The organism is Tenacibaculum sp. AWR4_210, from assembly GCF_056160945.1.
On sequence record NZ_JBSWYF010000010.1, the window covers coordinates 57672 to 115342 of the forward strand.

The window sequence follows — 57671 nt, forward strand, 5'->3', positions numbered from 1 at the left end:
GTGTAACTGACTTTCCACTAGATTAAAACTCACATTCGCTCCTTTGGTATAGATGGTACTATATCCTGATTTATCTACTCCTAAATTTTGAGCTATTCCCACTGTGACAGCGCTTAAAAATAGGAGACATCCAATACTATTTTTCATAATTTCCGTTTTTAGATTACTGCTATTGATCGTCTGTATGAATAAGCTTTAGATTTTCTTGAACAAAAGGTACGTCTGTAACCTGTAATACATTCTCCGTCACCTGAATTCCAACACTGTAACTAGTACTATCATTTTGAAGTTGATAGCTTTCACCTTCTGCTGTTTTCAAATTGCTAATGCGTAACTCGTAGTTCACGATGCCATTAACCACCACGCTCACAGGTAAGAAAAAGCCCCCTAACCTAGGACTTAAAATCACATCTTCGGCATGTCCGGATAGTTCATTTGCGCTAAAATCTCCTATTGAAAAGCTAACCAGATCAAAGGCTCCTACCGGAACTATTTCGTAGTCCAAACTCGCTTTTCTGACTAGCGAAGCCACCCCAGCAGAGTGCTCATTATAATAAAACTCAGGCGAGGCTTCCAGTACCTTTTTTATCGACTGAATACCTGCCCGCAATCCAGCAGCTTGGAGCATTGGTCTGATACGCTCTAAAATAAACTCGGGAGAATACAGTTCTCTTTCTCTGGTATCGGTTGCAGTTACGTAGTTAAGTACGTGCTGATGTACCAATTTTTGATAGTTGGTAAATTTCTTTTTTGTCGTTGTCATTACATTTAGATTTTAGGTTAATTTTATGTGTTCATTCGCGCCAAAACACTTTTTACAGCTACTACATTTGAGTATCGTCAATTTTTGACCCGAACAACAAACACCCTCAAAACTACCTACAATACAAGCACTTAACCAATTTTTTGTCGTGACTCACGAAAAAAACGACGTGAACAACCAATTAAAAAATACTACACGGAGTTTCTTTTGGATTTACACCTAAAAATCGGTGATTGAACCTTTAATTTACTCCATAAAAAAAACCGAGCACGTGCTCGGTTTTCATCAAACATAAATAATTAACATTAAGCTTCCTCAAGAAGCGCATTGTTAAACTTGTAATCAGCAAATTTCACCTTAAATAAAACGCTGTATAAGGCTGGAATAAACAGCAGCGTTATCACAGTTCCAAACAGCAGTCCGATCATGATACTTACCGCCATACCTTCCCACATTTCACCTCCCGATACATACAGCGGTATCAATCCGAGTACCGTAGTAAAGGTGGCGAGTAAAATGGGTCGGAATCGCTGCAAACAGGCCATGATAATGGCATCTTGTGAGGTTCTGCCTAAGCTCAGTTCTATTTCCATTCTATCAATCAATACAATTGCGTTGTTAATCACAATTCCGGCGAGCGAAATCACCCCTAAAAAAGGCATAAATCCGAATGGTTCCTGGAACAGCAGTAAACCTATGACCACTCCAATAATTCCTAATGGAATCGTCAGTACAACCATTCCCATTTTTCTAAAAGAATTGAACTGGATAATTAGTAATAACACAATTATAAAGCCCGATAAAGGAAGGTAACTAATAACAGACCCCATACTTTCAGCCGTTTGCTTAGCGTCACCACCGAGCTCAAAGGCATACCCACGAGGCCAGTTTTTTTGTTGAGCTTCCAACCAAGGAGTTACTTCGGCCATGATAGCGCTCGCATTTCCTCCTTCTCTAATTTTTGAAGACACATTGATTGTTTTCTTCAAATTAAGACGTCTAATTTTTGAATATTGCCACTGAGGAACGATGGTCGCGACCTGTAATAGCGGTACGCTTTTCCCGGAATTTTGTGCGAAGATATTCAGTGTTTCCAACGAAGCTAAACTCTGCTGTTGGCTATCGCCACTGCGCATTAAAATAGGTATTGACTTGTCATTTTCACGGTATTCTCCCGTTTGAAAACCATCTAAAACAGTTGTCAACGAGGTCGCTATATCTTGACTAGACACTCCGGCTGTTTGCGCTCTATTCTGATCTATTTTAATCAGGAACTTTTTGCTTTTCGGCCCCCAGTCATCTTTGATATTCTTAGTGGTAGGAAAACTCGCTAGCTTGGCTTTTACAGCTGCGGCTATTTTGGCGAGCTCATCAGGCTGACTTCCTGAAACTTTGATTTCAATAGGAGTACCTCCTCCACCTGAACCCAGAGCACTGACCTTCACATCGGCATTCGGAAAATTCTCAAAAGTAAAATGATCTAGTTTTGCTATGACCATTTTATTCTCGTTAAACGAAGAGGTATTTACCAAGATGTGGGCATAACTAGAGTTGGCCTCATCCTGACTGTAACCTAAGTCGTATGACGCGGGACCTTGCCCTACGTACGAAGACCAATCCACAATTCCTAGTGTTCGTTCCGAGTTTGTTTTTAAAGAATCGAGCATGTATTGCTCAATTTTAGCAGTTATTTCTTTGGTGCGCTCAATTTTGGTTCCTAACGGTAGATTGATATCTACGGTAACCATATTTCTATCACTATCGGGAAAAAACAAAAAAGGAATTTTTGTAAATCCGAATATCGCCATGAAAAAGGCAATAAAAATTCCGCCAATCACCAGCCATTTTCTCTTGAGTGTGATCAATATCAAATCTTTGTATTTTTCTTTGAGCAGGTTGATGGTTTTATCGATAACACTCTCTTTTTTCTCCGCTTTGGGTACCTGCTTTAAAAACAAGTAACAAAAGAGGGTTATAATGGTAAGTGCAATGATCCACGACGACATCAAGGCTATGGTAATCACGACAAAAATAGGACCTACAATATCTCCCATAGTCGTCGGAGACATATAAAAAGCCAAAAAGGCTGCAGAGGTTGTCAAGGTAGATATGAGCAAGGGCATCCAGAGTTCCGAAAAGGTATCCACAGCCGCTGTTTTTCTATCGATTCCTTGTTCTAACTTTACCATAATAGTTTCTGCGACAACAATCGCATTATCGACCAGCATTCCGAGGGCCATGATAAGCGCTGCTAAGGTCACCTGATTGAGTCCCATATCAATTACCCCCATAATCAACAGGGTCATAATCGTAACAATGGGTATCAAGCTCGCAATGACAAATCCGGTTCTGAATCCGAGAAACACCAACATCACCACCAATACAATACCGATAGACTGCATTAGGTTACTGATAAAGTTTTGGACTTTATTATCGATATACGTGTCCATTGAGGATACTCGTGTTAACTCCAAACCTACGGGAAGCTTTGCTTTCCAAGTCTGAACTACCCGATCAACTTCGGTTCCCAAAGCAATGACATTGGCTCCTTTTTTTAAGTTTATGTGCAAAGACATGGCAGTTTTCCCATCAATTTTCACAATTTGAGTAGGTGGATCGACATAGCCTTTTTTGATTTGCGTAATATCTCCCAATTTCACTAATTGCGATCCATTACCAACAGGCACCAACATTTCTTTAATATCCTCAATGGAATTGAAATTCCCTGAAGGTTCAAGTATAATGCGTTCGTCTCCTACATTTACCTGTCCTCCTGAACTCAGAATATTCGTACTCGCAATTATTTGCTGTAATTTAGAGGCCGACAGTCCGTATTCTTTTAAACGCGTATTGTCAAATTCGACGAAGACGCGTTCTTCCTGAATTCCTCCTATTTCCACTTTGGCAGCATCAGACAGGGCAATGAGGTCATCGCGAATATCGTCTGTATACTCTTTCATTTCCGCATAGGTAAACCCATCAGAGGTCAGTCCGACTACAATTCCAAACACATCGCCAATACCGTCGTCCTGTAAATCGGGGCGTACCCCTTGTGGCAATCCTTCGATAGCTGAAATTTTTCGTCTCAAACGATCCCATACTGCCTGTAATTTTTCTGTAGGAGTTTCGTCTTTTAAAGTAACAGCCACTACTGACAGTCCAGTTCTGGATGTACTGGTGACCTCCTTTAGCTCTGGGAGCTCTTGTGCTAATTTTTCTATTTTATCAGACACCAACAACTCAACGCGTTCTGGGCTCGCTCCGGGAAAAAACGAAACCACAGAAGCCACACGTACTGTATACGGAGGCATACTATCTCTGGACAGTCCTGTATACATTACCATTCCCATAATAACTATGGTCAACAATACCATAAAGGTAATTCGATTCTTCTCGATCGAAAACTTTGCTAAATTCATCCTTGTCGCTTAGTTTAGTTTCACTTCCTGTCCATCTAAAAGCGTTTGCAAGCCTGCAGTCGCAATTTTTTCTCCTTGTGTCAATCCCTCCAAAATAATAAAGCCATCAGGGGTCAGCTCTCCAATTCGAACGAGCTGTTTCTTTACCCTTGTAGTGTCTCCCTCTTGTAAGATGACAAACACAAAGTTTCCATTACTGTCTTCACCAACGGCATTTGCCGGTACTACCAGCTGTTTTTTAGTAGTCGACTGGCTGTCCAAATGAAAATTCACATTTGCCGCCATTCCGCTCTTTACAGCAGCAGAAGGATTGGTCAGTACCACTCTAACCGGATACGTAGCAGTATTGGCGTCTACAGCAGGGGCTACTTCCGTAACCTTTCCTTTAAACACCGTATTCGGGATTGCTGCAAATGCTACTTCTACCGCCATCTCTTCGCGAACGCCATTAATAACACTTTCGGGTAATCCCAGAGATATCTCCATGGCTGTTCCCGCATTTAAGGTTGCAATAGTTTGCCCCGCGCTGACATTTTCTTCGGATTCGGCTACCACTGAGGCTATGATTCCTGTTTCCGGTGCTACTAAATATCCGTAACGAATTTGTTCTTGCTGGAGTGCTACACTTTGTTTGGCTGTCGCATAGGAATTTTTTGCAGACGTAAACTGATTTTTTGCAGCTTCGTAATTACTCAGGGCGATACTTCCCTTTTCAAAGAGTCTGCGCGACCTGTCTAAACTCAATTTAGCCGTATTCATCGCTGACTCAGCGCTGTTCAAATTCGCTAAGGCACTCTGATAATTTAAACGAGCTTGCACATTGTCTAATACTGCTAATTCTTGTCCTTTTTTAACCTTTTGCCCAATTTTGATGGCAAACTTCGTTATGATTCCTCCGCTTCGAAAGCTGAGTTTTATGATCTTATCAGTTCTCGATGTTCCACTAAAAGAACGTTGTTTATCCCCGCCATATACTTGTACCTCCTGATACTTTACGGGGCGAATTAATTTGATAACGGCTTTCTCTTCGGAACCACAGGCAACGATGAGCGCTAGGGTCATGACTAAGCTTAGAATTGTTGAGATACTGTATTTCATTGTTAACTGTATTTTCGTGTATTGAATTATTTTTTTAGTAGGTATTCTTTAAATCTCTGCGTAAAGTTTTGATTTTCTTCTGGGCTGTGGAGCAAAAAGAAATAACCGATATTGCGTTCCAATTGCAGGGCATTTATGAGGAAATTGTAGACGGCATTGGCCTTTGCTAATTGTGCATTGATGTAATTATTTTGGGCATCGATGAGCTGAATAACAGTAACTGCCCCTTCTTTATAAGAAGCTTGCGTGAGTTCTAGTGCCTCCTGAGCCGTTTGTTCTGATACTTTTGACAGTTCAATATTAGACACTTGATTTACTAAATTGAGCACTCCATTACGAACATTTGCTGCTATATTTAATTCACTATTGGCCCTGTTTAACTCAATTTGTTCCTTCTGGATTTTCGCTGTTTGCAAGTTGATCGTATTCTGATTTCTATTAAAAATAGGTATCGACACATTTAGCGCTACATTGTAATTTGAATTTAATACGCTAAAACCGGGTAAGGGAGTCGTTCCTTTTCCGTGTCGACTAAAGGTATGATTGTATTGACCTTGCAAGGCAACGGTAGGTAAAAACCTATCGGATCCACTCAATCGCATATTGCGCTCAGTAGCTTGTAAATTAAACTGTAAGGATTTTAATTCGGGCGCATTTTTTTTCGCTTCTTCAATCAAAAAGGCAATAAAAGGCTCACGGGTAGTAGGACTGTCGAGCAGTTCGGTAAGCTGTTGGTAGTTATAATCTTTATACAGGCCTTTGTCCAGTTCAGCGTCTTCAACATCAATAGCTCGCTCAATCGGATTGTTTAGCAACTGATTTAAACTCACAAATCCTTGTTCCAATTGATTGATTGCCTCAATCATGGCTTGCGTGTTTTGAGCTAGCTCACTGCGAAAACGAAGTACATCTGATTTCCCAGCTTCACCGGCTTCAAAGTTTTCTGTTGCTATTTGCAAATTTCGTTTGGTCAGATCCAAGTTACGCATGCGAACTTGCGCATTTGCTTTCAAAATCAGTGCATTGAAATAGGCATTAGAGGCATTAAAAACAGTATTCAATACTTCCGTTTTGTAATTTTCAGTTTGTGCTTTTTTCAGGGCCTCTTGAACTGTAATATTCGCTCCTGCCGAAGCTGAAAAAACGGTTTGCTGTAAGGTTATATTTCCAGCCGTTGAAAACTCTGGACTCTGGCCATTGCTAATGGCTGCCAATCGCGGATCTACATAAGTACCGGTAGCGGCGGCACTGACACTAGGAAGGAAATTGCTTTTAGCTGTTTGTACTTGTTGCTCACTGAGAGCGACATCTTTCTCGGTTGCCTTCAGTCCTAGATTTGCAGTCAGCACCTGATCCATTACCGATTGTAGAGTATAGGTTTGTTCAGCATTTGGGTCGTACTCCTCTCCAACAAAATCAGTATCGTTTATCAGGCTGTACTTGATGGGGACTCCCACTGCTTTTGCAGTCGTATAATTGACCGTAAGACGTGAGTTATAGTCGATGTACACAGGTAATTCAGCTAAGGGTTTCCCTGCTATAAACTGCTCAATTGTTATGGCTACTCGCCTAAAAAACTGATCCAAATTATCTTCTGACTGATTGCTCGCCATGATTCCTGCGCGCACGTACTCCAAGTCATTTATGGTAAACGACGGAATCTTTTTATCGATAAACAACGTTGCTAAAGATTTTACTTCCTCTCGTTTCAGAAAAAAACCTCCTGCTAAATACACGGCATCGACATCCGACAATTGATCTTCTATATCTTGGAGTCTGCTGTAACTAATAAGCGTATAAGCTGCGTCTAATTTTTCCAACTCCGAGGCAAAAAGTTGCGTTATGGGTAAAAGGTCGACGATCTTTTTCTCCATAATAATTCCCACCTTTTTAAAATTGGTCAACTCCTTGAACTTTTTCAAATCACTGAGAAAAGACTGAGAATCTACCAAGTAGGTGAAATTCTCGATTCCTGAAGTTCTCTTACTAATATCTATTTTGTGCAGATCTTGATTTAACGCTCCGAACAATACCGTCGGTTTCGGATAGCTGGTTCGTTGGGATAATACCAACCCATTTACAATACCGAATGCCAAAACGATATCCGTTTCATTCGCCAATAATGTCTTGTACTGCGCTTTTGCGAGTTCAGTGTCATAATCATTAATGAGCAAGGACTTCTCAGGAAATCTCACGAGTGCATCCTCTCCTACTACAGTTTGTATTTGCACTTGTAATTCTTTTAACAGTGGTGCCAACTCCGTAGCTTGCTGGTCGAGTAAAATCCCGACATTGACTATTCTCTTTTGCTGTGCAACGAGAAATACCGTGCTCAACAAGCTCAGTATTAAAACAAATTTCTTCATTATTTAGGTTTTGATAGATAGGACTTAGCTGTAGGGGGAAGAATCACGAATAACGCAACTAAGTGACTGATAATAAATATACTAATTTTAAATTTGAGATGCAAAACTAGGAATCATTCCTTGTATAATTGTCGTATTTTATAATATTAGACACTTTTACACTCCTTAACAAAACCCTTAAAAACAACCAGTTAACACACTACTGTATTCAATTTTATAAAAATGGACATTTTTAGTTGAAGAATCTTATTTTTGTAGGAACATCTAAGCCCGGATCTATGAAATTCACCCAACTCTTTCCTACCATTTGTACCTTGTTAGGATTGTTCTTGAGCTTTTTTATACTATCAACTCGAAACAACTTTACGCGAAAAAAGGTAGTTAAAAAGAGTTTGTTGCTCATCGTTGTTATTTATACCCTCTTATCCATTACGACTTTTTTGGAAATCAATCGAATCAACACTCCGTTGTTTGTCGACTTTATTTTCTTTATCATCTTTCACTTTGTCGGTATCAGCTTTTTGTACTTTAGTTCTACACTGATTAACCGCAACGTCAATTTCAAGCCTTACCTCCTATTATTGGGAATTACCGCACTTTGTAAGGTGGTATTCTTTTCTTATGCCGTTCGTATTTTAGGAGACTCCGAATCGTATTATGAGCTATTAGAAAATGTCGATTCACCGATTATACAATACGGTATTTACGACTATATGATGTCGTGTTTGATCAATATCTTTTTTATCTATCGCGCTTTTGTTTTGTTCACAACGCAACCTTTATTGATAGAACTCGACACTAAAAAAGACATCTACCTTCGCTGGGTCCGCTGGATGCTGCTCATCAACATAGGTATTATCGTTGCCATGTTTGTGCAAGTACTGCTGCTGTTATTTAAAATGGTAAGCTTTAAACTCGTATTTACTACGGAACCCATTTTGTACACGCTTTACTTTTTTGTTTTTATCTACTCACTGATGTATTTCCCTGTATTCGCCTTTACGGGTGATTATAACGATTTGCCAGAAAACGAACGCAAAAAATACCAACGTTCCAGTCTAAATAACTCACTGGCACTGTTTGAAAAAATAAATGATTTGGTACTCGCAGAAAAACTCTACTTATCATCGGAGCTTAAAATCAATAATTTGGCCAGCCGTTTGGATACTTCTGTACCACATATTTCTCAAGCCATTAACGAAAACAAACAGGTGAGTTTTTCTGACTACATCAATGGATTTCGCATAGAAGAGGCTAAAAAGAAACTACTTGAAGAGAAGCCAGATACCATTTTTGCCATATCTTTAGATGTCGGCTTCAATAGCAAGGCTACTTTTTATCACGCTTTCAAAAAGTTGACACAACAAACACCGACGCAATACAGAAAAACTCAGCTTTCAAGTAACTCCTAAACCATGGCCATTACAGAATTCAAAGAGCAGGTACTCCGTTATAAAGACCGGATAGTTTTTATAAAGCTATCCATGCCCTATTTTAGTAGAACCCTAAAAGAGTACGCTGAAAATGAAGCCTGTTTTATGTTCGTAAATCAAGGAGAAGTAGCGGTACGTGGTCAGGAAGATTACCTGAAGTTAAACCCCAAAATGGGAATGTTAGCCAAGTGTCTCAACTATTTTTTCGAACCTACAACACAGGCTGCCGATTGCAACAATCCTGTTGAATCTATCGGTATTTTCCTATACCCCTCTTTGGTTGAAGAAATCTTTGAATTCGACCTCTCCACATCGAACCATCAAAGCACCTATAACCTGAAGCAAATCCCAATAAATCAGCTATTAGAAAACTACAAAGCGAGTATTGGCATATTGCTCGACCATCCAGAATTGGCAGATGCTCAAATTATAAAGACTAAAATTAAAGAATTCGTTTTACTAATAAGTAAATTAGAACAAGCTCCGTCCCAACTCGATTTTTTGGCAGGACTTTTTAAACCTAAACACAGCTCCTTTGCTTCTACAATACAACACAATCTGTACGTGAACTTAAGCCTGGAAGAATTGGCTGCACTTTGCCATCTGAGTCTGTCGTCTTTTAAAAGAAAATTTCAAGAGGTGTTTGATGAAAGTCCTAAAAAGTACCTAAATAGAAAAAAAATTGAACGCGCAGCCCAGCTACTGCAATCGGAGGAATACAGAATATCCGATATTGCCTTTGATGTTGGTTTTGACTCTATTACTACATTCAATCGTAACTTCCAATCCATTTACGCAATTTCACCCTCTGCTTACCGATTGAACCAAAATGATCAGCCTTTGACCTAAACTGTAAATCCTTAGACCCCAAATTTCAGGAATTTTGCTCCAGTAAGTAATAAACTAAACGAGTACAATTATGAAATTTACCACCATTCACAAAACCTACCTCTCGATAACGGGACTCCTGTTACTCGGTATCGGAGGATCCACCCTGTTATTTCCTGAAATGATCAAAGCGGCTTCAGGTATCGATTTAGGAAACAACATCAATTTACTAAACGAAACAAGAGCTTCGGCTGCCTTACTTTTAGTTGCTGCCTTGCTTACGTTAAGCGGCGTAGTAAACCGATATTTAACACAAACCGCCACGATTATTGCCCCCTTGAGTTTTTTAGCCATCGGTTTGGGTCGACTCCTCAGTATACTTCTCGATGGTATGCCTGTTGATAGTCTTGTCAAAGCTACTGCCTTAGAATTTATACTAGGAATCCTCGGAATCGTACTACTAAGTATTCACCTTAAAAAACAATCTCATGACCACTCTTAAAACCTTCCTTATCACCGGAGCGAACTCCGGAATCGGCAAAGACACCGCCAGGCAACTAGCCTTGTTACCCAACACCAAAAAAATTTACTTGGCGTGTCGAAACGCACAAAAAGCTCGTCAAGCACAACGCGACTTAGAAAAGCAAACAAAAAGTCACAAATTTGAAATTATTTCAGTCGACACGACACAACCGGCTACCGTAAAAAAAGCGGTACATGAATTACCGGAAGCCATAGATGCCGTTGTTTTAAATGCCGGAGGTATCGGGGGGAAAACTCCTGAAAAACTTACCCCCGAAGGTGTGACGACCATTACTGCCAGCAATTTACTGGGGCATGTAATTCTCGTGGACTCCTTAATTCGGGCTGGTAAGCTCAAGAAAACAGTACTATTTGCGAGCTCAGAAGCTGCAAGAGGGATACAACAAACAGGGATGAAACGTCCTGAACTAAGTTCTGGATCTGCCGAAGAATTCACTCGTATTTACGACGGTCGATTTTTTGAAAACAAATTTGACGCGATGCAAGTATACGGCTATATTAAACTTGCCGGAACGCTGTGGATGTCTGCAATGGCTCGTAAACATCCAGAATTTACATTTCTCTCCATAAGTCCGGGAGGAACACGAGGTACAGAAGGAATGAACGACCTTCCTCCCATTCAACGATTCGTTTTTAAATATATAGGAATGCCATTAATTATGCCGCTATTAGGGCTGTCTCACAGTTTAGAAAAAGGTGCACAACGCTTTGTGAACGCACTGAACAATCCCGATCTGAGAAGTGGAAAATTCTATGCCAGTAAAAAAAACGTACTCACCGGAGCTCTGGTAGATCAGGGAGCGCTTTTTCCTGAATTGGAAGATCAGGATTTACAAAACCATGCTTATCAAGCCATTCAAAACTTTGCCCAAGCATCTTAGTTTCTTCCCCTCCCTAAAAACACCGCGTTGTTTGGGGAGGGGAGCTACTTCCGATCGTAGACCACCACGATACTCGCTGCCAATTTGTATCCCTTATCTTCAAAATGTGTTAAGGAAGCAATGCTTTTCCAAGTATTTTCTAAAAAGGGATATTTTACATACGACTTCGTACTCAACCGGCGTTTGTTTTTACGTGTAAACCTTAACCCAGGTAAAATCTGTCTTCCTCGATCTTGGTATCGTACAGTCCCAGCATCATCTATGGCCCCCAACATTTCCACTCCTATAAAAACGCCTTCGGCTCCAAACTGCGGGAATGGCTCCTGCAACTGAATTTTTAACAAATTAGCTGATTTTTCATTGCAAATTACCATCGGAGGCTGTTGCAACAACGATTTCCCTGGAATACCATCGTTATTTTCATATACCTGTACTCGAAATGCAGTTCGAAATTTCCTTTTTTTCTCTCGCTTGGCTCCTAGCTGCTTTGTATTAATTGGAATCTGAATTTCCTTTATCGTTGCCTTTGCCAACGCTTTATGATACTTAAGCAATACGGCAAATTCCATTTGGGGCTGCATATACCACGTTAAAATTTTGGACTTATTGGCATAACCCAACACCGTTGTTTTTGGATGCAAGCGTTTCGTATTTATGACAACCTCATCGAGTTCTACGGGTAGTTGATACAGTCCTACTACAGTGTCTTTGAGTTGATCTATGCGTATTTTCTTAGCTTCATAACCGAGGTGTTTAATACATAAAGTATCTGATTTCCGGAACTCCAGTAATTCAAATCGACCCGATTGATTTGTATAGCTTCCTTCATTGCTTCTGCAGTTCTTTACAGCTACAAAAGGAATGGGTTTTTGGGTTTCTACATCGATTACATAAATACCTTTCGACTGCTGTTGTGCTTGAGCCATTAAAGTACTTGCCAAAAGTATCCAAAGAAACCAATAATTCTCATTCATAGTTTTTGTATTTTTCTCAAAACTAAAAACTATCCTTTCTCGTTTTCTAAAAATACTGTTATAATTTTCTATACCAATTCACAATTCTCATACCTAGCTCTTAACACAGGTTTATAAACAATGGTAAACTGGTAGGGTTTAACAATTAACTGATAGGGTTGCACTGGGGTAATATCTAATTCAACCGTTTATTGTACGAACAAAAAAACAACCCCTTAAACCCTCAAAATTATGTTTGACAAATTAGTACAAAAGAGTAGCTTAATTTTAGTGTTGTTACTCACGAGTATTTTTAATTCCTGTAACAGTAATGAAGTCACGGTTCCGATGGATCCTGCAAAAAACCAACTTATTACTCAACTCAAAAAACTGGTGGGCCCTAATGAAAAGGAACCTAACAAAGGAGAAGAAAACTTCGTCAGCAGTTGTATCACTACCTATAGCTGTTTTGAATATGTTTTCCCACTCAAAGTTACTAAGGGCAGTAGCACTGTAACCATGAACAGCGACGAAGAACTAGCGCTCTTTTACGCAAGTCTCAATCCAGGAGTTGTTTCCTATTTTGTATTCCCTATCCAAGTAAAGTACTTTGGAGGAAGCAGAGAAACTGCGGATATTAACAACTACAGTGAACTCAATGCTGCTTACGACAGCTGTAAGGAACGCATTTCATCGTGTTTTTATTTAAACTTCCCACTGCAACTAACCGACGGAAATTTGGTAAAATCCGTTGCTAACGAACCAGAAATGGGCTCTTTTTACCGAGAAATTCCAGACCCGACCAAAGTTGACTTTGTGTATCCAATGACCGTTACCTACACTACGACAAAACAAGTAATCAACGTTAAAAACGGTCAACAGTTTGACAATTTATACAAAGACTGCAGTCGCATTGCAAACTACGACTTTCTCGACAGCTTTCGCTGTTTTGAATTTCAGTTTCCTATAAATGCCTTGGAAGGAGGAAAGACGATTACAATGAATGATAAAGCGGCATTGCTAAAATACTTTAAAGGCTTAAACAAAACGAAAGAGCCTGCACTCCAATTTCCGATACAACTAAAAATGGCAGATAACAGTTTGCGCTATGTATACTCACAAAATAAACTAGAAGCCCTTTTCGACATGTGTTTTGATGCTACGATTGACAAGGACGATTGTTTTGTTTTGGAATACCCTATAACTGCAGATCTCAATCAACAATCAAAAAAATTAACTTCCGATACGGATCTTTTCAACTTGTTAGATGGCATTAAAGCAAACGATCGCTTTAACCTCACCTATCCTGTTCATTTCTCTTTAGGTGGAAAAACAGGCTTAACAATTAGCAATGACCAGGAATTCACAGCAATTCTCAGTCGTTGCAACTAGTGTTTTTTACTAATTGTTTTTCGAAGAAAGTCAGCTCCTTATCGGAGTTGGCTTTTTTAATTCCATTAAGTTGGATCGGAAATAGCGCTCAAGCAATTGGGAAAAAGCTAAGCTTCCTAAAAAATTCAGTTCGACGGTGATTTTCAAATAGCAACAAAATTAGCGGAGAACAATGTACCGAAGACCTTCCACAGAGAAGGCCTCGATACCGGTTGCTGTACTAATTCGTTTTTAGCCATTGTAGCAGTAGTAATTGATTTTTAATCAGACTCAACACTAAACAAATTACAAATCCTTTAGTCACGGTTGTTTGTACATCAATTTCCCTTTTTGAGTACCGTTGATATCGGCAGTTTTCACGGTGAAATTCCTACCCCTTTTCGGTGTGAAAACCGTATGTAATTGCACTAGCAAAACCAACAACAAATAATAGAATAACGAATAGTTTGCTAGGTGTAAAACTCTTGTACCAAATACACAATACACTAAAAACACTCAAACTTAACATTCTAAAAAATTAAAACCTTACGGTTTCCCGTAAGGCCATTAATTTTTTTTGTATAAATCGTTGAACTTTTAAAAAAATGAGAAATCTGATTCAGATAAATCCAGAATCTTTTGCTTTCGCTACGAGGTGAGCAGAATTGTTTGCTCTAAAAATATCTTTGAGCTTCGTCAAACGTTTCTCAATGGAGCTCAAGCTATTCGGACTGATATTATTTTTGGCAAAGTTTGCACTAATTTGAGTTTGGGAATGTCCTTTCGCCAATTGGTTTAACAATTGAATATCGTAATCATTAATATCATTACTCTCAGAACTTTTCAAGGCTTTTTCAACGGAGAACGACAAAAACGGTTCCTCACTACTATAGGCCTGATTTACTGCTCGTACTAAGTCTTTTAATCCATGACGTCCTTTACAAACATAACCACTTGCTTTATAGATATTGATAAATGTCCTCACCGGTTGTAATCGATCTTCGACGGAATACACAATAACGGGAATCGCAATTTCTTTTTCTCGTAGGGCCTTAACCAAATCCAATCCGGAGGTATAATACTGTACGCGATAATCATTCTTAAACGACAAATCTGTGATTAATAAATCGTAGGGTGTTCCATTGGCAATTGCTTTTTGTACCTTAAGATAAGCATCGTCACAATACTGTGCCTGATCGATATGCCGAACTCCCATTTCTTTGAGCGTAGCATAGACACCTTTATTGATATCATCCATATCCTCAGCAATCAAAACTTTCTTAAACATATCAAATAATAATTTTGCTAACAAATCCTTCTCGAGGCTCCGATTCAAAGGTAATACTTCCGCTAATAGAATGAATACGGTTTTCCGCATTTATCAATCCATTTTTTTTTGAAATATGACACCCAATACCATCATCTTTGTATTTAATTTCGATATGTTTCCCTGTATCTTTAAAGGCAATGACCACCAGTGAAGCCTCACTGTACTTTGCCATATTGGTAAGTAATTCTTTCAATACCCGGTACAGGACGTTCTTTTTTAAAAGGGGCAGCAGGTCCCAATTAATCATAGACAAATTCTTGGTAATTACTGAAATCTCATCGGTTTTATAACTGCTGAATAGGTCGTTTAAAATTTCGAGAAAATCCATATCCTCTTGAATCACGTAATTATCTCTTGAAATATCACGCGCTCTATTGTAAACCCCTTCTAAATCGTCTAAAATTTCATCGGTTACGGTACCTGCATACTGCATTTTATTCATGACCTGATAGAGATCATTAGCAATAACATCATGGACTGTTTTGGAAATTCGTCCTTCAGTTTCTATGATATTCTCGGCGAGATTTTTTTTGTGCTGTTGACGATAAAAAAAGTAGGATATTACGGCCAAGAAAAAAACCAAGACTCCTAAAGTCTGATATAAAATCCGTGCTTCTCGTTCCTCTGCAGCGATCTTTTTCTCCTTGTCTTTGTTGTATTTTAGGTAGGCAAAATTGACATTTTGCTTGCTTTTCAATGTAGACCTTCCTCTGATGAGCTCGGAATACTTTCTAGCAATTGAATCGGTACTCAAAGCTAAAATATTCTCAAGTGATCGAATCGTAAAATCGTCGTTATTATAATCACTTGCCACGGAGAGCCCGTTAAAAAACATTTCTTTTGCCTTAGCGGAATCACCATTTTTTAAATAGAAGTTCCCAAGGTTTTCATAGGAAGAATAGCGTTTCGATTTAAATATTTCATCGCCTCGCAACTCCAATGCTCGCAACAATTCTCTTTCTCCTTCTCCTTCGGTGAACCGCAATTTATAAAGGCCTAAATTATCCAATAAAAGGGAATAAGATCCCAAGTCTGTAGTATCGACTTTCTGCAAGGCTTTACTCATGTGAAGGAAGGCTTCACTTTTCTTTCCTTCTTCCCGATACACAGAGGCCAAATTGTTCAGAATAATACTGCTATCGGCTCCACCTGACGCGTATTTCAAAGCTGTATTGTAGTAGTTTTTTGCTTCGATATAACTGTTACGGCCTTTGGCAATTTTACCTAACTGGTTGTATAAACTTACTTTTAAGGTCTTGATGTAGGTACTTTCATCTTCGCTTTCCAATTGCTCCAGTCCCAACATAATCGTCTCTTCGGAATCGTCGAAATATCCTTGCATAAATTCAATTTCAGACTGATAAATAAGACACATTACCATGTAACGAATATCGTTTTCAGCTTCGGCCTTTTGGTACAAGGAATCAAAAAATCGGAAGGAATCTACCAAATCATTCTCGCCATGAGGATTTCCGACGAGTTTTTGATAATACGTAATAGTATCAGTTTCTACCTGTCCAAAAACCTGAACAAAACAAAGTAGAAAAAACAATAAATAGGGGAATGAAATTTTGCCTTTTTTCATTCCCCTAAAATACTAATTCCAAGATAGAGTGTTACTACTTTTAACAACTAATCTTTTGTTGGTTTATCAGGTGGTGGTGGAGGTAATATGGTACCATCACCGCTACAGCAATCCTCCTGTAATTCGGTTGTGCTTGCTTTTACTTCTTTGGTTAATTTAGTATCAGTTTGGGTTAATATTTCATCATTATCAGTACAAGAGATGAGCATTCCATTGAGGAAAACCGCAATCATTATTAGGGTTAATTTCTTCATTTTGTAATTGTAATTATTAGACAACTGTTTTTTTATCGAGCGTAACTCGAACTGTTTTTATGTGTTTGCGCACATTAATTAGGCCTTTTGGAAGTCTAGTAGGGAGAGAAAAACGTCTTGTACTTCCAAATTCAAGACACAAGTCCATCGCTACTAGTGGAGAAGTTACTAGCAATAAATTAGTAATATCGCTTCGTAAATTCCGGTACAAAGCAACAGCGATTACTCAAAGAAATCAGGAATTAAAAAGGAAACTAATGAGAAAGATTTAGGAAGTGTATTTCCCTGAATTTTCCCAAAACTTAACCATTTAAAACTTAATATTATGCACCAACAAATCGTTCAAGAAGCTTTTGCAAAAACTAAAGTAGAAGTAGAACAAGAATTAGGAACTCCTATTTCAAGAACCAAAACTTCACAGTACCTGTCCACCTATTTACTGGATGAATACAATGTGATTTACGGGGATAAGAGTTTACGAGAAGCCTTTAAGAAACCGAGTTGTATAAAGCGCCCCGAAGTACTGCGAGCTCTTTGCAATTATTTGGGGTACGAAAATTACAGCAGCTATCAGAAAACGCAGGTAGAAACTCACAACGTACACACGCATCACCGCATGGAAACAGCCAGTCCTATTTCAAAAGAAAAAAACAAACAACAAGTACATGAAAACCTAAGGCCGTTTCACAAACTCCGCAACAAGCTATCGGTTTACCAATCTTATGCAGCGGCAGTGAGTATGACTTTGGTTATTTGTTTGATTGCTATTTTATGGATTCGGAAAGATGCGTGGATGATGGAACAAGAAACTAATTTTAGAGATTTTCATTTTCCCGATAGCAAAATACTCACCAGTGATCGCTGCCTTAATTGCAACGATACTAATTTTGAACTGCGCTCTGGTACTACACAAATCCGTTACTACATAGTAATTAACGGAGCTGGTCAGCAACTTAATAGTTGGAATGCGAATTCCCAATTGCCGTTGTACCTCAATGAATTTCAATTTAAACAACTTGAGGTAACGCCTCAAAAAAAATATGCCTAGGCACAGCGAATACGATAGCATAATCCACAAGTTTTCAATGAAATAATACCATTACTTTACTAAAGCATCTTTAATCCCCCATAAAATATCTAGCTCCTACCCCTAACTTTACTCGTAATTCTTCATGCAATTCCCCCAAATTAAGTCTCCCGAAATGTATCTTCCAAAACGCGTTCAAAACTCCGATCCATATTCATAAAATATTGAACTTTTAACAGCTACTCCCGTGTAGAAGTCCTGTTACTTTTGTCAAAAAAATAATTCTATTTTATGACAAAATACCTCGCTGAATTTATCGGAAGCTTCTTATTGGTCTTTATCGGAACTGGTGCTGCCATTATAAACACCACCCACGAAAATGTGTTAGGGCTCCAAGGAGTTGCTGCCGTTTTTGGACTGACTGTTTTTTTTCTAGTGTATCTTTTAGGACCGCTATCAGGTGCACACCTCAACCCTGCAGTGAGCATCGCAAATTGTGTTCGAGGACTACTAGCACCGAGTACAACATGCTTTTATATCCTTGTACAGTTCCTTGGAGCCTTGCTTGCCAGTAGTGTATTATACCTGCTATTTCCGACCGCTCCTCACTTAGGAGAAACCCTACCCACGGCAGGGATCACAATTAGTTTTATTTTCGAATTTTTAGTGACCTCACTACTCTTTGCTGTATTGATCGCTTCGGAACGCACTAAAGAAAATTTAGTTACCACGAGCTTACTCCTCGGACTACTCGTTTATTTGGGAGTTGTGGTTGCAGGTCCCTTGAGTGGAGGCTCATTCAATCCTGCTCGAAGTATTGGTCCAGCTCTGGTGTCAGGGAATTACAATGGAATTTGGATTTATTGTACAGCTCCAATAGCAGGAGCTACCCTAGTAGCGCTTGTCTATAAGTTAAACCGGCACCTCCATCATAACTCAAAAATCACCGCCTAATACCAGACGGTGATTTTTGCATTGTTAGTGAAGCTTGGTGGCAATAGCTATTCTGTTCCAAGCATTGATTACAGTTATGGTCATGATGGCAGCAATGAGTTTTTGTTCTCCCAACAGTTCCAAAGCCTTTTCGTAGGACTCCTCCCGAATTCCTTCATCACTCAAGGTGGTCATTTCTTCGGTCAACAATAGCAGTATTCGTTCTTCATCAGAAAAAACACTTGCCTTTCGCCAGGCAACCACTTGGTGCAAACGCTGCTCGGATTCTCCGGCCCTGACCGCCTCATGAACATGCATTTGTATGCAATACAAACAGCCGTTTATTTGAGAAGCTCTCAGTTTAACTAAAGAAACTTCTCTTTTACTTAAGGCACTCTGCGCAATCCACTGTTCCAAGGTTAACATTCCCTGTAAGGCTTCTGGTTGCTCTTGATAAATATTTAATCGCTGATTCATAAAAACTGATTTTACTTTCAACAAAACTATTGGAAGTAGTGCTCAATTTTCTTAAGCTGGTTTAAGAACGGATTTTTGCTCTCAGCTCACTTATGTATTCGGGGGTTACCCCTAAAAAAGACGCGAGTAGGTACTGAGGCACTCGTTGTTCAAATTCAGGGTATTGTGCGATAAAATATCGGTACCGTTCTTCTTTTGTGTAGGCGTATTGGTACTTCATTCGCAGCAAAGAAGCTCCGTAAGCAATCTCGAACACTTTTCTGAAATAATGATTCCAATCACTGTACGTTTCCAGCAAGCGGTCATAGTTTTCTTTAGAAATACACAGAACCGTCACCGGAGTTACGGCTTGGATACTAAAATCGGCAGATCGATTTTTTACAAAGGCCATAACATCGGTTAACCACCAATTCTCTATAGCCATTTGCACTGTTTGCTTGCTACCTTTTTCAGATTCAAAATACATGTGTAGACAGCCCGAACTGACAAAAAAAAGTGGAAATTTTCGTTCTCTAGCACTCATGAGCAATTCCTTTTTTTTAAACATTTTCAGTTCAAAAAACGCTGAATACTCTATGGATTTCCCGCTCCAATCTGCTTTTCCAACTACCGACTCAACATGTTTTTTTAGGAGTGACATTTCTTTTCGCATAGTGCTAAAATAGTGAATTATTTTCCTGTACTTACCTCAATCTGTTTCCTCAGAAAACGCGATCTCTACCCTTTCAATACAGTACCATCGCCTCCCGGTTCTCGCATTGTCACTATTCGCTTTACGCTATAATGGAACCACAATACAAGATGGAAAAGGGGGATCGGGAGGGATAGTGCTGTCATTAAGCAATAATTCAAGGGAAGTTCATTCGCTCTTGTCATCATAAAAAGTATAACTTTATGAAAAGTCAATTCTTTTTAATCTTTTAGTTTCGCTAAAAAGTATTACAAACATTTTTAAAATCAACAATCTACCGAAACACTAACCTTAATTTCGGCAAATATCTACAGAAAAACGCAACCCAAAATTGACTTGAAGTCAAGAAATGACCTGCTTTCGAATTCTACTCAAGGTTTCGGGTAAAATTCCTAGATAATTGGCAATTTTTTTAAGTGGAATCTTTTCCAATACTAAGGGATTGTTGGAAATCAAATCGAGGTACATCTCTTTTTTTGACTTCGTCAGAAAATCTTGTTCTCGTTGCACGGTTCTCAAAAAATTCTTTTCGAGTTCTATTCTTCCTATTTTATTCACCAGCAAAGAATGTTCGCAGGCCTTTTGGTATGCATCAAAAGTAAACTCCTCATATAGGCAATTCGAAATTGCAGTACACTGAATCACGGACGGGATTTTTGATAATGCTGCAACATAAGACCCAAAAAAAGAATTGGCAAACTGAAACAACATGGTTTTCTCATCCTCACCAGAAGCTAGCACTTTTATCTCCACAATTCCTTCGTTTAAAAAGTAAAATTTTGTTGGAACCTTACCATACGGAAGGATGACTGTTCCCTTTTTTACTTGTCGTTTCCTAACCTCAAAAGGATAGGTCTTATCCGTAAAATCTTTTTGGTAAAATTCAACGATATACTCTCGTAAGTTCATAGGTTGTCGTTAGATTCTTTTTCGCGCAATACTACTCTGTAGTCACCGCTATTTCTTTTCTGATGGTGTAGTCAAAAGCCCTTGGTATACAAGGGCTGTATTCATTTTCAAATTTAGGAAATAGCAAAGAAGCCTACAAGCAGTATTCCTTATATATCCATCAAAAAAAGAGCCGCTCTCGTGAGCGACTCCTTTCCTTTACTTATAAACAAGTAATGCTGGTTTACTTACTTCACTAACAGCTTTTTCGAAATTTGTTTCGTTGCTGTGGTCAGTTTGTAAATGTACATTCCTGGCTTTATCGAAACGCTCGCATCCCTACTATTCCATTGGATTTGATGCCAGGTATTTGCTTCTACAACTCCTGAATGCAGTGTTTGTACTTTTTGCCCTAGCAAATTATAAACACTTAGATCTACCCATTCAGCCTTGGCAACACTAAATCGGATACGCGTAGTGGTGCTCATTGGGTTTGGCTCGTTTTGCAGCAAATTGTATCCCAAATTCAGCGCTGTCGCTTCGTTGGTATCGCCTTTTTCTCGATGCTGCCATACAAACGGGTTCACAACACTTCCTTTAGCACCAACTTTAAAAGGAATACGATTTTCTAGTGGAACCACTTGTTCTCCATCAAAGAGTTTAAAACTCAGTTCCTCAGCAGCTACGCCTCCAATTCCGATATAATAGTACCATTGGTCATCAATGCGTACGGGCTTGGCAACTCCTCGTACTTCTTTTCCTACAAAAGCAGCTATGAGATACTCTTTATCTGTATCAAGTACTTCTGAATCCAATTGACCAACCACATACATAAATCGCGGATATGCCTGCTCATCTACTTGCCATTGCAGTGATTTTGCCCATGATATACGTTCCTTATCAGTACTTGGAGTTTCAGCATTTGGAATCCTGTTTCCTGCCCTTGAGGCTATTCCACTGTAATTGAGCACTCCTGGATTTTTCGCTGTATACAAATACCCTAAATTCGGGGTCAAATGCGTTAAACTTCCTTTCCAACCTTCAGGCGTATATACCGCGTGAAGCGTACGTCGCTCTATGCGATCACCAATACTCACGGTGGTAGCATTTAGAGAACTCAAAGCAATCGGAATCGTTTGTAACGAATTTGGATAATACGGGATACTCATTTGGGCATTCCCTCCAGCAATTGCAATATCAGTTGTAAGCGGAACTTTTACTCCCTCAACCGTTATAAACTTAATTTTAGCAGAGGTCAACCTAACAATATACGCTTTTCGAACGTCTAAGAGATCAGTAGCGTCGGGCTTGCGAATCAAACGACCACGAGCATCCGCTTCAGCAAGCAACTTAAAATCGTCCGCTCGATATAGTTGATCTCCGGCTCCCAAACCTTTTATCGCACTTAATGACAGCGCATATCCACTCGCATTGTCACGGAGGTTAAAACTCACTTCCTGATACCCTGAAGACAGGGAAATTCTTCTCGAAAGTTTCGACCCCACAGTTAAGGTCACTGGGGTTAAGTTTCCTAATACCTTGCGAATTTGATAGGTATATCGTTCAACCACTCCACTGTATTCAGTACATTCTGAGGCGTCCCAAACTTTAAAGGTCAATGCTCCAGTTTCTACGGCGCTTCCGTAAATTGCCAATCGAACAAGACCATCGTCTCCCACGGTTGCCTGACCTCGATATTGTCCGTCTTTGTATACGGCAACTATATCATTACTATCCAGTGACTGGGTTCCGTTTATCATTAATTTCGCGTTTAAGCTCATATTCCCAATAAATGATCCTTGATTAAAATCACCGGCAAAGTCAGGAGTTGCACAAGCCACCTCTACTTTCAGATTAAACGATTCAATTCCGATGGTAGTATCAACTTCTCCAATAGTTTGAATCACCTCGGCATAGACATCCGTTTCATGAATTCCTGGATTTAAGTACGGCGCTACGGTAAAGCTCAGATCCGACGCTACAAAACCTGCTCTTAAGGTCAGAAAAGTATTTGGTGCAACCTTCTTACCGTTTTTTTGAATTGTTAACCAGGATGGAATTTGTTTAAAGCGGTATTTGATATCCGAGCCTCCCTTCGAATTGTCGAAATTCACATGATCAATCGTAGATGCCACTCCTTGGGTTTGCTTAACACTTACATTATTGGTACTCCATTTAATCGTGTTCTTGTTGACTATAAACGACCATGCTTTTGCCGAAACTTTGTTTCCAAAGGGATCTTCTAAACGATTGCCGAGTACCATTGCCGTCAGCTTTGCTCCCTCTACAAAAGAAGCGTCGAGCACTGGCTTAATATGTACTTTTGTATCTCCGTTCGAAACGAGAATTTGAAACTGTACGTTTTTGGCAATTTTAGTTACATCTAACGGAGCAGCATTCCCCACTCCTCGTGTAAAACTCAATCCAGCTGCCGTAGTTCCTGTGGCATTTCCAGTATAATCTCGGATCGCTTCATCAGGTCGCGCTCCAACACCTTTTAAGGCATTGTTATCAAAGGCAAAATACGCCTTTAACTCCAATTCATTTCCAACGAGTTGTTTGTCCATGTGTTTTACCAACTCCGGAACTTCGCGCTCTTTGGTCCAAATTTTAAGTTCGTCAATACTTCCGATAAAAGATTGTCCGCCCTCTTCTTTGGCAATCCAAAGTGCTTCATCGTTCGCTGTAACCGATGGTAATTGCCCGCCACCTACTGAAACGCCATTATAATATATTTTCAGATCACCGACCGTATTTCTAGTTACAGCTACATGGGTCCATTGTGCCGATTTTAGTGCTTTTCCTGCACGGATTGTCTTGTTAACCACAAGAGTTCCATCCGATGCAATTGCTAACTCATAGTTCGTTCCCTTCTTCAAAATCGTCGCAGTGCCAGCCGTTGGTAAGGCCTTAGGTTTTAACCACATTTCGATGGTAAATGGTTGTCGCTCTGCAATTGAAAGTTCAGGTATGTGTGGAACTTTTACAAAATCAGCTTTGGTATCAAAATCTGCTGCAATCAAATCTTTCGGTAATCCACCCAAAATTCCACGAAGTGAAAAACTGCTATTGACCGCTGTTTGCGGGTTAATGGCACGGTTAAATACTGCCGTAATCTCTCCTGCTGTTAGCACCCCTCCATTTACTGGATTGGTTTGAATAACTACCGGTGCAGTTCGTCTGATATTTCCATTAACAAAAGTCGTTGGATTACTGCTATTTGCAGGTAAATTCGCTCCACCATCATCACATTTCGGAGCAATTCTGAAGCGGTAGGCTCCGTCAGACAGCCCAGAAATATCAGCTAAATACGTAATAAAACCGGTATCCTTATCCATATTAGCCTTGAGTTCTTGCATAGACAATACTTTTAGCTTTTTCACATCATCGTCATTCCCAGGAAGTGTATACTGAAGTTCCACCTTAAAATTATCGTCGAGCTTTTTGGCCACTAACTCCGGAATGCGGAATCGAAATTTTAACTTGTTATTCTTCGTATTATTTACAACCCAGTTGTTACCAGGGGCCGTCGTTTCTATTTTATTCACACAAGCACCTGTAAAATGTGCCGTTACCGGAATTACGTGAACAGGTTTAATACCTATCTCAGCATATTCATCAACACGGTACGATTCGTAATCATCTTTTTCACAATCTGCCCATATTTTAATTTTGATATCCTTATACGATATGGTTTCCGGTTCTCCTTCTCCTCGTTTGATTTTTAAGATGGCCTTTACCTCTTTTTTCACACCAGTATCTGATCCTTTCACAGGTTCAAAACTAATGGTAGAAGCGGTGGTTGGCTCAAAAATAGGCGATTCGTTCAGGAATACTTGTGCTCGTTGATTTGACGACCCCACCATTCCGACATAATAGGTCTTTTTTGTATCGTCACGAGCCGTTTGAGTATTTCTCAAGGTCAATTCGTATTCAATTACGCCATCACCTGCTTTGTACTTCACATTATTATCAATGGCAATCTCCACACCCACTCGTGAAGCAGTTCCGGATTCAAACGGACACATACTCTTTCCTGCCACCGTATAGAAATACGGCGTATCATAGGTTTTATCACGACCGATACGAACGCTAAAATGATCTCCTGCGTCAGCATCAGCTAGGGTAAACTTATCCACACGACTGTTGGAATGCTCTGAACTACTACTACCTTCAATGAGCCCTGAGATTTCCAAATCTGTTTGTAAGCTAAAGGCAACACCTGCGAGATTCAAATCCTTACTAAAGGTTTTGCCACCTCCAATGGTAGCGCCTCCTGAGTTACCACTTCCTTGACTTTTGGATCTTTCAAGGCTATACGTGGTGCTCGCACCTCCACTAAACGAAATTTGATTATCCAATTGAGTAACACTTGATTTGCGATCGTTTCCGACGGTTTTCAAGTCGGAAGTAGTATTCTCAAAAGTAGTCGTTTTGTTTGTTAGATAGGCGAGTTTTTCGGCACGTGTCTTGCGTTTTACAATACCTTCCCAGCTTTCAATCTGATAAACGTAATTGAGCAGTTTTTTATCGATATTTTTATCCTCTTTATTAATTTTAAATCCGGCTATTATCTCCTTACGCTCCATATTTTCACGCTTTTTCTTGGCATCTGCTGTAGGAGGGAACAACTCATCGTGTTTTTTTATCAATAACACTCTCAAGTCTTTTAATAAATTGTCTTCGATATCTTGACGTGTATAAACAAATGGTGTAAAATTGTCTGCTGACATAATTTTTTTATCCGTTAACACTCTTGGAACACAATCGTTTCCTACCTCTAGAGTTTTACCGGTACCAAAGGTCAACACCCTTGAAACTCCGACAAAAACATCGGCATCTTCACCTGTATAGGTAGTTCCATCAGAAGTACTAATTTCTTGTGTTAAAGCCATGTTCAAACTATTTTGACTGGTATGTCTGTAGGTAAAACCGGCTTTAATCTTCCCTGTAAATTTTGCTTCTGACTCTACTGCTGTATAGATAATTCCCTGTCCTGCTCCTACACCTAAAGGTGCTGCAATTGCCAAGGTTACAAATTGGTTTGAAATATCAGAACCCAGGGTTATCGAAGTATCTGTACTGATATCTTTTCCTCCAACAACCGATTTAGAAAAACTGTAATTCGCTCCTCTACTCAAGGTTGCTGAACTGTTACTTCCCGGAGGATCGTACAACACCATTCCTACCGTTGGATCTAGCAGTGTAAAATCTTGATTTCCTCTACGTGCTCCAGTGACATAAGCGGCAACATTGGTCGTCAAAGTCCTTCCTTTATGATTCACCGTCAAGGCAAGGTTACGCTGATAATTTCCGCTAAAATTTGGTGATCCTACAGAAGTCAAGAACGACTTTACCCCTGTTTTCTCTGAAAGTCCTTCGGTTCTTCGAATGATCATATCACCCGATAAATTTACCGTCGCATTTGCTACTGGACAAGTACTCCCCGAATAAGATTCAAACACATTTACTTTGGCTAAAATGGATTGTCCTGCTACCAATTTATACACCTTAGCACCCGTTCCACAGGTCGGAGTAATTTTAGCTTTTTGGAAAGCCGCGATACGAGCTTGTTGGTCTTTCATCTCATCAATCTCATCAAACTCTTTTTTGGTAAGACTGTACAACTCAACAGAAGCCTGTAGTTGATTTCTGTACAGAAAATCATAAGAGCTGTTCTGCGTTCTCATATCAATTACCGCCGACTTGATAACATCAGCAGTACCTTTGCGGGTAAGGGTAACACTGTATTGCCCCGGTACTAAATCGTGTACCGTAAACATATTTTTCTCCACATTAAAATTACTGGCTGTAATTTTCTTTTGGTACTTTGGAAAAGCCACATCGGTACGCTCGATAATTCCTTCCCAATCTCCAACATTATTATTACAAGGGATGACAATATTACCGACAAACGTTCGACGGGTAGTATTCTCAAAGTTTATGTTGAGCGCTGGCTCTAGCAAATTAAATAAATACACCTTATCGTTGGCCGGATTGACCAGTGCTTTTGCATCGCCCTCCTTATAGGCACGATACTCAAACTCAAACTTTCGGAGATACTTAGAACTACTCGCATTATTGAACTGTGCCCCTTGATGTAATGTCAGATAATTGTTTGTTCTTCCCGTCAAGGTAGGTGCTAAATTCACGGCCCTATTTCCTTCCGTATGCTCAAAACGGTATGAGAGTAGCAACGACTGTTGGTCTTTTTTAACCACACTACCATTCTTGATATTTCCTAACTCATCAACGGTATAGTGCTCAGATCGGTACTCTATTATATCCATATTAGCACGTGCATACTTTGAATAATCGGCTGCTGTCTTGGTAGCTCCTAACACAACTTTTGCTGAAGTATCTCGGATATTTAGGCTTGTATTTTGATAATCTGTATTTACCAAGAAACCGAGATTATTAGTGGTTCCGTTATACGTCAACGCAAAAAATCGATACTGTCCATCATTGTCTATCACCGTTGTCAGCAATTCAGTACCATCGTGCATCACAACGAGCTTCGGACGTTTTTCCATCCTCAACTCTAAGCGTAACTTCCCCCAATGTAATACCGTTTGAACTTTTCTTTCTACAGGCTTTTTATCGTCAATCACAACATCGGCTTTGACAAACCCCGACCATACAAAACCGTTTTGCTTAGCACGGGCATACTCCACTGCTTCAAATGATTGTGCATATCCATCCGATTTAAAATCGAGACTGATGCGATCCGTTCCCAAATTGGCCTTGTCTAACTGAGGTTGTCCAATGCTCACTTCGTATCTACCCGGAGCGCCTGATACTTTATACACACCTTGATTGTTGGTGCGCACTAAAGAATTCTTTTCACTACTATTTACAACCTTCCCGTTTAATTTTACTGTAGTATTCTGAACGGTTGGAAATTCAACGGGCTTTGCCTGTCCTTCCACTTGGGCTAAATACATAACTTTCCCCGTTATATCGTACTGTGAGATATTCGTAAAAAGTGTAGCACTTGGCTCGGCTGGATTCAGGGTTCTCGGAATATCTCTAGCTGTTAATTTGGGTGAAAACTCATTGTTTGGCTTAGAAGGTATTATATTATACGCAATTGCATTAGATGCTGCTCCTGCCGACTGATTACCAATATTTAAACTAGTAAAACGATACCCTCCTTTTGCGTCTGTGTATACACCGTAAACAATAGGCGTTTTTTTCTTACCTCCTTTTTCTTGCTTCCATACAAAAGGTTGTTCTGCTGGTTTTAACTTCGTCAATGATTTTCCAGCAAATTTCCCTACCGTTCTCAAGGCTTGATTGTACACCCCATGAGGATCGTTTAAATCAAAGCGATAATACAGTGCTAAATCAGTGCTCGTAGTATTTCCGAGTACTAACTTGTAATTGTTAAAAATTTGCTCCGTCGTTCTTGCCACATCCCAAAAACGTACCTCATCAAATTCATAAGACGTACTGGCTTTCGCATTAAAGTAAAACTCAGGATCTCTACTTAAATCATTCACCAATGGAACCTTAGTTACGGCATTAGGCACTATCGGTTCCTTTTTATTTAAAGGTTGTTTCTTACCTCCATCTATATACAGGGCTCCTCCTTTCTTCGTAAGTACAAAAGCAAAATGGTGCCATTCCGTATCATTAGGTTTTGCAGCACTGAGATAGGTTTGCTCACCTCCCGCTGTTGCCACTAAGCTTACGGTCGAGTTATTTACACGAACTTCACTATCTGCAATTTTTAATACGGTATTTGTTCCGGTAGCATTACTAGCATTGCGATACCAAAATTCAATACTCACAGCACCACTACTTCTACTCAAACGGGTACTGTTTTCTATGACTATGGGACTTGCTCCTTTTTCAAATCGCAAACTATGTCCAGGTACAGCACCTGTAGATAAGGCTGCAGTAACCAATGCTCCTTCAGTAGCTATGCGTTCGCTACTCGCTATGGCTCCTTTGACAATCCCATTTGAGAACACAAAACCATTGGCTTGACCAGGTTTACTTCCTGGTACTCCTTCGGCCGCCACTTCATAGGTGTAAATTTCGTTCGGCAATATTCCGCGGTCGTTTCGATACTTCAAATAGCTCGAAACTCCTTCTTGTGAATTCGGTACATAACTATCTACAGTGGTAAACTTATCCAACGGATTATTTGCTTGTTTTCTGCGAATAATATAACGAGTAGCTCCTTTAATATGCGGCCACTTTAATTCGATATAATTTGTATTCCCTTTCATTGCATCACCTATGGATGCACTCAGCATGACATCTTTTAAACTGTAAATTGGATGATCGGTATCAGTGCGCAGTTGAGCGAGCTCAATTTCTTGCTTATTGCTGAATCTCACTTTACTCGTTACGTTTCCATACGCGGGTTTACTTTTATCAGCCACTCCTGACGATAGCATGTTATACCACAATAATCTTTCCGTTGGCGAGTAGGTGAGTTTTTCTTCCTTTTGCTTATTTCCGGCATAGGCAACCACCAGCCCGCCTAAATTCAAATTTTTTAAATTTGATATGCTCTCATTAGCGATGGTTACAAAGCGTTCTCTTTTTATTTCAGCAGGTGTTCGCAAGCGATTCCAAGCTCTAAACTCAGCCATGGAAACACGATCACCAGCAATGGCGCTGAAATACAATAGCTGTGGTGAAAAATTAGCAGGGTAGCTTAAATTTTTAATCAGCTCTCCATCTACATAAATCGCCATTCGCTGTCTCTTTTGATCAATTGCCAATGCAATATGATGCCAGGCATTATTCCAAAAGCGCTCTTGCTTTCCTAAGGTTAGTTCTGTTTGTGTACCGGCAATATTGATAAACATTCGCTTATCGGTTCCCATAATACGGAATCGATTTGCTCCTAGCTTTAAATTTGAAAAGCGCCAATATCCGTCTTCTGGTACCGTTCTTCCATCAGCCTTCATCAACCAAAACTCAACTGTAGCCTTACCTTGTTCTCCCGTATTTATCAGTTGATCCGTCAACTTCGTTCCGGTATTGAAATGAGAATTGTACTCATGAGCCCCTGTCAATATAAATACAGGGGGATGTTCTTGTGCTTGCACGGCTATACTCCCTAAAAAAAAGGCGTATAGCAGTACTAATTTATACTTTATAAACTGTAATTTCATTCCTCAAAATTTATAATCGATTCTCGAGTTTTTCTACTTTTAAGCTGAGCGTTTTGCTAGCTTCAAATCCCTTTGGCAGCTTTTTCAGTACGGCCTTAGTGCCTTCCTGTGCAACGACAAAACCTTCCTTTTCCACGAATTCTAGTACTAGTTTTCGGGGATCATCAGGATCGTTTAAAAGCAACCTCCAATAATACTTTTGTAATTCACCGCTAGTAGGTTTTTCGAATTTTAGTTCTCCAGTACTTGTATCATGGGTCAATAACAGGTCAGGACTTTTACTCGCCATGACGTAGTGCATTCCTTTTTTACCCGGTACCTCGGTTAATAAAAACTCGAATAAATATCCTTCCGTGAACAAACTGCGTTCTAAACTGTATGTATGGAATTCGGCTTTATGGGTATCTAAATTGTGAATCAAGGCTACTTTCTTACCACCACCCCCTTCTTTAATAAACTGAAAAGACGCAGTAGTCGTAGCTGGAGTTTGTGCTTGGCCTCCTACTACGAAACCCAAGCAGATTAAAAAAATATTCCAGTTTTTTCTCATTCCTTCCTATTTTTTTAAAGCTTTCACCACTTCTTGAAGTTCTTTAAGCTGCTGACTCAAAGCCTCCAACACTCTTTTTTGATCCTTTAACTCCTTATCTTGCGCTATGGTATACAAGGTCAACTCCTCCACTTTTTCAACCAAGAGCGTATTGATTTGCTTCAAATCCATTCCTTTAGCAAGCACTTCTTTCTCTGAAGGCATTTTAGGCAAGTGTTTATTTTTCTTAATAAACGATTCCACTTCCGTTAAGGTTGGTAAGGTATAGGTATCACTAAATACATAATCTGGAAATGACGACACGCTTAGGCGAACAGAACGGGCTACTATATAACTCGCATCAACGTCATTAAACCTTACATTGTTCGCTATGAGCTTTGGAGTTTTTACACGAACTTCGTCTCGCGCTACACGGAATAACTGTTTTGCCACATCATTGCCATAATAGACAGCAAAGACATCATTACTCGCATTGTTCTTATTCGCATCAATGTGTAAGAAAAAGCTATTAGCTCCCTTAAAGCTGAAGTGATCTGTAGTAAAGCTCATCTGACTTTTATTTAGTTTTACGATCTGAGAACCTCCACTTGCTCCTTGATAAATTTGAAAATCATCAACGGTAGTACTATTGCCATTATTATCGAGATTTAAACGAAAGCGTCCCGTTCCGTCAAAGCTGAAATTTGTAGATTTGACCTTGGTATCCACAGGATTCACCGTTAAAATATTAGCTCGATCTCTTCCTGACGACACTCTAAACTCATCAGTGGCTCCACCGCCTCCGTTGGTATCTACATGTATTTCAAAACGACCAGATTGACTAAATCGTTGATGGGAACTGCTCAAAAAGCGTCTAGTTTCAAAGCTTCCTGTTTTTTCAACTCGCCAGTTATTTACGTCATCTCTTTGTCCGAGCATTTGAGTGCAGGAAAGAAGCAGTAATGCTCCACAGGTGTACATTGCTTTTTTGTTCATTTGTTTATTTGTTTATTTAGGTTTTACAGGTATCATAAGTAGCTGCTATAGCTCACTATTCTCGACTTACAAGGCTTTCAACTCCAGCACTTCTGGAGAAATCAGGCAATAGGTTTCCACTCCAGCGAGTAAAAAACTCGCTCGATCAGTTCTGAAAACATTGATCATAAATCATTGTAAAGCATGAAATTCTTACGGCTCCAGGTAGATTTTTATGAAGCGTCTCATTTCATAAATCAAGGTATTAAAGCGGTAATGCTTAAAAAACAAGGCATGCCCAATCGACAATAAAACTCAAAAGCACTGCGGACAATTTCACATTTTTAATCTCGAAAGCAATTCCATTTAAATTACAAACTTTCGCAGGTACTCACGCTGTGAACATTGTGACTTAGGCACACCTCATTTGAGGGAAAACTAACCTTACAGGTATTCAACACTACTATTCAAGGGATTCATAAATTTTAACTATTTCTGAAGTAAAAGTACAGTAAGAGAAATAGATAGCCACTAGCCCAAGGGCTAGTTTTTACTCCGATTGATTGCAAATCAACTCATGTCCTCCATGACTTTTCTCTTGAAACGACGAAGAGATGCTAAAGAAATGAAACGGTCATACACTCTAAATTTTAACAGAAAAGTCCCTGCGCTCTGAATTCTGAGGTTGTTAAGAATAGGACATAAAACGACTGATCCCAGTTTTCGTTCCTTTTTCGAAACATCAAAACTGGGATTCATCAATCATTTATAAAATACACAGGCTTCTTGGAAGGGTTTGTTACTACTTTATCAGACAAAAACAATAACACAGAGACCCGATTTTTCACAAACGCCAAAACTTTTTCACCTCTAGTCTAGGACTACTAAATTCATAGTATTTTGTGAGGATTAAACGATCAGCATTCCTCCTATTAAGGAAACTAATCCACTCATTACCTCACTGCCCTCTACTATCTTAAAGATTAGTACCGACAAGTAAAAAGCGGTAATTTCTTTTTATAAAAAAGCTTTAGCTAGCTATTCAAAAAGTAAAAATAATTCTTCATTCACAATCAACCACTAGCCCATGGGCTAGTTTTTAAGCTAAATTAACCCTTGCTGAGTAGCTTTGGCAACGGCTTCTACAATTGTACTCACCTCCAGCTTTTCAAATATTTTTTGTCGGTGAAACTTTACCGTATGACTCGTGATATGCATATTTTCTCCTAACTGTTTAAGGTTAAGGCCACGAGCTGCTAAATACAGAATTTGTTTTTCTCTAGCGGTCAATTCAATTCTAGCAAAGGGCAACCACTGTTTTCTAGAATTGTCAAAAACAACTCCTTTACCGGTAAGCTCATTCATAATTTGAATATTTCCAGAGACGGCAGAACTCGATGGATGAAACCTCATCAAAGCCATTTCTATTCGGCCATCTTTCGCTAATTCGAGGGGCGTAAGTACCATATGAACCATGTTAAATGCACCATTCACTCCCTGTAACTTGACATCTACAGAAGCTGTTAAGTGCAATCGTTCATCGACTGGTACTCTCGTATATATGTACTCGAGTCCTTTAACGGAAAACACTTGTAACAATTCCTTATCACAGGTTCCCAATAACTCCAAGAATCCAGTATAACCACTTTCTCTAATCTCTTCAGACGTTTTTCCTCCCAGTAGATAAATATTGTTAGACACGTATACTAGGGTTCGTTTATGAGGGCGCTCTATGATAAAATTAGCGCCAAAAACGCGTTCCATGGCTCGGATAGAATCTAAAAACTCTTCTGATAAATCCTGTTCTGTATGCAGTGGAAGTTCTTCTAATTCCCAATTATTTTTAAAGGCTATTTCTTTCATAATGTTCTCTTTATACCGTTATTAAACCTTAACAAACTTTTAGCGTACAGCAACCAGTACACTACGAATAGTAGTTTTATTTGATACACTTCCGTTCAGGAAGCTCTTACAATAAGCCCAATTGATAGGATTTCGTCACTGCGGCTACGATAGTTCCCACCGCTAATTTTTCAAATATTTTTTGTCGGTGGAACTTGACGGTATGCGTTGAAATGTACAAGGCTTCTCCGATGCGTTTTAAATTGAATCCTCGAGACGCCATATATAATATTTGACGCTCTTTGGCAGTCAAGTGTTCTTTTTCCAAGGTAAACCACCGATCGAGGTATTGATCATAGAAGTAGCCTTTTCGAGTTTCTTCATTTAGAAGTCTTATATTACCAACGGTTCCAGAACTCGACGCTTGAAATTTTATGAGTGTTAAGGAAATCTCCCCTGTTTTAGTCAATGCCAAAGGTGTTAAGGTCATGTTGATCAGTTGATCACCTCCTGCATCATTGCTAATGTGAAAATCGGCTGTTGCAGTATATTTCATACGATCAATAAGGGGGATTCTCGCATAAAAAAATTCATGGCCTTTGGTCGAAAATAACTGTAACAACCCACGATCTTTTTCTGCCACCAAATTTTGAAAACCGGAATGTCCCAACTTTTTAATTTCTTCTGCAGTTTTTCCTCCTAATAAATCAGTATTCTTTGACACGTACACTAATCTTCTCTGATGAGGGTTTTTAATCACAAAATTGCAGCGAGAAATGCGCTCCATTGCATTGACAGTTTCCATTAACTTATCAGGCAAAGTATTCGACACTTGCTGAACTAACGCCGTGCCTTTTCGATTTTTAAACGTAATTTCTTTCATAAATTTAACTAAGATTAATCAGAGTTATTCATAGTTTCAAAAGCAAAAGGTGTAGATTCAAACTGTAGTTTTGGAAAATGACTCCTGTGTAGCTTATTCTCGTGTAGGTCAATATTATTGCATGGTAGGGATGCAACGCTAATGATTAGGTAGGATGCGATTATACACCATCAGGTGTCCTCAGAGTCTCGTTAAAAAATATAGCCTTTTTGTAGTAATGCTTTGTTCTCCACTAAAGTGAGATCTACGGTATTATTCTTAAACATTACAAAGCGAATTCTCCCTACCTCATACTGCTCAAGACCACAAACAGGGTAATATCCTACAATATAGAAGTAAAATAATACCAATACTATCTTACTCAAATCTATTCAGTTACGAACTGACTCTTCCCTTTTACTAGCGCTGACAACTACTTCATTTTGACATTATTTAGATTCATTATACCTAAGTGGTATCGTAAATTTATACTACGATTCAAAACAACTCAAATTATGTTATTTACCATTGCAGGATTGCTTATAAATTGTATCGGGATCTGTTTGTTATTCTACTACGGTGCTCCGAGTAGTCGACTCCCCGAAAACACGGGATTATCACACTCAGTGGGTGTTTCAAAATCACTTAATTCAACTTCTCGTTACGGCATTGCCTTGATTAGTCTTGGAACCGTTTTACAAGTTGTAGGTACTGTTGTACTCAGTATCTACCAATAATGGCACTATCGCCATCGTTAGTTTTTAAGTTTACTCGAAAAATCGAGTAGTAACCACCCCTCTCCGGAGGGGTTCTTTTATCAAAAAACCTTACTTTAAGTACAGAAAAAAAATAGAATTAGTGGATTTTATAAACGATTTTGCAAACAACCAAACATTGTATTTATGAAGACTACTATTTCAGCATTAGGAAAAGTATTAGACAAAAACACCCAACAAACAATTCAAGGAGGTAATGGCAGAGAAATTTACTGTCCTAACTATTGTTTTAAATACTTACCCTACTCATGTAGGTGTGATTGGGCAAACGGTATCTAAAAATGAAAAAAGCGGACCTAGGTTCGCTTTTTTATTTGTCTTTGTTTATAGCAAGGTACTACTCATGGTAAATATGATATACAATGGATATCCCAATACTGAAAAATAATATTGATAATTTTTAGTCTCTTTCTTGACAACTGAAAGGATCATTAACACTAAGCCAATAAGCCATAATACGTTTGCTACTATTCCTAGTATAAGTAGTCGTGAATTAAACGTTTCTACATTGTGAATCAACGGCATAAATCTGGCTACCAAATAGGCTATGACCAAATTGATGATGATGACATACACCAATAACTTAAACGACCATTTCTTAAAATTCGTCTCTTTTTTAGTCTCTTCAAAATCTTTAAATTCTTCCATACTATTCCTCTTACTTCTCATTTCACTGATCAATGGATTGTGCATTTAGACTGCATTTTCACCAGTTTTCACGTAAAGATCGATACGCAATAGCTGGTTCTTTGTCCATCCTTCATGTCTTCCACAAAAACCCTTTAGTGATTATAATTACTTCAGGTCCCAATAATACGCATAAAACTTATTACAATCATTAATTTTCGCAATCCCATCAAAAAAATATGTCAAGATTTTTTTCCTGAATGGGGATCTTTTATGCAAAGCATCGTCACCTCGATCTGTTATTACCGCCACCTCTGAATAGATGGTAAACAGCTCATTTTTTTTGTACCGCCCGTTAGAATCCTCATGTCCAAACGCATAGACGCTAAACTTTTGATGACTGTCTTCAAATAATTTAAGATCTCTCCATACCAAAACAGGCCGATGATAGCCTTTAAAGCGGATGGTTACAGTCCATATCCCAAAACGTTCGAATAAAACTTTCCCTGTATAGGATGCTGCATAGGTAGCATTGAATCGGGCCTTGTGGGCCCAACTTCCATCGGCAGTCTTCAGGTTCTTTGTAGGCAGTACCTCACAATTTTTAAAACCATTAATGTGCATAAACGGATAATGCAGTTTAGCATTGGCCGTATGAACCACTCTTGGAATATTAATCTTGGTTTGAGTGCAATTGAATGTTTGCTCTTGAATTTGGCGGGTACTACTACAACTCAATACCATCGTCAAGCACCCTAACAGTCTTACTATTTTCAATTAACTACAGCTAAACACGGTTGTCAATAATAGTATCAGTGCTAAAGTTATTTTTAAAATACTCATATTCAAATAGGTTTGGTCAGTTTTCGCGGACAAAAATAGTCCATTCTTTTTGAATACAGTAAGCCATTGACTTACTCTTAGTAAGTCAATGGCTTACTTTTTAAACTGTTGTACAGGTCAAATATAGGGATTACCACTCACGACAGAAGTCACTCGTAATAATTTTAAAAATTGCAATTTTATCAGAAAGAAGATAGCAACTCATGTACCTCTTCTTTAGTCTCTACTCCTAATTTTTTACGAAGTCGAAACTGACTTGACCGAATCGCCTCGAGGGATACGTGTCGAAAGGTCGCTATTTCCTTGTTTGACAAGCCGAGACGAATATAGCTACACAATTCTCTGTCTGCCTGGCTCAATTGCGGATATTCTGATTTTAATCGAGCGTAAAATGACTGATTTATTGCCTCTATATTTTTATAGAAAATTTTCTCTTCTTCCTTCGGTAGTAATTGACTCTGAATAAATGCCCCCAAGGCTCTCCACTCCAATCTGGCCTCAGTACTCACAAATTTCTCAAATTCTTTTACTCTATGTGACAATTGATTCGCTAAGTCTTGCTTTTTACATATCTCAAGGGCCATTCGGGTTACATCTTGCTTTTTAAAACTCAATTCAGCATGCAGGTTTTTTATTTTCAACGCCTGTAATTGGGCTTCTTTTTTCCTCATTTTTCCCTTAATTAAAAAAAAGGCTACCCCTAAAATTAGTACCAATACGAGTAAGCACAGTCCGATAACCAATAACCATTGGCGCTGTATGGCATTTGCTCGCTCTTGAGATAATTGCTGTATCTCTTGCTCTTTTTGTTCAGCCTTAAATTTTTCACGTAACTTATTTATATTTTTCTGAACGGCAAGTCCCTGCAAAGAATCTTTAATACCTTGATATTTTGCCAAACTTTCCATTGCTTCTTTCCATTTTCCTTCTGTCTTATAAGTAGCAGATAAATCTTGATAGGTAATCATGCTCACCTGAGCAAATCCGTGTTTTTCTGAAATTTCTAAGCTCTTCGCATAGTGTTTATAGGCAGTGGTAAAATCCTTTAAAAGATAATCGCAATATGCCAAATTACCATAGCTCTTCGCCAAGGCTTTAGGATCATTCCCTTTCTTTAAAACATACTGCAGAAATTGGACGATATAGGGGCGAGCGGCCTTGCCATTTCCCTTCATCAAATAGGCTGTTCCCAAATTAAAAATAGCAATGCGTTTTACTTCCTGATACGCTGCCTGCGAAAGGAATACATTGTCATCTATTTTACGCAATCCATCAGTGATCAATGCAATCCCCTCATCTACTGCTCCTCTTTGCAAAGACATTATTCCTTTATTAACATAGACCGTTTTAATCGAATTCATCACAAACAAAGAATCTTTAGTATTGGTACTATGATAATTTTCCAAAAAAGCTAACCATCTATTTTGCAGACCTTCTGCCTCTTTAAAGCGACCCAGGGAAATATATGCATTGGTAATCCCCGTTTCAACTATAAATCGCTGTTTTAGCATCTCGGGAAACTTTCTTAATCGCTGCAAGGCTAATTGGTAATGCAACACTGCTTTCGTAAAATCTCTTTGATACAAATAGTGTGCTCCCAACCATTTTTGAGCAATGATAAAAGCCTGATCACTGTTTTGTTTTTCACTCTGCACAACAATTTGTCGTAGCGTTTCCACATCTGCTTGGAGCAACTCGCGAGCTTCACTGAGCTCTAAGGCATTTTCTATCTGGAGTAAAAGGTTTTCTTCGGAAGTAAGCTGTTGAGAAAAACCACTATTTCCAATGAACCAAAGCCATACTATTACTAAAAGTGGCTTCTTTATAACTAGTTTCATAATTTGTGTTGTATGGTGCTAAAATACTATTTCCATGAACAAATATTGGGGATGAAACGTTTTGAAACGCCTGTTTTTCAACAAAAAACAAATTAAAACGTTTAAAATTCTAACCCTTAAAACATAGTTTAGATTTTTGCTTAAACCATTGATTATTTCTGTTATCAGCTAATATTTACTAAAACCCCCTTATTATGAAATTGTACAAACCACCTATTTTACGCATTACAGTCTTTACTGTGGTCATTTTAATGTTTTTGAGAACGACGTCTTATGCTCAGCGTGCACGTTCTGTTGCCGGTACTCCTACAATTAGTGCCCAAAGTTCTGGTCTATGGTCTTCTCCGAATACCTGGGGAGGCTTACTTCCAAAAAACGATGACCGCGTTTTAATCCCAAATGGGATTCAGGTTACTATCGCCAGTAAGATTAGCGAAGAATTCAAATCAGTAGTCATCGATAATGGCGCAACCTTAAGCTTTGCCACGGGTAGCTCAACGGAACTAAGGACTGAATACCTTTACAGCGCCATTAATGGCGTACTGGAAATAGGAAAAATTGGATCTCCTATTGAAGTTAATAATAAAGCTAGCCTGGTATTCGCAGAACGCGGAGGTACTACGGTTGCTTTAGACCCTGATCGTTTTGCTCCAGGAGCTATTTTAATGGGACCGACAACCATGCACGGAAGCGCTAAAACTTCTTGGTTAACACTCGCCCACCCCGTCCTAAAAGGAGAAGGACAACTTCAAGTCAATGGAATTCCAAGCGGATGGAAAGTAGGTGACAAACTCGTCATTGCTGGTACCACTCCTATTACGAATGCATCCATTCAGAAAACAGATGAAATTGCCAGCGATGAAGTGGTAACGATTACGGAAATAAACGGTCCGAAAATTAGCTTTTCACCTAGTTTACAACGCGATCATCGTCCTCCAAAAGAAGCTCCCAGCTTGGAAGTACACATAGCTAATTTAACTAGGAACATTGTGGTATCTTCAGAAAATCCTTCTGTTACCTCGATCAGTGGTGCTTATCGAAAACCTCGTGGGCACCTGATGTTTATGCACAATTTACGAGTAGATTTACGATATATGAGTACTCATAATTTGGGTAGAACCGATAAATCAATTCTTGTAGACGATTGGGATTTTACCGACTTAAACGCCGCTGCAAACACCGGTAAAGCATTAACCGATGGTGGTAAAAACCCCAGAGGACGCTATTCAATTCACTTCCATCGGGGAGGACTAGACACCAGTGTTTTTCCTGCCAAGCCGATTTTCCCACTGCCAACCCCTGCACATGTCGAGGGCTGTGTTGTAAATTCAGATCCAGGCTGGGCCTATGTAAATCACTCTGCTCGTGTACATTTTATTAAAAACGTAAGCTACAATGTGGTAGGAGGAGCCTTTAATACGGAAGCTGGAAATGAAACGGGTTCATTTATTAAAAACATTGCGATACGTACCATTAATCCAGAAAATCCGATTATGATTGCTCCGAGACCAAGAGACTCATATATGTCTGGAGGCCCCACATCTTCACTCGCCGATATCAGAGAACACCGTCAAGATTTCGCATGGCAAGGAGATGGCTTTTGGCTGCACAGCACAGGAGTGACTGTAGAAGGGAATGTTGTTTCTGGTGCTACCGGACATGCTTATGTGTATTGGCTAGATGGTTTAATTGAGAAAAAATTAGGTGCTGCTAGGGGTAGTATTGATGCCCATGTTCCGGCAGCAGAATTTCCAAAACAACACGCCTCTTTAAAGAAATGGAAAGAAAAATATCCGAATTTTGTACTGGATATTTGGTACCTACAACCCAGGCCCTTTAAAAATAACATCGCCTACAATTTCGCTCGAGGCGTTCAAACTTACTATGTTCATACTGAACTCCACAGAAAAACAGACCCTACTGTTACCGACCCCAATAGTTGGATGAATGATTTACCTGATGATTATAAAGATCAGCTAGATTTGGTTTTAGATGGTACTCAACTATGGAATATTGGTAAAGTAGGGTTTGAAACTACCACAAGCGCCAATATCACTATTCAGAATTCAAGAGTTGTGGGCTATGGTGGAAGAACTGGAATCGAGAATTACGGTACCAACCCAAACCCCAATTACGTACATGACGAACCTGAAGTCATTGGTATGGACTTGGACTATTTTCAAAACACCCACCGTTGGACACTGCGCAATAATACAATAGAGGGCTTTTCAGGAAAATCTATAGGCCTAGTACTTCCTAAAAATGGTCAGGTAACCGTTGATGGTGGTAAGTTTAACAATTCTGGAATTGATATTTTTATAGGTTGTCCTTCTAAACACTTGAGCAATGAAAACGATGGTTTCGGAATTGGTATGCTATCAGAGAAACCAACAAAATCGTCCGTTCTTCTCACAGGCAATATCTCCTTTCAAAATGCTAACAACAACATAGTAATGGACGCAGAACTCATTTATGACGAGGTCCCTGGAAAGGGCTTCCCTATGATTAGTGGAGCCAAGCTAGACCCTCTGTTTTTCTTCGCACCTCAGGAAGTAACCTTTAATTTCGGAGAATTTAGCAATGTTCGTGCCTATTTTGACGAACAAGATGCCAATTACACACCTCTAAACTCAGGCACAAACGGAAATGCCTGCGCCTTTAGCGATCGAGCAGCTTGTGTTGATGCCAATTATGTAGACAAAACAAATAGTGAATTAAAGGCCGCTTTCAATAAGTCTTTTTTAGGGGCTATAACTCCCAATACAGCCATACGTACCCCAGTGCTTATCGGTGGTAAAGTAGCTACGACCTCCTTGAGCACATCGGATGTTAACGACGCTCCTCCATTTAAAATATTTCCGAACCCTTCTGCTGGCATTGGGCATATTACCAGTAAACTTAGTCATTATCGCCTAGAAATATTCGGATTGGACGGTAAACTTTTACAACAGTTCAGCTCCTCAGAAAAAAAATCAACAATTGACTTTTCGAACTTAGCCCCTGGTGTCTACTTTATCAAAATTATAGATAGAGACGAGCGTCATTTGGGTACCAAAAAAATCATCAAATCAGTCTATTAATTGTTGTATTTATTCCTTTCCCCTTGGCATCGATCGTTTTATCGCAAAACGACCGATGCCTTATTTAACAGCCCCTGCTCAACAGCGCTCCGTAAAAATGCAAACAATTTTACCATAGATAACGAAGGTAAGGTTGCGAGTCAATGCATATAAAAACCAATGATGAACTATGTCTATTCTTGAATGCACCGGTTACAAAATAAAGTAGGGACATAACTTTGTAAAAGGCTTGTTTTCAAGTAAAATTGTACTTTCTCAAAACAAAAAAAAGATTTTCATACAATGTCAGTGAATGTATATTCTAATAATGAACTGTGTCTTTTTTTGAATGCATTAATTACAAAAAAAGTAGAATCATAACCTCACAAAAGACTTGTTTTCAAGTAAAATTGTACTTTATCAAAACATCAAAAAGGCATTGTCGTATAATAGTAGCGAATGTATATTCTAATGATAAACTATGTCTTTTCTTGAATTTGCTGGTTACAAAATAATGTAGGGACATAACATTGCAAAATACTTGTTATAAATAAAATCGTACTTTTTTCAAAACGTTAAAAAGGCATTATTGTATAATAGTAGCGAATGTATATTCTAATGATAAACTATGCCCATTCTTGAATGTTACTGGTTACAAAATAAAGTAGGGTTAAAACATTGCAAAATACTGGTTTTAAGTAAAATAGTACTTTTCAAAACGTTAAAAAGGCATTATTGTATAATAGTAGCGAATGTATATTCTAATGATAAACTATGCCCATTCTTGAATGCACCGGTTACAAAATAAAGTAGGGACATAACATTGTAAAATACTTGTTATGAATAAAATCGTACTTTCTAAAAACGTTAAAAAGGCATTATTGTATAATAGTAGCGAATGTATATTCTAATGATGAACTATGCCTATTCTTGAATGTACTGGTTACCAAATAAAGTAGGGACATAACATTGCAAAATAATTGTTATAAATAAAATCGTACTTTTTCAAAACATCAAAAAGGCATTGTCGTATAATAGTTCTGAATGTATATTCTAATGATGAACTATGCCTTTTCTTGAATATGCTGGTTACAAAATAATGTAGGGACATAACATTGCAAAACGCTTGTTTTAAGTAAAATCGTACTTTCTCAAAACAAAAAAGGGAGGTTTCTATACAATGTCGGTGAATGTATATTCTAATGATGAACTATGTCTTTTCTTGGATGTATTGGTTACAAAAGAGTAAGGCAGATTCAGTTCCCATACCTCATCTGCCTTATTGAAAATAACTCCCCAATATTTATGTTTTATGCTTTTATAACCTGGTCCAGAAATTCTTTGCGTTTCGCATCGTCGGCAAAACAGCCTCCGTATTCTATGGTTATCGTAGTACTATTTTTATCTTTTATACCTCTGGAAGAAACACAGAGATGTGCCGCCTCAACCACGACAATCACATCATCCGTATGCAATAACTCCTGTAAGTCTTTTAGTATTTGAAGACACAAGCGCTCCTGAACCTGAGGACGGTGCGCGTAGTAGTCAACCAACCTGTTTATTTTTGACAAGCCTATAACTCGTTCTTTAGGAACGTAACCCACATGTGCTTTTCCAATTATTGGCAAAAAATGATGTTCACAGGCCGAATCGATATTGATATCACGTTCAATGAGCATTCGGTGGTACCCATATTTGTTTTCAAAAGTCGAAGCTTTTGGTTTGTTCATGGGGTTGAGCCCATAGAATAATTCTTTGACATACATTTTTGCTACCCGATACGGAGTACCTGATAAGCTATCATCGGTTAGATCCAGCCCTAACTCTTCCATAATTTTAGCAAAATGCCCTTGGATAGCTTCTATTTTTTCGCTGTCTGACTTCTCAAAAGCATCTGGTCTTAAAGGCGTCTCTACATTGGTACCAATATGATTATCTCCTATATTTTCAAACTGTTCTTTATCCATATCTGACTCCTTTATTACTTAGTATTTGACTGACAAGCTGCACCTCCACAGGTACAATACCTGCTATTGTAGATGTGTAAAACCACCAAACTCAAGGCAGGAATATAGACTGCAAACTCCGTCCATTCAAAGTAGGCTAACTTTTCATTAATCACTGCGGCAGTCAGTGCGAGCCAAGCGGTCCAAAGCCCAATTTTCACCCATGCTTTCGGCGTTGATTTAGCAGAATTAAATACGGCAATCAATGAAATTAACAGAAAAATATAATCCATACTTTTCCACCAGCTAAAAGCGCCATCACTTGAATTTGCCATTGGTTGAATTAAAAATAATAAGGGGGTTACTATACAATGAACTAGGCAAAGTCCGCCAGCCATTACCCCTAAAGAATCTGATTTCTTGGTTAGTTTATGAATCATGATTAAATTGCTTAAGATAGTCTTGATATTGTTTTTTAGTTACTTCTACATCGTTATAAAGTTCTTTTAACAATACCTTAATTTGTAAATCAATTGCTGATTGAATGGTTTCTCTATATGCCTTGTAATTGACATAATGAGTTTTTGATTGTTCGTTAAAGCTATTCTGGAAAAAACCTACTGGATTGTACCAAAAACTACCAGCTATCAATTGATTTTTCTCTTCGCTTTCTCGCTCAAAAGGTTGCATACTCTCCTTCATCACTTCATTGGTTAACCCAACCAGTGCTCTTCGTAATAATCGCTTTGACTTTACAGAGTCTTTAGCTACAGGAGTTGTCGCCAAGGATGGGAATTGTCGATACAGCGCCGAGCTCAACTCTTCCGAAGATTTTTCGTAAAGCGCTGATTTTTTATCACGTGTCGCATCGATATAATCCGTCATTAAATTGCGTGGTTTTTCAACACTCAACTGCTGATGTACTGCCCCTGGGACAATAAAACACAACAATAAATACACCCCGATCATCAATAAACTATTGCTTAAGATTCGACGTCCTTTTGCAACGATCACAAAAAATACACTCGCCCAAAGCATCAAATAGAGCATACTCATTCCGAAGAACTTCATTGCAGCATCAGGAACCAAACTGAACACTCCTGTCAAGAAGCCTCCGTAGATAAAAAGTAGCAGTACAACGCTGCTAGTGACTAGTACGTAAAACGCAAACCTAGATAATAACCAATTATAATGAGACGTATGTTGTACTACTACTAATGACCAAAAACCTTGTTCACTTTCGTAACTTTTTAAATTATAAGTCAATACAAGCAACACTACCGGTAAAAGGTAGAGTAATACAAAGGCAAAATCTAGAGTTCCGGCCTGCAAACGCTCTGGGTTTGCGATTTCCTCTGCCATATCCGAATCGTAAGGACTACTTCTAAAACTCACTCTTTTATAATACCCAAATTGCTCTGCCTGTCCTATGCTGTATACCATGGCTGGTGAAGGAGATTTAAATGCGTATACTGAGGTGTACCAAATGGCCCAATAGGGATTTGTCACATCGACCCAAGGACGTTCTTGAGGACCTTTCTTGCCAGCGTCGTAATAAGCAATAATTTCAGCTCTTGCTTGATCCGCTTTAGCCTGAATATCATTAATCTCTCCTTGTTGCTCCTGAAACAGACTCGCTCCATTATGCAATCCGTAAAGCCCAGCAATAACAAACAACAGTACTGCCACTATTTTAAATGGATTTTTCACAAAGTGCTTCCATTCAAATAAAAATATCTTTACCCCACTCATATTACTTGCATTTTTTTGGCTCCTCTAAGGAGTAATACTAGAATTCCAATAGACCAAAAACACAGAAAACCTAAATCGCTTTTATAGTAATTCCAAACAGACGAAAAAGTCGTTGGTTCGTATTTAAAGTCTTCTATACTTTTATAAAAGGCATTACTTGCCTTCCATCCCCAATCACCTGATTTAGAACCACCATAAGCGTGTTCATCATTCAAGGCTTTGATGAGTTTTCGGCGATAGTGCTCAACTTGTAACAAAAACTCTTGGTGATGTAAATTGTCGCTTCCGACAACTCCCATACTCGCATTTTGCAAAGAAAGAAAGGGATTTAAGACCCCCATCCACTGGTAATTGTGTTTCTGTCTGGCTTGTACTTTTCTCAAATTCCCAAAGTGTTTATCCCATACCTTGTTTCCGTACTCTTCATCAGCTTGCATTCGCAGCCCATCAAAGTTAATGGGAAGCTGTGCTATGGAATCGACCCCGTATTGCTTTAATACGCGTTGTTTCAATTCAAGTCCTCGTGCATCTGATGGATTATGACCATCAATTCCTTTGGCTCTATCTGTTTTCATCGCTGTTTGAAAAGCTGCTCTGCTGGGTAAGGGGTTCAGTTTATCGACAATGCTCATCGCAATACTAGGCATAAACAACGTCCAAATCATCCATATTCCCAGAAGAGATGTCAACGCCACTGTTGCATTTTGCCACTTCAACGAACTGTATACACCAAGTCCGCTTAACACAAAATAATACAAGGTATAACTCGCAAAAAACAAGGCCCCTCTTCCCAAAATTTCTAAGGTCAATTCCTGATAATTTAGCAAGGTATACGCAAGCATAACTAACAGCAACAGCAAAACTCCATATAGCCAAACTACCAGGGTTTTTGCCAGGACCAATGCCCTAGGGCTTGCTCCTTGAAGTAATAATAGCTTAAGACGTCCGCTTTGCTTTTCACTACTAATACTGTGAAATGCTAAAAAAATCAGTAATAAGGGTAATACATACTGTAGTAATAGCGCACTTTTTAACTTGCCAAACTTAGAAGCTGCCATCATTTGTGAGGCTTCAGAATGAACCATTTCATTCTGAACATGACCTTCAACACGAATGACATTTCCGAGGACACTATGTACCCCCTCGTCCAAACTACTCAAGGCATTACTCGGTTTAAACACAAAGGTTCCGAAATGAGCTGCCCCATGAGGATTCATTTCTTTTAAGGCTTCCCATTGTCCACGAACATGGGCTTTGGCTTGTTCAAAAGACGCTCGTTCTTGCGCCATTTGCGCCGCTCCTAAATACAACGCACTGCACAGGACAAGTACAAATCCAATACTCACTGCCCAAAGTGCTTTGTTACGGCTTAGGGCCCAACTTTCATTCTTTAAAATTGTCCACATAGCCCTAATTTTTCATAAACTCCAAGTACAATTGTTCCAGTTCATTGGCGCTAACCTCTGCTGAAGACAACTGTTTAACAAGTACTCCTTTTTTCAATATCCCAATGCGGTTGCACACCTCTCGTACTCTAAAAATATCGTGTGAAGCCATTAAAATTGCGGCTCCTTCTGAAGCCAGTTTTTTCAATAACTCTGAAAGTTCATTACTCGCCAACGGGTCTAATCCGCTCGCCGGCTCGTCTAACAAATAAACTTCTGCTTTTTTCGCGTAGGCTATGGCAATCCCTACTTTTTGACGCATTCCCTTCGAATACCCTGCCACTTTTTGACTATGTGCTTCCTCCTGCAATCCACAGGTCAATAAAAAATCTTTGAGTTCTTTTTTACTGTAAGAGATTCCTGCTAGCCTACAGAAATAATCCAGGTTTTCAACTCCCGTTAAATAAGGATATAAATTGACATTTTCTGGTATATATCCTATGAGTTTCCTCACCTTGGCAGTATCTTTTACCGTATCTAAATTTTGTACCGTGATACTTCCGGTATCAGGTTGTAAAAACCCCAATAACATATTGATCGTCGTTGATTTCCCAGCTCCGTTAGCTCCTAACAGTCCAAGAATTTCACCTTGCTCAATTTGTAAATTCAAATTGTTTACCGCAGTATGCCCTTTAAACGACTTGCTTACTTGTTTTATTTGTATCATTGAAATTCAATTATTGCAACAGTGTGGCAAATATAATAAAGAAAGCTATTAATGCATATAGGTTGCTTTCAATTTAACAAATAAATTTAGTGGGCTATTTCAAAAGTACGCCAAGCACAGCTTCAACAGTATCCTGAATTTATTCCTTTCTTATGTTTTAAAAAACGCGTGGTAATATTGAACCCTATTGTTTTAGATAGAAAGGATCTTGAACACTTCCTACATCGTGCACATTATACATAAAGGCACCTCCTTTTCTCAGTTCCAAATCATCAAACAATCCTTGTGCATCAGCAGCAGCGAATACCTCATTTAGTATTTTTTTCACAGCTGCATCAGCCCATAAATTCAATTCTTTCACTCCTGAATTTTCATCTTCATAATGCATTTTATCATACACATCTTCTTCTTCCACGGCCTCAACATGGAATGGAGCACATACCGCAAAAGGATCTAAAGACACACCGTATCCGACATTCCATTCACCAAATTCTGCATACTCATAATAGTGAGGGTCAATGGTTAATTTATAATCTCTCATATTATAAAGGCCGAACGAAAAACTTTCGAATGGTGGTAGCTCCTGATCGCTATACTCAAATAAAATGGCATCGTAGGTAGTAGCATCTTGCAACTGCATGGTTTTCCAATATGGAATGGCTCGCAACAAATCACTTTCGACTTCTCGTTTATAGGTTTCCAGGTCGTACTCTTTGTAAAGAGACAATGCTTTTTGTATAGGTTGATAGGAACTCGTCAATCCAGCTACGCGATGCTCCATTTCAATAAGATCACGTCTTAATTTTTCATTCAACTTTTTATTTAATTCACTTATCATAGGATACTTTTTACAATGGTAATTGGTATAAATTATTCGACGATAAAGGGACTTTCTTTACACCGACTTTTACAAATCCTAAACTTTCGTAAAAACGACACAGTTTCACATTAGTGGCTACGGCATCAAGACGCAAAAACTCGCAGTCTTTTGCTCGAGCTTTTACTGCAATTTTTTGCAATACTAAAGCCCCCAGTCCACGACCGTTATAGGCTTCTTTGATTACCAAAGAATGTACGTAAAATGCCTGGTCATCTCGCAATCCCCAATAGTATTCATCTTTTTCCATGATTCTAACCATACCGATGGTTTTCTCTTGGAGATCTCGGATAAAATAGTACTCTCCTCGAGACAAGCCTTCTTTGACCCAGGCAATTTTTTCAATAGGAGGATGAATCCAATACTGCCAATGGTCCACATTTTTAGCTTGAATTTTCAATGCTGTTTCTTTAAACAGTGCAAGTACCTCATCCAGAGCTTCCTCGTCTGCAGGATGAAATTCAAATTCTATAGGTTCTAAGCTACTCATCAGGTAAACTTAAAAAAAATCTCTCATATTCAAAGCCTTCAAGCCTGTACTTACTTTTCTCCTAATTAAAATTACATACAACTTGGTCATTTCTGTGAAATCCTTACTTTTACGCCCGATTTTTGGTTTTTTACGCTGGTAAAAATTAAAAGGGAATTTGGTGAAAATCCAAAACTGTTCCCGCAACTGTGAGGTTTATTTACAACGAGCAATCAATTAAGTCACTGCTAACATTAGTGGGAAGGCGATTGTTCGGAACCGAGTCAGGAGACCTGCCAACAATTCATAATTTTATTAGTAACTCTCGGGTAAAGGGTTAGAAAATATACAACTACTCATCGTAGTATTTTCTGCACATTACCTGCTTAAAACTCATTTTTCAGCAGATGAAAAAATTTGTATTATGCAGTGTATTTATGCTGTTGGCTATTGTTGCCAATGCGCAATCATACACTACAATTTCAGGAACCGTAAAAGACCTGAAAACCGGAAAAACCATTTCCAATGTCACTGTAGCCTTTAAAAATGTACGCAAAGGTACCCATACCGATGCCAATGGCCATTTTCAGCTTCAAGTACCTACTAAAACTAAAACTGTTCAATTTTCAAAAATCGGCTATGAAACCGTAGTAAAGAACATTGCGTCATTGTCAAGTTCTGAGCCATTTATTCTTTTTCTACAAAAAGAAGTCATCGCTTTGGACGAGGTGCAAATCGACGCTAGGAAACAAGGTATGAAGCCTGCTGTTCTGGCTGTAGGAAAACTTCCTATTAAAGATATCGATGCTCCCGTTACTACCAACAGCGTCGATCAACGATTGCTCCTTCAACGCGGAGTGGACGATTTAGGAACGGCGGTAAAAAGTGCCACTGGAGTTCGACCTATTAATCGTTACGGTGGTTTTCAAACCTTCCGAATTCGCGGATTTAACAATTTTGTTTTATTGCTAGACGGAGTGCGTGATGAGCGTCATAATATATCGACAAGTGCTCCAAGTACTAACCTTGCCAACGTTGCTCGTATCGAAGTTTTAAAAGGCCCTGCAAGTGTACTATACGGACACTCAGCGCTAGGAGGAATTATCAACATCGTTCGAAAAAAACCAACCCTTCACGATACTGGTAACTTTACTATTAGCTATGGTAGCTATAAAAGTTATACCATGAGTGCTGGTTTTGGAGGTTCCATTTCTCCTGAACTCCGATACCGAACAGACTTTGGTTTGACCAGAAGCCAAGGGTGGCGAGACTACGGCGTGGCTACCAACAACGGATCTTTTGCTTTGACCTATACTCCGAGCTCTAAAGATCGTTTGGATTTTTACTTACAAGTCAATGACGACCAATACGACACCGATACGGGAATTCCGATGGACGACGACGGTTCACTAGTACCTGGCTTGGATCCAAAAACACGTTATAACGATCCGCAGGATTATCTCAAACACAAACGCTACGACGCTCAATTAAAATACACGCATGAGTTTTCTGAAACATCAAAACTTACCAACCTTTTGTCCTATGCAAGTGACGATATTGATTACCTCTCTACAGAATTCTTAGTATTAAACGCTACTAAAGACGCTATTAAAAGAAATTTTCCTTTCTATTTTAATCATCAAACAAAAACATTACAAAATCAGCTCGATTATAGTTTTCAAGCCACAACGGGTAGTATAAAACACCAACTTTTACTCGGAAATTCTTTGAGTTTTTTGGATAGAAAAACCTTTAGAGGTAAGGTGATTGGCCCTGGTACGTTTACGACCATTTCTGTTCAAAACCCCGTATTAAACCAAGGACATATCGAAGCTGTTGACGACAAAGTAGATGTTAAGGAAGAATTTGTCAGTGGTTTTTACCTACAAGATGCCATTAGTATTTCAGAGCACTTTAAAGCCATGATAGGTCTGCGTTATGATATTTTTGATGGAACCTACTACAGAGATGAACTCAACAAGGATCGCGTTGTGCTTACTTCAGGAACGCGCACCACGATCCCACCAACTGCCTTTACCTATCGCGCGGGAGTTGTTTACCAACCCATTCCTGATGCGCTGAGCTTTTTTGCTTCGTATTCTAATTATTTTAAACCTTCTCGAAGAGTAGCTCCCAATGGTGTTGTTTTTGATCCGGAAAAGGGATACCAAATAGAAGGTGGTGTTAAGTATCAGAAAAACCAACGTTTTTCCGCAACCTTATCAACCTACTACCTACTTAAAAATAACATTGTTGAACGAACGAGTGTCAATGATTACCAACAAATTGGAGAAGCCGATTCTAAAGGAGTTGAATTAGATATTGAAACACAGCCTGTTCCTGGATTCTACCTAAAAGCAGGATATGCTTTTGTCGATGCAAAGGTACGGTCATACAACCCTCAATTACAACGTGTAGCTCCCGGTAACTCACTGCGTTTTGCTCCGAAACACAGTGCTAATTTCTGGGCCAACTACGAGTTCCAATCGCGAGCTTTGCACGGTATCGGACTCGGATTTGGAGGAAACTACGTGAGTAGTAATTTCACCAACTCGAGCAATACTTTTACGCTTCCGGCCTATACTACCCTAGACGGAACTATCTACTATCAAGCCAAACGCGTGCGCATAGGGGTAAACATTAACAACCTTGCCAATACACTGTATTACACAGATGCTATTTACGATCGTCAGTTCTTTGTAGGACAAGGTCGTAATTTCAGAATATCATTAGCTTATAAATTATAAACCGAAGTGCCCTCCCTTGTCGAGGGCACTCTTTTTATTTCATGAAGAAAATAATTACCCTTCATCGTTGGTTAGGAACGTTTTTTAGTTTCCTCTTTCTCATTTGGTTTCTTTCCGGAATTGTCATGATGTATAAGAGCTTTCCTTTTTTGAGTACTTCACAAAAGAGAGCCTTACAACAAAGCGCTACAACTGCAACATTGAAAGCCCCTTCGGAAGTTTTTCCCGATTACCGTAATGACACCTTACACCAACTCCGAATTAACTATCAGCTACAGCGTCCTGTTTATCACCTAACCTCCAGTAACGGCACCCTTATTTCTAGATATGGAGATACCGGGCAACAGCTAACTACCAACAGTGAACGAGCATTCTTACTGGCAAAAGAAGCATTAAAAACAACCGCAAAAGGATCGGTCACCCATTTGACTGCCCTGGATCAGTGGATTCCGAGAACTCGCTACCTCAAGCACCTCCCTATTTACAAAGTAACCTTCGACAGCCCCGACACCCCGTATGTCTACATTTCTTCTGTTACTGGAGAAATACTGTCACATACGACTGCCAGTGATCGAATGTGGGCCTGGCTAGGTGCCATTCCTCATTGGATTTACTTCAAAGACATACGCATTCATAACGAGCTTTGGTTCCAACTTATCGTCTGGCTATCTGGATTGGGATTTGTGATGGTACTTACAGGGATTGTTACGGGTTGGGTCCGTTTTCAGAAAAAACCAAAAAAACCATTCCAAAGATTTAAAAACAAGTGGTATAACCTTCACTATTATTTCGGTTTATTTTTTGGAATATTTATAACAACTTGGATTTTCAGCGGTTGGATGAGCATGACGCCCTTGAGCTGGACCCCGAGTACAGGCCTTTCTAAAGCTGAATTTCGCACATGGCAGGCCAGTGCAAAAACTCTTGCCTCTATATCACCATCGACCTGGAACAACCTTTCAGTACTGTGTAAACAAACGCCATTTAAAGAAATCCAGCTACAACTATTCCAACAAAAATATTACGCAAGTATTGGCGATGCGAATGGACAACGTCTGGTAGCTTTGGACAATAAAACCATCCCTAAATTAACGCAGTATGTAAATACCGTTAAAAAATTTCCAAGTCACCATCACATCCAAAGTGCAACCTTACTAAATCACTACGACGATTACTATTACAGCAGGCACAACAGTAAATCACTACCGATTATTCGGGTCCAAACAACCTCTAAAATTTATTACTACATCGATCCTAAAACAACGCAAGTTGTGTACAAATGTGCACCTAAAAACCGTGTACAACGATGGATTTACCATGGTTTACACAGTTTGGATTTCTCTTTTTTGGCCTGGAATCGCCCTTTATGGGACATTATTATGATCTTTTTATTGATAGGAGGCACCGTAGTATGCGCTACCGGTAGCTACCTAGGAATCAAATTTTTAAAACGAAAAAACAAGCAACAAAAGCATCGGAAAAACAAGAAAAAACGAAAAAAAAGTAGAAATATTTCCAAAAAACAAGGTCAATTCAAAAAATTTTATTAATTTCATGATTGTCTTAGGAGACGTCCTTAGACTTTCTTTTTCATAGCAATTTTCCCGTTCATCTAGAACGGGTTTTTTTATGCTTGCTGTTCACCTCATTTACTACCCAACTATTTTAGTTAAATAACCTCATCACCTTACATTTTAGTCAAAAAGACTATGTTTGTAACTACCAACCAGACTATTAATAACTTTTATGAAGAAACTTCTTATTCTATTTCTAGGACCTGCACTCTGCCTACTACTTACCTTAAGTCCCTGTGAACTCCTATCAGCAGGAGCAGATGCCGTTTTAGGTATTGCTATTTGGATGATATTATGGTGGATAACCGAAGTAGTTGCCATTCCAGTGACCGCACTTATCCCGCTGACCTTTTTTCCTTTACTTGGAATCATGGACATGCAACAAGTAACTAGTCATTACGGTCATCCTATCGTTTTCTTATTTTTTGGTGGATTCGTCATGGCCTTAACGCTGGAAAAAGTAAAACTTCACAAAAGAATAGCCCTACATATTATTCGATACACAGGAAACAGTCCGAATAGGATAATTCTAGGTTTTATGATCGCTACCGCATTTTTGAGTATGTGGATCAGTAATACGGCTACTACTGTAGTCATGCTCCCCATTGCCTACTCAGTAATTCAGTTACTCATAAACGACGCAGACGGATTTACTAAAAATGACCAGAACTTTTCACTGAGCATCATGCTCGGAATTGCCTATGCTGCTAACGTTGGAGGGATCGCTACTTTAATAGGTACTCCTCCAAATATCGTTTTTGCTGGTTTTATGGAAAGTGAATATAATTACAGTGTTTCTTTTATTGACTGGATGCTTGTAGGAATTCCTTTTGCCGTAATTATGCTGGGAATGATTTACCTAACGCTCACCAAAATCATGTACCCTAACAGACTGGGAAACTTTGAACAATCAGCAGCCTTGCTTCAACGAGAAATTCAACAATTAGGTCCCATGAAGAAAGCTGAAAAATACGTTCTCGTAATATTCATCACAGCGGTCATTGCATGGATATCGAAAAACACAATCAATCAACTATTCCCTGCCCTCCATCTTTCTGACACCAGTATTAGCATGGTTGCTGCCATGAGTTGTTTTGTGGTTCTCTATAAAAAAAACCCCCTACTCGCTTGGGATGACACGACTCGTTTACCTTGGGGGATCGTAATACTCTTTGGCGGTGGATTGGCTTTAGCAAAGGGACTTTCCAATGCAGGACTCATCGATGTTATAGGTAACCTTGTTAGTCAATGGTCTTCTACTAGTTCCTTACTCATTGCTGCATTACTGATTTCGCTTGTCTTGTTTATGACAGAACTTATGAGTAATGTCGCACTTATTGCCATTTTTGCTCCCACCGTTGTCGGAATTACCCTCGGCTTAGAGATGAATACACTACAGGTACTTATTCCGGTGACGATGGCTTCGAGTTGTGCTTTTATGCTTCCGATGTCTACACCACCTAATGCCATCGTTTTTGCCAGTGGTCACATAAAAATTCCACAAATGATGCGTGCCGGAATCGTATTAAATTGTATTGCAATACTCCTGTTAGTGCTGTTCTACAGCTATATAATTCCTTTGGTATTCGAACTACTGCCCTTGACACAGGTATAACGGCAACTACGAATCAAAAAAACGTTGCTATGCTAGCGGGATATCCTTTGTATTCACCGGTTACCAGTGAGTAGCCGTGTTTGCGTATCGTACCAAGCGCCCTTCATTGAGTTCTTGAAGGAAATCGCAGCTCGTCAATCGCAACATCACCGTATTTTCTTCCAAGGTCAAAGTATCGTGAATATCTCCAGGCAAGTACACACTGCATTCCCCTGCTTTCAATACATAGACATCCTTCTGAACGACTTGCATCGAACCATCGGGGTAAAATACTCGATTGTACAGTCCCATTTTTGACTGTCCTTCCACCGTACCATAAATTACCCATCCGCTACCATGATCGTGAGGAGGACTTTGATCTCCTCGTTTTTCAACGTGCCCCATTAACACAAAACCGTGTTTGTCACTTCGATAAATTTCCTTGGACGGTAGTTTTTGTTCCTTCAATTCCTCCATCCATGTCTCCTGCTTACTCGTCTTCATTAATTCTTCCAATAATACTTTACTTTGGAGTGTTAGCTCGGAAGTTAATGGTCCCCAAATATTTGATAATTCTTCTATAAAATGATCTAATGCTTTACGTTTCATAATCTTTGTTAAATATATGCTACTCTTTTTACTCTTCGTTATTGAACAATGTTATTTCCTTTTATGCTGAGCCTTCGTTTTCAATTCAGCGCGTTGATTGCAACCAAAACCACTAAAGCTCATCCTATTTCTTGCGCCCCACAAATCGCAAAACCGAACATTCAAAAGGTTCTTTACTACCTTCGTGTAATACCTCGTGAGTTACGGTCAAATCCAAAATTTCATAATTGGGAAAATCCTTAAGTATTGTTTCTTTCGCGTATAGCAAGCTCTCTTTTTGAGGTCCTTGCTTATTGTATTTCGGATGCTCAGTACTAAAATTTTCAAGAACGAGAATCCCTCCTTTCTTTAAGTGACTATCTAATTTTTCATGAATCATGACACGTTCATCTCCCTCAAAATGAACAAACAAAAAGCCCACCATATCAAAAGACTCCTTTGTGTAAGTTGCATGAATTGCATCTTGAACCTCGTAGTTGATGGTGACACCGTGTTTTTTTGCCAATCGCAATGCTTTTTGTTTAGCCTCAACGCTGTAATCATAAGCAGTAACATTCCACCCTAAACTTGCTGCATACACAGCATTTCTTCCCTCACCTTCTGCTGGCAACAGTAATCTCCCTGGTTGGAATTTGTTCAATTGCGCTGCAAAATACCCATCGGGCTCAGTACCGAACATATAAGCTTCCTTTGCATAATTTTCATTCCAATACTCTTTCATAAACGCTGTCCCTGATACGCGTTTTGAAGTTTTCTTAAACGCCTTAATTAGGTATTGCTTTGGGAGCAACTCTGTTCTAATATCAAAATCGACAAAACCCGCCGTCGTTAATTCATCCACCACAGTTTCAGGTGTCAATCGCATTTCACGAGGAGGCCCCTCATTGAGAAAACTGTCTTTTTTATAATCCACAATTACTAACTGCCCTCCTTCTTTCAAGCCCCTAGCTACTTTTTTAAAATAAGCCTGACGGTTGTGAATGTGGTGATAGGTATCTACTAATAGTACTACATCCACTTCTCCTTCCGTCAATTCTGGACTATCGACAGGCACTTTTCGAATTTCCAGCGCTTTTGAATTTCTTGCTCGTTCTCGAGATCTTGTCGTAAGCAACTCTATAAAATAATCATCCGTATCTGCTGCGATAACCTCAGCTCCGGCATCCAGCAATTTATATGAGAAGTAACCGGTTCCAGCTCCAATGTCCATAACCTTTTTATTTTCTAACGAACCTATGGCTAACAGTACTTCTTTTGGTTTTTGCCAAGCATCTCTGTTCGGAGCATCGAGATGTTTTTGCAAGTCACGTCCGCTGTGATGCCCTGAACTGTTTTTTTGGTCAGTACTGGTGTGCTTTGCTCCGCATCCAAATCCTAAAAAAACGGTTAACAACACACAAATTTTAGTTCCAGTTAAACGCAAACTATTCTTCTTTAAGCTCATAATTCTCTTTAATTTTCTATCCGATACAAAGATCTTGATATGTCGTAGCCTGTTTTATTTAATAAAGGTGCTTTATGCGGTACTATTTTCACGAAATACAAGACTCAATGTATACAACAACACCGTGCTAAATAGCAATCCACCTCCAAGTATTGTACTTAGACTAGGAACTTCATCAAAGATGTACCACGCCAATACAGGAGCTAATACATTTTGTAACATCAGTGTCAAGGTCACTTCTGATGCCTTTATATAACGAGTTGCCATCATACCTGCCACTCTTCCTAATGGAGCTGTCAGCAACCCCATCACCGCCATTACTCCCCAAGTCTTCCATGAATAAGTAGCTGGCTGTGCGTTCATAAACATCGAAACTGCTAAAAGGAATCCGCCCAGTCCTACCAAGGCTATCCGATTCATTTCAGGATATTTTCTAAGAACCGTAAATATCATCGCTACACAAAAAACTGAAACCAATGCTAACAAATCTCCCTTCCAATGAATGCTCCCCAAAGAGCCCTGTACAACAATACCTACTCCGATAGTTACTCCTATAATAGCCAACCAAGTAGTTGTTTTGGTTTTTTCTTTTAAGAGCAGCCATCCTAATAAGGCTGCGACCGCCGGCGTAGCTGCTTGGATCATGAACGCATTGGCTACTGTTGTCTTTTTTACACTCAGTACAAAAGCAGTAGCACTACCTAACATCAGCAAACTGGTTAAAACTAGGGGCCATCCATCACGACGTATGACGCTAATGATCGTTCGTTTTTCCTGTTGCTGAACGAGTATCGCCATGGATACAGAAGTATACAAACCAAACAAAAACACGGTATCATAACCAGATACTCCTGAAGACCTAATAAACAGCGGATCTAAACTCATAAACACCGCTCCTATCACTGCCCATAAAACACCTTTACTGACCGATTTCTTTTTTCCTAAAAAACTTGATAAACTATCCATTCTGATTGCGTTTTTGTTCTAAATATTCATTAATTATATAGGTTAAGCTACCCACCATGAGTAGGGCTATACCGATGAGTACCTGCATTCCTTGTTCATAACATAGGTAGCCCAACACCCATAAACTCATTCCTAAAAACAGCAATTGTGGCACAGGGTACATCGGACTTTGATAAACAGTTCTTTCCTGGGATCGTCGTAATAGAAACACACTAAATACAGTTAATGACATAAATAGTTGCAGTACGAAAGCACT

At 39.1% G+C, this 57671-nt stretch carries 44 protein-coding genes and 1 riboswitch (2 of these 45 cut by a window edge); of the genes, 13 read left to right on the top strand and 31 right to left on the bottom strand.

Annotated features, from left to right (window positions below):
- From ACXAG7_RS16695 to ACXAG7_RS16715, 5 genes are all read right to left on the bottom strand, one after another.
- A protein-coding gene (locus ACXAG7_RS16695; RefSeq protein ID WP_476667525.1) for a hypothetical protein crosses the window boundary here: on the bottom strand, window positions 1-147 show its 5' end (the start). Its footprint begins 1317 nt before the window's first position; 147 of the gene's 1464 nt are visible here — the first part of the coding sequence; the start codon lies at window positions 145-147; its stop codon lies off the left edge, out of view.
- Between the two features lie 22 nt (window positions 148-169).
- Complete coding sequence (locus ACXAG7_RS16700) at window positions 170-763, bottom strand: hypothetical protein (RefSeq protein ID WP_476667526.1); 594 nt, start codon at window positions 761-763, stop codon at window positions 170-172.
- A 305-nt stretch (window positions 764-1068) separates the two neighbouring features.
- The gene (locus tag ACXAG7_RS16705) at window positions 1069-4182 is read right to left on the bottom strand and encodes an efflux RND transporter permease subunit (RefSeq protein ID WP_476667527.1); all 3114 of its coding nucleotides are present in this window, start codon (window positions 4180-4182) and stop codon (window positions 1069-1071) included.
- A 9-nt stretch (window positions 4183-4191) separates the two neighbouring features.
- Window positions 4192-5280 (bottom strand): efflux RND transporter periplasmic adaptor subunit, encoded by a 1089-nt coding sequence (locus ACXAG7_RS16710; protein ID WP_408044695.1) that lies wholly within the window; start codon window positions 5278-5280, stop codon window positions 4192-4194.
- Between the two features lie 26 nt (window positions 5281-5306).
- Complete coding sequence (locus tag ACXAG7_RS16715) at window positions 5307-7646, bottom strand: TolC family protein (protein WP_476667528.1); 2340 nt, start codon at window positions 7644-7646, stop codon at window positions 5307-5309.
- Window positions 7647-7924: 278 nt separating this feature from the next.
- Between ACXAG7_RS16715 and ACXAG7_RS16720 the strand changes: the two genes are divergently transcribed.
- The 4 genes from ACXAG7_RS16720 to ACXAG7_RS16735 all read left to right on the top strand — a co-directional run bounded on the left by ACXAG7_RS16720 (window position 7925) and on the right by ACXAG7_RS16735 (window position 11331).
- Window positions 7925-9058, top strand: a complete 1134-nt coding sequence (locus ACXAG7_RS16720) for a helix-turn-helix domain-containing protein (RefSeq protein ID WP_476667529.1) — start codon at window positions 7925-7927, stop codon at window positions 9056-9058.
- 3 nt (window positions 9059-9061) lie between these two features.
- Window positions 9062-9928 carry a helix-turn-helix transcriptional regulator gene (locus ACXAG7_RS16725; protein WP_476667530.1) on the top strand — a complete coding sequence of 289 codons (867 nt, stop codon included), beginning with the start codon at window positions 9062-9064 and terminating at the stop codon, window positions 9926-9928.
- 70 nt (window positions 9929-9998) lie between these two features.
- Window positions 9999-10409, top strand: coding sequence for a DUF4345 family protein (locus ACXAG7_RS16730; RefSeq protein WP_408044699.1), 411 nt, complete (start codon window positions 9999-10001; stop codon window positions 10407-10409).
- Window positions 10396-11331, top strand: a complete 936-nt coding sequence (locus ACXAG7_RS16735) for an SDR family NAD(P)-dependent oxidoreductase (RefSeq protein ID WP_408044700.1) — start codon at window positions 10396-10398, stop codon at window positions 11329-11331. Before ACXAG7_RS16730 ends, ACXAG7_RS16735 begins: the two co-directional genes overlap by 14 nt.
- 44 nt (window positions 11332-11375) lie before the next feature.
- Here the strand turns inward: ACXAG7_RS16735 and ACXAG7_RS16740 are convergent, their stop codons facing one another.
- A complete protein-coding gene (locus ACXAG7_RS16740) occupies window positions 11376-12305 on the bottom strand; it encodes a carboxypeptidase-like regulatory domain-containing protein (RefSeq protein ID WP_476667531.1) in 930 nt (309 codons plus the stop codon).
- A gap of 231 nt (window positions 12306-12536) precedes the next feature.
- On the opposite strand from ACXAG7_RS16740, the gene ACXAG7_RS16745 reads away from it, so the two are divergent.
- Entirely contained in the window at window positions 12537-13676 is a 1140-nt protein-coding gene (locus tag ACXAG7_RS16745; RefSeq protein ID WP_476667532.1) for a hypothetical protein, read from the top strand.
- 598 nt (window positions 13677-14274) lie between these two features.
- Here the strand turns inward: ACXAG7_RS16745 and ACXAG7_RS16750 are convergent.
- From ACXAG7_RS16750 to ACXAG7_RS16760, 3 genes are read right to left on the bottom strand one after another with little or no spacing between them, the layout of a single operon-like run.
- A complete protein-coding gene (locus ACXAG7_RS16750) occupies window positions 14275-14943 on the bottom strand; it encodes a response regulator (RefSeq protein ID WP_408044703.1) in 669 nt (222 codons plus the stop codon).
- Window position 14944: 1 nt separating this feature from the next.
- Entirely contained in the window at window positions 14945-16570 is a 1626-nt protein-coding gene (locus ACXAG7_RS16755) for a tetratricopeptide repeat-containing sensor histidine kinase (RefSeq protein ID WP_476667533.1), read from the bottom strand.
- 47 nt (window positions 16571-16617) lie between these two features.
- Window positions 16618-16824, bottom strand: a complete 207-nt coding sequence (locus ACXAG7_RS16760; protein ID WP_476667534.1) for a hypothetical protein — start codon at window positions 16822-16824, stop codon at window positions 16618-16620.
- Between the two features lie 325 nt (window positions 16825-17149).
- Between ACXAG7_RS16760 and ACXAG7_RS16765 the strand changes: the two genes are divergently transcribed.
- Window positions 17150-17872, top strand: a complete 723-nt coding sequence (locus tag ACXAG7_RS16765; protein WP_408044706.1) for a hypothetical protein — start codon at window positions 17150-17152, stop codon at window positions 17870-17872.
- Between the two features lie 270 nt (window positions 17873-18142).
- On the top strand, window positions 18143-18805 hold the full coding sequence (locus ACXAG7_RS16770; protein ID WP_476667535.1) for an MIP/aquaporin family protein: 663 nt from the start codon (window positions 18143-18145) through the stop codon (window positions 18803-18805).
- Window positions 18806-18829: 24 nt separating this feature from the next.
- Here the strand turns inward: ACXAG7_RS16770 and ACXAG7_RS16775 are convergent, their stop codons facing one another.
- From ACXAG7_RS16775 to ACXAG7_RS16810, 8 genes are all read right to left on the bottom strand, one after another.
- Window positions 18830-19261 (bottom strand): carboxymuconolactone decarboxylase family protein, encoded by a 432-nt coding sequence (locus tag ACXAG7_RS16775; RefSeq protein ID WP_476667536.1) that lies wholly within the window; start codon window positions 19259-19261, stop codon window positions 18830-18832.
- Window positions 19262-19322: 61 nt separating this feature from the next.
- The gene (locus ACXAG7_RS16780) at window positions 19323-19913 is read right to left on the bottom strand and encodes a Crp/Fnr family transcriptional regulator (protein WP_476667537.1); all 591 of its coding nucleotides are present in this window, start codon (window positions 19911-19913) and stop codon (window positions 19323-19325) included.
- A gap of 381 nt (window positions 19914-20294) precedes the next feature.
- Window positions 20295-20861, bottom strand: a complete 567-nt coding sequence (locus ACXAG7_RS16785) for a Crp/Fnr family transcriptional regulator (RefSeq protein ID WP_408044710.1) — start codon at window positions 20859-20861, stop codon at window positions 20295-20297.
- 227 nt (window positions 20862-21088) lie between these two features.
- Window positions 21089-29974, bottom strand: a complete 8886-nt coding sequence (locus ACXAG7_RS16790) for a LamG-like jellyroll fold domain-containing protein (protein ID WP_476667538.1) — start codon at window positions 29972-29974, stop codon at window positions 21089-21091.
- A gap of 10 nt (window positions 29975-29984) precedes the next feature.
- Window positions 29985-30524, bottom strand: a complete 540-nt coding sequence (locus ACXAG7_RS16795; protein WP_476667539.1) for a hypothetical protein — start codon at window positions 30522-30524, stop codon at window positions 29985-29987.
- Between the two features lie 6 nt (window positions 30525-30530).
- Window positions 30531-31499 carry a hypothetical protein gene (locus ACXAG7_RS16800; protein ID WP_476667540.1) on the bottom strand — a complete coding sequence of 323 codons (969 nt, stop codon included), beginning with the start codon at window positions 31497-31499 and terminating at the stop codon, window positions 30531-30533.
- 1083 nt (window positions 31500-32582) lie between these two features.
- Window positions 32583-33341, bottom strand: coding sequence for a response regulator transcription factor (locus tag ACXAG7_RS16805; RefSeq protein ID WP_476667541.1), 759 nt, complete (start codon window positions 33339-33341; stop codon window positions 32583-32585).
- Between the two features lie 106 nt (window positions 33342-33447).
- Window positions 33448-34203: a response regulator transcription factor gene (locus ACXAG7_RS16810; RefSeq protein ID WP_408044715.1), complete on the bottom strand. Its 756-nt coding sequence runs from the start codon at window positions 34201-34203 to the stop codon at window positions 33448-33450.
- 494 nt (window positions 34204-34697) lie between these two features.
- Between ACXAG7_RS16810 and ACXAG7_RS16815 the strand changes: the two genes are divergently transcribed.
- Both ACXAG7_RS16815 and ACXAG7_RS16820 read left to right on the top strand, forming a co-directional pair.
- The gene (locus ACXAG7_RS16815; RefSeq protein ID WP_408044716.1) at window positions 34698-34919 is read left to right on the top strand and encodes a hypothetical protein; all 222 of its coding nucleotides are present in this window, start codon (window positions 34698-34700) and stop codon (window positions 34917-34919) included.
- 165 nt (window positions 34920-35084) lie between these two features.
- Window positions 35085-35237: a hypothetical protein gene (locus ACXAG7_RS16820; RefSeq protein ID WP_476667542.1), complete on the top strand. Its 153-nt coding sequence runs from the start codon at window positions 35085-35087 to the stop codon at window positions 35235-35237.
- Between the two features lie 45 nt (window positions 35238-35282).
- Here ACXAG7_RS16820 and ACXAG7_RS16825 read toward each other — a convergent pair whose 3' ends face one another.
- From ACXAG7_RS16825 to ACXAG7_RS16835, 3 genes are all read right to left on the bottom strand, one after another.
- Window positions 35283-35651, bottom strand: coding sequence for a hypothetical protein (locus ACXAG7_RS16825; RefSeq protein WP_408044718.1), 369 nt, complete (start codon window positions 35649-35651; stop codon window positions 35283-35285).
- 102 nt (window positions 35652-35753) lie between these two features.
- Entirely contained in the window at window positions 35754-36362 is a 609-nt protein-coding gene (locus ACXAG7_RS16830) for a hypothetical protein (RefSeq protein WP_476667543.1), read from the bottom strand.
- 248 nt (window positions 36363-36610) lie between these two features.
- Window positions 36611-38266 (bottom strand): tetratricopeptide repeat protein, encoded by a 1656-nt coding sequence (locus tag ACXAG7_RS16835; RefSeq protein ID WP_476667544.1) that lies wholly within the window; start codon window positions 38264-38266, stop codon window positions 36611-36613.
- 194 nt (window positions 38267-38460) lie between these two features.
- Here ACXAG7_RS16835 and ACXAG7_RS16840 point away from each other — a divergent pair, with 194 nt between their 5' ends.
- Window positions 38461-41346 carry a T9SS type A sorting domain-containing protein gene (locus ACXAG7_RS16840; RefSeq protein ID WP_476667545.1) on the top strand — a complete coding sequence of 962 codons (2886 nt, stop codon included), beginning with the start codon at window positions 38461-38463 and terminating at the stop codon, window positions 41344-41346.
- Window positions 41347-42635: 1289 nt separating this feature from the next.
- Here ACXAG7_RS16840 and folE read toward each other — a convergent pair.
- The 7 genes from folE to ACXAG7_RS16875 form a co-directional block, all read right to left on the bottom strand.
- Complete coding sequence (gene folE, locus ACXAG7_RS16845; protein ID WP_476667546.1) at window positions 42636-43292, bottom strand: GTP cyclohydrolase I FolE; 657 nt, start codon at window positions 43290-43292, stop codon at window positions 42636-42638.
- A gap of 14 nt (window positions 43293-43306) precedes the next feature.
- Window positions 43307-43711, bottom strand: a complete 405-nt coding sequence (locus ACXAG7_RS16850; protein WP_476667547.1) for a MerC domain-containing protein — start codon at window positions 43709-43711, stop codon at window positions 43307-43309.
- On the bottom strand, window positions 43701-45023 hold the full coding sequence (locus tag ACXAG7_RS16855) for a hypothetical protein (protein ID WP_476667548.1): 1323 nt from the start codon (window positions 45021-45023) through the stop codon (window positions 43701-43703). The genes ACXAG7_RS16850 and ACXAG7_RS16855 overlap by 11 nt, the downstream gene beginning before the upstream one ends.
- Window positions 45020-46429, bottom strand: coding sequence for a DUF3526 domain-containing protein (locus ACXAG7_RS16860; protein WP_476667549.1), 1410 nt, complete (start codon window positions 46427-46429; stop codon window positions 45020-45022). Before ACXAG7_RS16860 ends, ACXAG7_RS16855 begins: the two co-directional genes overlap by 4 nt.
- Window positions 46430-46433: 4 nt before the next feature.
- The gene (locus ACXAG7_RS16865; protein ID WP_408044726.1) at window positions 46434-47135 is read right to left on the bottom strand and encodes an ABC transporter ATP-binding protein; all 702 of its coding nucleotides are present in this window, start codon (window positions 47133-47135) and stop codon (window positions 46434-46436) included.
- A 184-nt stretch (window positions 47136-47319) separates the two neighbouring features.
- Complete coding sequence (locus ACXAG7_RS16870) at window positions 47320-47973, bottom strand: hypothetical protein (protein WP_476667550.1); 654 nt, start codon at window positions 47971-47973, stop codon at window positions 47320-47322.
- A 10-nt stretch (window positions 47974-47983) separates the two neighbouring features.
- Window positions 47984-48502: an N-acetyltransferase family protein gene (locus tag ACXAG7_RS16875; protein ID WP_476667551.1), complete on the bottom strand. Its 519-nt coding sequence runs from the start codon at window positions 48500-48502 to the stop codon at window positions 47984-47986.
- A gap of 106 nt (window positions 48503-48608) precedes the next feature.
- A riboswitch (cobalamin riboswitch) is annotated at window positions 48609-48796 on the top strand.
- Between the two features lie 92 nt (window positions 48797-48888).
- Between ACXAG7_RS16875 and ACXAG7_RS16880 the strand changes: the two genes are divergently transcribed.
- The 3 genes from ACXAG7_RS16880 (at window position 48889) to ACXAG7_RS16890 (ending at window position 54417) form a co-directional block, all read left to right on the top strand.
- A complete protein-coding gene (locus ACXAG7_RS16880) occupies window positions 48889-51228 on the top strand; it encodes a TonB-dependent siderophore receptor (RefSeq protein WP_476667552.1) in 2340 nt (779 codons plus the stop codon).
- A gap of 41 nt (window positions 51229-51269) precedes the next feature.
- Window positions 51270-52778 (top strand): PepSY domain-containing protein, encoded by a 1509-nt coding sequence (locus tag ACXAG7_RS16885; protein WP_476667553.1) that lies wholly within the window; start codon window positions 51270-51272, stop codon window positions 52776-52778.
- A gap of 196 nt (window positions 52779-52974) precedes the next feature.
- A complete protein-coding gene (locus tag ACXAG7_RS16890) occupies window positions 52975-54417 on the top strand; it encodes an SLC13 family permease (RefSeq protein WP_476667554.1) in 1443 nt (480 codons plus the stop codon).
- A gap of 60 nt (window positions 54418-54477) precedes the next feature.
- On the opposite strand, the gene ACXAG7_RS16895 is transcribed toward ACXAG7_RS16890, so the two are convergent.
- The 4 genes from ACXAG7_RS16895 to ACXAG7_RS16910 all read right to left on the bottom strand — a co-directional run.
- Window positions 54478-55005 (bottom strand): hypothetical protein, encoded by a 528-nt coding sequence (locus tag ACXAG7_RS16895; protein WP_476667555.1) that lies wholly within the window; start codon window positions 55003-55005, stop codon window positions 54478-54480.
- 124 nt (window positions 55006-55129) lie between these two features.
- On the bottom strand, window positions 55130-56449 hold the full coding sequence (locus ACXAG7_RS16900) for a methyltransferase domain-containing protein (protein WP_476667556.1): 1320 nt from the start codon (window positions 56447-56449) through the stop codon (window positions 55130-55132).
- Between the two features lie 72 nt (window positions 56450-56521).
- Window positions 56522-57415, bottom strand: a complete 894-nt coding sequence (locus ACXAG7_RS16905; RefSeq protein WP_476667557.1) for a DMT family transporter — start codon at window positions 57413-57415, stop codon at window positions 56522-56524.
- Window positions 57408-57671, bottom strand: the 3' end of a protein-coding gene (locus ACXAG7_RS16910; RefSeq protein WP_476667558.1) for an APC family permease. The gene runs 1032 nt beyond the window's last position; only the last 264 of its 1296 coding nucleotides appear in the window; the start codon falls outside the window, past its right edge — the gene reads right to left on this strand; it ends in the stop codon at window positions 57408-57410. Before ACXAG7_RS16910 ends, ACXAG7_RS16905 begins: the two co-directional genes overlap by 8 nt.

Bases quoted from the DNA above. Each gene is read 5' to 3' on its own strand.
- ACXAG7_RS16730 (WP_408044699.1), top strand. From the start codon at position 9,999: ATGAAATTTACCACCATTCACAAAACCTACCTCTCGATAACGGGACTC.
- ACXAG7_RS16890 (WP_476667554.1), top strand. From the start codon at position 52,975: ATGAAGAAACTTCTTATTCTATTTCTAGGACCTGCACTCTGCCTACTA.
- ACXAG7_RS16855 (WP_476667548.1), bottom strand. From the start codon at position 45,023: ATGAGTGGGGTAAAGATATTTTTATTTGAATGGAAGCACTTTGTGAAA.
- ACXAG7_RS16715 (WP_476667528.1), bottom strand. From the start codon at position 7,646: ATGAAGAAATTTGTTTTAATACTGAGCTTGTTGAGCACGGTATTTCTC.
- ACXAG7_RS16700 (WP_476667526.1), bottom strand. From the start codon at position 763: ATGACAACGACAAAAAAGAAATTTACCAACTATCAAAAATTGGTACAT.
- ACXAG7_RS16720 (WP_476667529.1), top strand. From the start codon at position 7,925: ATGAAATTCACCCAACTCTTTCCTACCATTTGTACCTTGTTAGGATTG.
- ACXAG7_RS16905 (WP_476667557.1), bottom strand. From the start codon at position 57,415: ATGGATAGTTTATCAAGTTTTTTAGGAAAAAAGAAATCGGTCAGTAAA.
- ACXAG7_RS16835 (WP_476667544.1), bottom strand. From the start codon at position 38,266: ATGAAACTAGTTATAAAGAAGCCACTTTTAGTAATAGTATGGCTTTGG.
- ACXAG7_RS16820 (WP_476667542.1), top strand. From the start codon at position 35,085: ATGAAGACTACTATTTCAGCATTAGGAAAAGTATTAGACAAAAACACC.
- ACXAG7_RS16725 (WP_476667530.1), top strand. From the start codon at position 9,062: ATGGCCATTACAGAATTCAAAGAGCAGGTACTCCGTTATAAAGACCGG.
- ACXAG7_RS16880 (WP_476667552.1), top strand. From the start codon at position 48,889: ATGAAAAAATTTGTATTATGCAGTGTATTTATGCTGTTGGCTATTGTT.
- ACXAG7_RS16710 (WP_408044695.1), bottom strand. From the start codon at position 5,280: ATGAAATACAGTATCTCAACAATTCTAAGCTTAGTCATGACCCTAGCG.
- ACXAG7_RS16850 (WP_476667547.1), bottom strand. From the start codon at position 43,711: ATGATTCATAAACTAACCAAGAAATCAGATTCTTTAGGGGTAATGGCT.
- ACXAG7_RS16895 (WP_476667555.1), bottom strand. From the start codon at position 55,005: ATGAAACGTAAAGCATTAGATCATTTTATAGAAGAATTATCAAATATT.
- ACXAG7_RS16735 (WP_408044700.1), top strand. From the start codon at position 10,396: ATGACCACTCTTAAAACCTTCCTTATCACCGGAGCGAACTCCGGAATC.
- ACXAG7_RS16705 (WP_476667527.1), bottom strand. From the start codon at position 4,182: ATGAATTTAGCAAAGTTTTCGATCGAGAAGAATCGAATTACCTTTATG.
- ACXAG7_RS16740 (WP_476667531.1), bottom strand. From the start codon at position 12,305: ATGAATGAGAATTATTGGTTTCTTTGGATACTTTTGGCAAGTACTTTA.
- ACXAG7_RS16875 (WP_476667551.1), bottom strand. From the start codon at position 48,502: ATGAGTAGCTTAGAACCTATAGAATTTGAATTTCATCCTGCAGACGAG.
- ACXAG7_RS16870 (WP_476667550.1), bottom strand. From the start codon at position 47,973: ATGATAAGTGAATTAAATAAAAAGTTGAATGAAAAATTAAGACGTGAT.
- ACXAG7_RS16865 (WP_408044726.1), bottom strand. From the start codon at position 47,135: ATGATACAAATAAAACAAGTAAGCAAGTCGTTTAAAGGGCATACTGCG.
- ACXAG7_RS16815 (WP_408044716.1), top strand. From the start codon at position 34,698: ATGTTATTTACCATTGCAGGATTGCTTATAAATTGTATCGGGATCTGT.
- ACXAG7_RS16780 (WP_476667537.1), bottom strand. From the start codon at position 19,913: ATGCGAAAAGAAATGTCACTCCTAAAAAAACATGTTGAGTCGGTAGTT.
- ACXAG7_RS16750 (WP_408044703.1), bottom strand. From the start codon at position 14,943: ATGTTTAAGAAAGTTTTGATTGCTGAGGATATGGATGATATCAATAAA.
- ACXAG7_RS16745 (WP_476667532.1), top strand. From the start codon at position 12,537: ATGTTTGACAAATTAGTACAAAAGAGTAGCTTAATTTTAGTGTTGTTA.
- ACXAG7_RS16770 (WP_476667535.1), top strand. From the start codon at position 18,143: ATGACAAAATACCTCGCTGAATTTATCGGAAGCTTCTTATTGGTCTTT.
- ACXAG7_RS16800 (WP_476667540.1), bottom strand. From the start codon at position 31,499: ATGAACAAAAAAGCAATGTACACCTGTGGAGCATTACTGCTTCTTTCC.
- folE (WP_476667546.1), bottom strand. From the start codon at position 43,292: ATGGATAAAGAACAGTTTGAAAATATAGGAGATAATCATATTGGTACC.
- ACXAG7_RS16900 (WP_476667556.1), bottom strand. From the start codon at position 56,449: ATGAGCTTAAAGAAGAATAGTTTGCGTTTAACTGGAACTAAAATTTGT.
- ACXAG7_RS16860 (WP_476667549.1), bottom strand. From the start codon at position 46,429: ATGTGGACAATTTTAAAGAATGAAAGTTGGGCCCTAAGCCGTAACAAA.
- ACXAG7_RS16885 (WP_476667553.1), top strand. From the start codon at position 51,270: ATGAAGAAAATAATTACCCTTCATCGTTGGTTAGGAACGTTTTTTAGT.
- ACXAG7_RS16795 (WP_476667539.1), bottom strand. From the start codon at position 30,524: ATGAGAAAAAACTGGAATATTTTTTTAATCTGCTTGGGTTTCGTAGTA.
- ACXAG7_RS16790 (WP_476667538.1), bottom strand. From the start codon at position 29,974: ATGAAATTACAGTTTATAAAGTATAAATTAGTACTGCTATACGCCTTT.
- ACXAG7_RS16755 (WP_476667533.1), bottom strand. From the start codon at position 16,570: ATGAAAAAAGGCAAAATTTCATTCCCCTATTTATTGTTTTTTCTACTT.
- ACXAG7_RS16805 (WP_476667541.1), bottom strand. From the start codon at position 33,341: ATGAAAGAAATAGCCTTTAAAAATAATTGGGAATTAGAAGAACTTCCA.
- ACXAG7_RS16760 (WP_476667534.1), bottom strand. From the start codon at position 16,824: ATGAAGAAATTAACCCTAATAATGATTGCGGTTTTCCTCAATGGAATG.
- ACXAG7_RS16810 (WP_408044715.1), bottom strand. From the start codon at position 34,203: ATGAAAGAAATTACGTTTAAAAATCGAAAAGGCACGGCGTTAGTTCAG.
- ACXAG7_RS16765 (WP_408044706.1), top strand. From the start codon at position 17,150: ATGCACCAACAAATCGTTCAAGAAGCTTTTGCAAAAACTAAAGTAGAA.
- ACXAG7_RS16785 (WP_408044710.1), bottom strand. From the start codon at position 20,861: ATGAACTTACGAGAGTATATCGTTGAATTTTACCAAAAAGATTTTACG.
- ACXAG7_RS16840 (WP_476667545.1), top strand. From the start codon at position 38,461: ATGAAATTGTACAAACCACCTATTTTACGCATTACAGTCTTTACTGTG.
- ACXAG7_RS16825 (WP_408044718.1), bottom strand. From the start codon at position 35,651: ATGCACAATCCATTGATCAGTGAAATGAGAAGTAAGAGGAATAGTATG.
- ACXAG7_RS16775 (WP_476667536.1), bottom strand. From the start codon at position 19,261: ATGAATCAGCGATTAAATATTTATCAAGAGCAACCAGAAGCCTTACAG.